The organism is Streptomyces sp. B5E4 (assembly GCF_039871555.1).
GTDB lineage: Bacteria > Actinomycetota > Actinomycetes > Streptomycetales > Streptomycetaceae > Streptomyces.
On the sequence record NZ_JBDPMI010000006.1, the window covers coordinates 230687 to 288357 of the forward strand.

The following is a 57671-nucleotide window of genomic DNA, read 5'->3' on the forward strand; positions in this document are numbered from 1 at the left end:
TCGCGTCCGAGTACGGCGTCGAGCTGGTGCGGACCGAGCGGTACGAGACCAACGCCTCCGACTTCAGCCCGGTGTTCACCCACGTCCGCAACTCGGACGCAGAGGCGCTGGCCGTGTGGGCGAGCGGCGCCCCCGGGGTGACGCTCGCCAAGCAGTACGCCGCCGCCGGGCTCGGCATTCCGCTGGTGATGACCGCGTCCCAGGCCAGCAAGCTGTGGCTGGAGCCCGTCGGCGACGCGGCCGAGGACGTGTACGTGCAGAGCGCCGTCGGGGTGGTGGGCGACGAGCTCCCGGACGGCAAGCTCAAGGACGTCATCGACAAGATGGCCGACCCGTTCGAGAAGAAGTACGGCTACGAGCCGCCGCAGTTCGCCATGGACGGGTACGCGGGCGCGCAGCTCATCGCCGCCGCGTTCGAGAAGGCGGGCGGCACGGACAAGGCGGAGGTCCGGGACGCGCTGGAGTCGATGGACCTGGTCACGCCGACGGGCCGGTACACGTACAGCGCCGAGGACCACTCCGGCCTGGATGTCGTCAACATCTCCATGAACCAGGTGCGGGACGGCAAGCTGGTCCCCACCGAGTGGGGCCGCCAGCAACTGGCCGAGGCCGCGGAAGCCGCGGGATGACGGCCGCGGCGATGCTTCACGTCGAGGATCTCGGCCGCGCCTTCGGCGGAGTGTACGCCGTGCAGGACGTGAACCTGTCCGTGGCCGAGGGCGAGACCCGCGCGGTGATCGGCCCCAACGGGGCAGGCAAGTCGACCCTGTTCAACCTCGTCAGCGGCCATCTGACGGCGGACCACGGGACCGTGCACTACAGCGCCGGCGGCGGCCTGCGCCGTATCGACCGGCTGTCCGCGCACGCCCGGGCCCGCCAGGGCATCGCGATCGTCTTCCAGGGCGCGCGGCTGTTCCACGGGATGACCGCGCTGGAGAACGTCATGGTGGGCGCGCACGCCCGGACCCGGCACGGCTTCGTCTCCGCCGCGCTGCGGCTGCCCCGGCACCACCGCGAGGAGGCGGCCATCAGGGCCGACGCCGAGGCGGCGCTCGACCGGGTGGGCCTGGCGGACTGGGCGGACCGCTCGGCGGACGTGCTGCCGCTGGGGCAGCAGCGCGCCCTGCAGGTGGCCCGGGCCCTGTGCGCGCGGCCGCGGCTGCTGCTGCTCGACGAACCGGCCTCGGGCCTGCGCGCCGCCGAACGCGAGGCGCTGGCCCGGCTGATCGAGAGCCTGCGCACGGAAGGACTGACGATGATGCTCATCGAACACGACGTGGCGTTCGTGGCCCGGCTGGCGGACCGGGTCACCGTGCTCGACCTCGGCCGGGAGATCGCGGAGGGCACTCCCGGGGAGATCCGCGACGACGACGCGGTCCTCGCGGCCTACCTGGGACAGGAGACCGCCGTATGACGGCCTTCGCACGGGACGTCCTCCCGGGCGGAGCGTTCCCGCCCGGCGCCCCCGGCTCCCGCGCCGCCGGAGGGGTGGTGGTCGCGGTCGACGACGTCGTCATCCGCTACGGCACCGCGACCGCCGTGGACCGGGTCAGCCTGTCCGTCGCCGCCGGCGAGGCGGTCGCCCTGGTCGGCCCGAACGGAGCAGGCAAGTCCTCCCTGGTCAACGCGGTGATGGGCCTGATCCGGCCGGCGGCCGGAAGCGTAACGGTCCGCGGGCGGGCGGCGCTGGTGCCGGAGGGCCGCCAGATGTTCCCCGACCTCGACGTCGAGGACAACCTGCGGCTCGGCGCGTGGCCGCTGCGCTCCCGGGGCGCCAAGGCGCGCGACACCTCCCGGGTGTACGAGGTGCTGCCGGACCTGGCGGGGATCCGCCGCCGCAAGGCGGGCACGCTGTCGGGCGGCGAGCAGCAGATGGTCGCCTTCGGCCGGGCGTTGATGGCCGACCCCGAGGTGCTCGTGGTCGACGAGCTCTCCCTCGGCCTCGCGCCGAAGATCACCCGTGCGCTCGCGGACCACCTGCGGGACCTCAACGCCACCCGCGGCCTCGCCGTCCTGCTGATCGAGCAGAACGCCCGGCTGGCCCTGGACCTGTGCACCCGCGCCTACGTCCTGGAGACGGGCCGCATCCGCATCGAGGGCACGTCCGCGGAGCTGGCGGAGAGCACCGAGGTCTCCGCCGCCTACCTCGGCGGCCCCGCGGGGCAGCCGGGGGCGGAAGGAGACCAGGAGTGAGCGAGTTCGTGCAGTACCTCATCTCCGGGCTCGCCGTGGGCTGCGGCTTCGCGCTGCTCGGCAGCGGCCTGGTGACGATCCACCGGGTGACGCGGGTGGTGAACTTCGCCCAGGGCATGTTCGCCGTGGTCGCCGGTCTGACCGCCGGATCGCTGCTGTCGGCGGGCCTGCCGCACGGGGTGGCCGAGGTCGTCGCCGTGCTCGCGGCGAGCGGGGCGGGACTGCTCGTCGGCATCGCCGCCATCGGACGGCGCGGCACCAGCCCGCAGTCGGCGCTGATCGTCACCCTCGGGATCGGGTTCCTGGCCTACGCCGTCGAGATCATGATCTGGGGTGAGGACCCGCGTTCGTTTCCCGGGCTCGGCGGAGCGGTGGAGATCGGCGGCGCGTATCTGCAGAAGCAGTACTTCCTGGTGATCGGGGCCGCGGCGGTCGGATTCGCCGCGCTGGGGCTCTTCTTCACCCGCACCCACCTCGGCAAGGCGCTCGGCGCCTGCGCCTCCAACCCGTACGCGGCACGCGCCGTGGGCATCGACGTCACCCGCATGGGACTCGTCGCCTTCGCCCTCGGCGGTGCGCTCGGCGGCGTGGCCGGCGTGCTGATCACGCCGCTGCAGTCCCTCTCGTACGACAGCGACGTCCTGCTGATCACCAACGGGTTCGCGGCCGCGATCCTCGGCGGCCTGATCCGGCTGGGCCCGGCCCTGGCCGGCGGACTGGCCCTCGGGGTCGCGGAGTCGATGGTCGCCGGCTACTACAAGGCCTCTTACCAGAGCGTCGTGGCCCTGGCCCTGATGCTCGCGGTCATGATCTGGCGGGCCTCGCAGCACACCGCTCTGCACGAGGAGGCAGCCCGATGAAGGAGGCGAAGGAGACGAAGGTGACACAGCCGGCGCAGGCGGCGAAGGCGGCGGGGGCGCGGACGAAGCCCTCGTGGATCGACGCGTCCGACCTCGCCCGCCGACTGCGGCGGCCCCGCACCCTGGCCGTCCTCGCCGTGTGCGTGACGGCCCTGCTGCTGCCGCAGGTGCTGGCGGGCTCCGACGTCCCGGTCTACGTCACGCTGCTGCTGTCGGCCATCGTGGTCACCGGCCTGTCGATGCTCATGGGCTACGCGGGGCAGGTCTCCCTCGGGCACGCGGCCTTCTACCTCGTCGGCGCCTACACGGCCGCCCTGATCGCCACGCACGACCAGCCCACCTGGCTCGGGCTGGCCGCCGCGCCCTTCGCGTCGGCCGTCGTGGCCGCGGTGATCGGCGTCCCGCTGCTGCGCCTGCGCGGCCACCAACTGGCGTTCGCGACGCTCGCGATACAGCTCATCCTGCTCAACGTGGTGGGCCAGCAGGAGTGGACGGGCGGCGACATCGGCCTGCAGGGCGTGCCCCGTCTCACCCTCGCCGGCTACGAGTTCGCGACCGCGGCCTCGTACGCCTATCTGGCACTCGCCGCGCTGGCGGTGGCCGTGGTCATCACCCGCAACGTGGTCGCCTCCCGCCCGGGCCGCGGGCTGCGGGCGCTGGCGACCAGCGAGGTGGCCGCCGAGTCCGCCGGGGTGCCGGTGGTGACCTACAAGCTGGCGGTGTTCAGCCTCTCGGCCGGCTTCGCGGGTCTCGCGGGCGGGATCTACGCCTTCTACACCGGATATGTGGCTCCCGGCTCCTTCCCCGTGCTGCTCTCCTTCGAGTTCGTGGTGATGGCCGTGATCGGCGGCCTGGGCACCATCTGGGGGGCGCTCGCCGGCGCGACCGCGATCACGCTGCTCCTGCAGGAGCTCAACGAGCTCGGCACCGCCGAGGGCATGCCCAGCTCCGCGCCCGCCGTGCTGTCGTACGCCGTGTACGGGCTGCTGCTCGTCCTGGTCGTGCTGTTCCTGCCGCGCGGCCTGGTGCCGAGCGCGACGGCCTGGTGGGAGCGGCGCCGCGCACGCCGCCACACCGACGCCGACGCCGAAGGCGAGGGCGGAGGCGGGGGCGGGGGCGACGGGGACGGCGGGACCTGAGCGGTCCCGCGGGCGGGTAGTTCGAGGCGGGTTCGTGCAGACGCGGGCCGTGTTCATTACGGTGTCCCCGAGATCCAGCAGGGGAGAGTCCATGCCGCCGACCCGCACCGTGCCGACGCCCGGCACCGGGGTGCCACCCGAGGCCGTCACCCCGCTGATGCGCGGGATCGCCGTGGTGCGCAGGCTCACCGACGCCGGCGGGGCCCTCAGCCTCAGCGACCTCGAACGCGCCACGGGACTGGCCCGCTCCACCGTCGACCGGGTGACGGGCACGCTGGCCCGGATGGGCTACCTACGGCTGGACGGCCGCGACGCCTCTCTGGCGCCGGGCCTGATGGCCCTGGGCAACGCCTACCTGGCCGCCCTCCGGCTCCCCGAGCTGCTCGGCCGGCACGCCGAGGCGCTGGCCGACGAACTCGACGAGTCGGTCTCCCTCGCGGTCTCCGACGGCGACGGCATCCGCTTCATCCAGCAGGCGACCCGGCGCCGCGCCATGTCCCTGAGCTTCCGCATCGGCGACCTGCTGCCCGCGGAACGCACCGCGCCGGGCGCGTTGTTCGCCGCCGGCTGGAGCAGTGCGCAGTGGAAGCGGTGGGCCGCGCACCGGGCCGCCGACCCCGAGGGGCTCGGCTTTCCCAGTCTGCCGCCGCGCGACCGGCCGGAGAACGAGCCCCGCGGCCGTGCCGTCGCGGGCTTCGAGGAGCGCGTGGCGCAGGCCCGGGAGCGGGGCTGGGCGGTGGACGACCAGCTGATCGAACCCGGGCTGATCGCCCTCGCCGCGCCCGTGCACGACGCGGAGGGCCGGGTGGCCTGCGCGGTCAGCGTGGTGAGCCACACCAGCCGGCACAGCGCCGCGTCCCTGCCCGACGCGCTGCTGCCCCGGCTGCGTACGGCCGTGGAGGCGATGGAGCAGGCCCTGCTCCGCGACTCGCCCGCCCCGGCGCCCTCCGGGCCTGCCGGGCTCGCCGCCTGGACCGGTGCCTCCAAGCAGCAACTGGGCCGGGAGTTCGTCGAGTCGCTGGCCCGCGGGCTGACCGTGCTGACGGCGTTCGGCGAGGGGCGCGGGACGCTGACGCTCACCGCCGTCGCCGAGGCCACCGGTCTTGCCCGGGCCACCGCCCGGCGGGCACTGATCACCCTGGAGCACCTCGGGTACGTCGCCTCTGACGCGGGGACCTTCCGGCTCACCCCGCAGGTCCTCGCCCTCGGCTTCCCCCCGCTCTCCCGGACGACGCTCTCCCAGATCGCCGCGCCGCATCTCGCCGCGCTCGCGCAGCGGGTGCACGACTCCACGTCGCTGGCCGTGCTCGCCGCTGACGACGTCCAATACACGGCACGCGTGGCCACGGGCCGCATCATGAGCGTCAACATCACCATCGGCACCCGCTTCCCCGCCTACGCGACCTCCATGGGCCGGGTGCTGCTGGCCGGCCTCCCGCCCGCGGAGCGCGCCGCGCGGCTGGCACGCACGGAACTGCGGCCGCTGACTCCGCGCACCCTCACCGGGCGCCCGGAGCTCGCGGCGCTCCTGGACCGCGTCCACCGCGAGGGGTACGCCCTCGTCGACGAGGAGTTGGAGGAGGGCCTGCGCTCGATCGCGGTCCCGGTCCGCGACCGGGGCGGAGTGGTCGTGGCGGCGCTGAACGTCGCGATGCACAGCAGCCGCCGCAGCGTCGGTGAGTGCGTCACCGGTCTCCTGCCGGAGCTGCGCGCCACGGCCGCCGGAATCGAGGCGGACCTGCACGTCGCCGGACGTTTCACCCGCATCCCCGCCGTCTGAGCCGGGCCGCCCGGGCCCCTTGACATTCCCCCGGTCCGGGAGCACTCTGACCGCCCACGCATCCGTGAATATCAATTCACCTGACGAACGCGCCTGAGAGTGGACTCCGGCATGCGCACCCTCGGCAAAGGACCCCGCGTCATGGCCATCACCCGCGAACTGCTCATCGACGGCAAGGACTCTCCCGCCGCCTCGGGCCGTACCGCCGAGGACCTCAACCCCTACACCGGCGAGGTGTACGCCACCGTGGCCGCCGCAGGACCCGAGGACGTCGCCCGGGCCGTGGCCGCGGCGGACGCGGCCTTCCCCGAGTGGGCCGCGGTCAGTCCCTTCGCCCGCCGGACACTCTTCCTCAGGGCCGCCGACCTGCTCGACAGCAAGGGCGACCAGGTCGCCGAGGTCATGGCACACGAGGCCGGGGGCACCCGCCCGTGGGCGTACTTCAATGTGGCCCTCGCCGCCAACATGCTGCGCGAGGCCGCCGCCGCGGTCACCGCGCCGCGCGGCGAGGTGCTCAGCGCCCAGGAAGAGGGCGCGCTGGGCATGGCGGTACGTGAACCGATGGGCGTGGTCGCCGCCTTCGCGCCCTGGAACGCCCCCGTCATCCTCGGCGTGCGCGCCGTGGCCGCGCCGCTCGCGGCCGGCAACACCGTCGTGGTGAAGCCGAGCGAGGACGCGCCCATCGCCTGCGGGCTGCTCGTCGCCGACGTCCTGCGCGAGGCCGGGCTGCCCGACGGGGTGCTGAACGTCGTCACCAACGCGCCCGCGGACGCGGCCGGGATCGCCGAGGCGCTGATCTCCGACCCCCGGGTCCGCGCCGTCAACTTCACCGGGTCCACCGGTGTGGGCCGCATCATCGGCACCCACGCCGCCACCCACCTCAAGCCCGCGCTGCTGGAGCTGGGCGGCAAGAACTCGATCATCGTGCTCGACGACGCCGACGTGGGTCACGCGGTCGACGCCGCCGCCTTCGGCGTCTTCATGAACTCCGGCCAGATCTGTATGTCCGGGGACCGCGTCCTGGTCCACGAGAGCCTCGCCGACGAGTTCACCGAGAGGTTCACCGCCAAGGTCGCCACACTGCGGGCGGGCGACCCCCGGCTCCCGGACACGGTGGTCGGCCCTCTGGTCAGCCAGGGCTCCGCCCGGCGGATGGCCGGGCTGGTCCAGGACGCGGTGGCCAAGGGGGCCACGGTGCTCGCGGGCGGCGGGGAGCCGGCGGGCGCGGTGTACCCGCCTACGGTGCTCACCGGCGTCACCGAGGACGCCGAGCTGTACCACGCGGAGTCCTTCGGCCCGGTCTGCGCCGTCGGCACCTTCGCCGACGACGACGCGGCCGTGGCCCTGGCCAACGACACGGAGAACGGCCTGAGCTGCGGTGTCATCACCGAGAACGCCACCCACGGGCTGGCCGTGGCGCGCCGTGTCCGCACCGGCATCGTGCACGTGGGCGACCAGTCCGTCGCCGACGAGCCGCAGGCGCCGTTCGGCGGGGTCGGCGCCTCGGGCTACGGTCGCTTCGGCGGCCGGTGGGGCATCGAGTCCTTCTCCCACACCCGCTGGGTCACGGTCGCCACCCAGCACCCGCGCTACCCGTTCTGAGCCGGTGTCCACGCGGCGCCCCGGCGGGGCCGGCCGCTCAGGCGTAGAAGCGGGAGATGCTCTGCAGCACACACGCGGGCTTCGCCGCGCCCTCGATCTCCACGGTGCCGTCGACCGTGATCTGCACCCCGCCGCCGGGCACGTCCTCGGCGCCGGCGAGCCGGGCCGCGAGGCGGATGCGCGCGCCGACCGGGACCGGGGCGGGGAAGCGGACCCTGTTCAGGCCATAGTTGACCTTCGTGGTGACGCCGTCCACCTCCAGGAGTCCGGTGAAGAGCGGGATGAACAGGGACAGCGTCAGATGGCCGTGGGCGACGGGCCGGCCGAACGGGCCGGCCGCGGCCCGCTCGGGGTCGGTGTGGATCCACTGGTGGTCGTCGGTGGCGTCGGCGAAGGTGTCGATGCGGTCCTGGGTGACCTCGATCCACGAGCTGACGCCCAGGTCGCTGCCGGCCAGCATCTTCAGCTCGTCCAGGCCGTTGACGGTGATGCTCATCGGGAACTCCCTGCTGCAGAGGTGAGGGCGGGTCAGGGTGTGCCGTACAGGCTGCGTACGCGGGCCTTGAGGAGCTTGCCGGAGGCGGTGCGCGGCAGCTCGGCGGCCATCACCGCCGACTTCGGGATCTTGTACTTGGCGAGCCGCCCGGAGAGCGATCCGAGCACCTCGTCAGGGTCGAGCTCGGCGCCCTCGCGGGCGACGACGACCGCGCGGCCGACCTCGCCCCACTTGTCGTCCGGCACCCCGATGACGGCGCATTCCACGACGTCGGGGTGGGCGAGCAGGGCGTCCTCGACCTCGGCGGGGTAGATGTTCTCGCCACCCGAGATGATCATGTCCTTGAGGCGGTCGACGACGGTGACATAGCCGTCGGCGTCGACGCGCGCGGCGTCCCCGGAGCGGAACCAGCCGTCGGCGAACGCCGCGGCGCTCTCCTCCGGCAGTCCCCAGTAGCCGGGCATGACGTGCGGCCCGCGCACCAGGATCTCGCCCGCCTCGCCGACGTCCACCGGCGTGCGGTCGGGGCGGACGACGCGGACATCGCTGAAGAAGTGCGGCACGCCGGCCGAGCCGGCCTTGGCCGTGGCGTGCTCGGCGTCGAGGAAGAGGACGCCGGGGGCGGCCTCGGTCATCCCGTAGCCCTGCAGGAAGGTCAGGCCGCGGCTCTGGTAGGTGGCGATCAGCCGGGTGGGGACGGGGGATCCGCCGCAGGTCAGGATGCGCAGCGAGGACAGGTCGGCACCGGCCCACCGGCGGTGGTGGGCGATCCGGTCGAACATGGCCGGCACCCCGAACATGAAGGTGACCCGGTGCCGTTCGATCAGCTCAAGGGTGTCCCCCGGGTCGAAGTCCTCCACGACGAGGCAGGTGCCGCCCTTGAGCAGCACGGGAAGGGCCAGCATGTTGAGCCCGGCGATGTGGAACAGGGGCGCGGACGCGAGGGCGACCTCGCCCGCGGTCAGGTCGTGGTCGATCAGGACGTTGACGGCGTTCCAGGTGAGGTTGCCGTGGGTGAGCACGGCTCCCTTGGGGCGGCCAGTCGTCCCCGAGGTGTACATGATGATCGCGGTGTCGTCGAGGGCGACCGGCTCGTCGACCGGCTCGGTGACCATGGCGGCGAGCAGTTCCTCGTACGCGCTGCCGCCGACGGCGACGCGCGCGGGCGTCCCCTGCACGTCGTCCCCTCCGGCGCCCGTGGCGTCGGTCGCCAGGGCCGTGTGCGAGGGGGCGTGCAGCAGCAGCCGGGCACCCGAGTCGGCGAGCTGGTACGCGATCTCGGGCGCGGCCAGCCGGGTGTTGAGCGGGACGAAGACCGCGCCCAGCAGGCCGGCGGCGAACAGCGCCTCCAGGAAGGAGGGGTGGTTGGGGCCGAGGTAGGCGACCCGGTCGCCGCGCCGGACACCGTGCGCGCGCAGGGCGTGAGCGAGGCGGGTGGTGCGTTCGTGGAGCCCGGCGTAGCTGACGGCGGCTGCGGCGTGACCGGCCGCGTCATCACGGTGACGCAGATCGGTGCGGTTGCGCAGGGTGGTGTGGTGGAGCAGGGCGGTGCGGTGGGGGGTCTTGCGGGCCCGGCGTGCGGGCCATGACCCCAGTCCCTCGTTGCGCATCGTTGCGCCCCTTTGCGGCTCGACGGGGTTACGAGCGGGTGAGCCCGAGCAGCCGGGCTGCGTTCTCCTTCAGAATCGCCGGCCTGACCTCGTCCTTGATGGGCAGCTCGGCGAAGTCGGCGAGCCACCTGTCGGGGGTGAGCACGGGGTAGTCGGAGCCGAACAGCACCTTGTCCTTCAGCAGGCTGTTGGCGTACTTGACCAGCAGCGGCGGGAAGTACTTCGGCGACCAGCCGGAGAGGTCGATGTGGACCCCGGGCTTGTGGGTGGCCACGGCCAGGGCCTCGTCCTGCCAGGGGAATGACGGGTGCGCCAGGATGATCTTCAGATGCGGGAAGTCGGCCGCCACGTCGTCCACGCGCATCGGGTCGGAGTACTTCAGGCGGATCCCGCCACCGCCGGGGACGCCCGCGCCGATGCCGGTCTGCCCGGTGTGGAACAGGGCGATGGCGCCGGTCTCCTCGATCACCTCGTACAGCCCGTAGGCGAGGCGGTCGTCGGGGTAGAACCCCTGGATGCTGGGGTGGAACTTGAAGCCGCGCACCCCGTACTCCTCGACCAGGCGGCGCGCCTGCCGCACGCCCGCCCGGCCGCGGAAGGGGTCGATGCTCGCGAAGGGGATGAGTACGTCCGGGTTGGCGGCGGCGGCCTCGGCGACCTCCTCGTTGGGGACGGGCGCGGTGCCGGTGGCGGACTCGGCGTCGACGGTGAAGACGACCGCGGCCATGTTCCGCTCGCGGTAGTACGCGGCGGTCTCCTCCAGGGTGGGTTTGCGCTTGCCCCGGACCTTGAAATAGGCGCTGGAGGCCTCGTGCAGGCCCTCGTCGAGGGAGGCGCGCCCCTTCGAGGACACCTCGGCGTGCGTGTGGACGTCGATCGCGGCGAGGCCGTCGACGTCGATGGCTGTCATCTCGGGGATCTCGGTTATCTCGGTCATCACGCCTCCGGGAAGACCGGGGCGGGGATGCCCACCGACTGCGGCTCGCGGCCGACCGAGGTGTGCCAGGCGGCGGCGATGGCCTCCGGCGTCCAGCCCCCGTCGGCGTACGCGACGGCGGTCTCCTGCGGGTGCGACCACAGGGCGAGCCGGTCGCCCCCGATGCCGATGCACTGTCCGGTGAGGTCGCGGGCGGCGTCGGAGGCGAGGAACGGCAGGAGCGCCGCGCAGTCCTCCGGGGTGCCGAAGCCCTCGCCCTTGCGCAGGAATCCGGGCAGCGGCTCGCCGCGGTGCATCGCCTGGACGTAGGGGGCGAAGGCCGGGATGTTCTCGGTCATCGCGGTGGCGGCCACCGGGACGATCGCGTTCACGGTGATGCGCGAGCGGGCCAGCTCCATGGACCAGGTGCGGGCCATGGCGGCGATGCCGGCCTTGACGGCGGCGTAGTTGGTCTGCCCGAAGTTGCCACGCTGGCCCGCCGGGGAGCCGACGAGCACCAGACTGCCGCCCTCGCCCTGCTCGCGCATGCGCACCACGGCGGCGCGGGCACAGGTGAAGGTGCCCCGCAGGTGGGTGCTGACGACGGCGTCGAAGTCGTCGTCGGTCATCTTCCACAGCACCCTGTCGCGCAGGATGCCGGCGTTGGTGACCATGACGTCGAGCCGCCCGAACTCCGCCACGGCGCGGCCGACCAGGCGCTCGGCGGCCTCCGCGGTGCCGACGGCGACGGCCTCGGCGACGGCGCTGCCCCCGGACACCCGCAGGGACTTCGCGGCCTCCTCGGCGACGCCGGTGTCGATGTCGTTGACGACGACGGACGCCCCGGCCCGGGCCAGCGCGGCGGCGTAGGCCAGCCCGAGGCCGCGGCCGCTGCCGGTCACGACCGCGACCTTGCCGGTCAGGTCCAGGCCGGTCAGTTCCGGGCCGGTGGGTTCCGGGCGGGCGGGTTCTGGGGCGGTGGCGGAGGGCTCGGTCACAAGAGCGGATCCCTTCTCGTAACAGACAGCGAAGCTAAGTCCAATAATTGTTCTCGTCAATAGTTGTCGAAACCCAGCATGTGTTCCATGCTGGGACGGTCCCGCCCGACGTCCCGCGCGCAACGGACCCGAACCCGGAGCACGACATCGCTGACGAAGACGCGCCCTGGATGCGCGGCCTGCACACCGACACCGGCTACCTCCTCTACCGGCTCGGGCTGCGCTCCGGCCGCCTGTTCAACGCCACCCTCGAGGAGTCCGGGCTGCGGCTGCGGCACTACGCGCTGCTGCGCTACCTGGCCTCGGCGGAGGGCGCCCCGCAGCGGGAGCTGAGCGAGCGCCTCGGCTACGACCCGAGCGCGATCGTGAACCTCGTGGACGATCTGGAGCGGCTGGGCCTCGTCGTCCGCAGGCCGTCGCCGGACGACCGCCGCAGCCGCATCGTCGTCCTCACCGACCGCGGCCGGGACACGCTGCGCGACACCGACAAGGGCGGGCGCCGGGTCACCGACGAGCTGCTCGCCCCGCTGCACCCCGACGAGCGGGCAGCCCTGCACGCACTGCTGCTGCGTATCGCGGAACCCGGACCGGACTGACGGACCCCGCCGATGCCTGCCCCCGCAGGACAGCCGCCGCCGGGACGCAGCCCGGGCACCGCGCGCACACCCTCCCGGTCCTCCCGGTCGGCGGCGGACCGGCTGCTCGCCGTCCTGGGCGCGTTCGACCACGCCCACCCGGCGCTGTCCCTCACGGAGATCGCACAGCGCGCCGACCTCTCGCTGGCCACCGCCCACCGGCTGGTGGGGACCCTGGCCGCGTGGGGCGCGCTGGAACGGGACGAGAGGGGCAGCTACCACATCGGGCTGCGGCTGTGGGAGCTCGCGGCGCTGGCCCCGCGTGGCCCGGCGCTGCGCGAAGCCGCGCTGCCCTACCTGGAGGACCTCTACGAGTCGACCCACGAGAACGTGCATCTCGCCGTCCGCGACGGCCTGGACGTCGTGTACCTGGAGCGGATCTCCGGGCGCGCCGCCGTCGGCGTACGCAGCCGGGTCGGCGCGCGCTGGCCGCTGCACGCGACGGGCGTGGGCCTCGTCCTCCTCGCGCACAGCCCCGCGGCCGTCCAGGAGCAGGTCTGCGCGCGCCCGCTGGCGGCCTTCACGCCCTACACCCTGTCCGACCCCGGCAGCCTGCGCCGTGCCCTGGCCGAGGTGCGGCGCACCGGCTGCGCCGTGAGCGACCGTCAGATCACCGACGACGCGCTGTCCGTGGCCGCCCCCGTGCGCGGCCCGCGCGGCGCCGTGGTGGCGTCGGTGTCCCTCGTCGTGCACGCCGCCGGTGCGCAGCCCCCGGCGCTGATCCCGGCCGTGCGGCTGGCCGGGCGCGGCATCTCCCGGGCGCTGGGATGGCGGCCGGGCGCCGCTCCCGGCTGACCGCCGGCGCGGCTCAGCAACGGCCGCCGCCCTTCTCCCGGCCGATCTCCCGGCCGACCGCCGGCCCGGCCGGCCGGTACGGCACGTACGCCGCGCCGTCCAGGTCCAGATCAGGCGCGGCCCGGTAGCGGACGCGCACCTGCGGGGCGTGCGTGGAGCCGGCGAGCAGGCGGGCGTAGTCGACGCCCTCACGCCAGGAGGTGTGCCGCTCGGGCTCGTACGAGGAACCCGCCGGGGCGTGACCCTCGGCGCGGAGGTGGTCACGCACGGCCGGGTTCGGCGCGTTCTGGGCGACGGTGGGGCCGAAGCCGTGGCGGCCGGCGTGCGGAAGAGGCGCACGGGCACGGCGAGTTGCTCCGTTCTCCAGGAGGAGCGGGCACGGACGGTGCGGCACCTCAATGCCCGACCCGCGAAATGTAAGGCGAAATTCTGACTGCCGTCAATGATTCGCCCAACATTGGCCACAGGCTTCCACCGGGCGGAAGAGCCGTTGCCCGTCCCCGGACCCCGTCCCGACTCTGGTCCCACCCCACGGCGCGGCGGAGCGGGAGCAGTTCCGCCCGGCAGCGAGAGGAGAACCATGCCCCCGTTCGCGAGGAACCAGTGGTACGTCACGGCCTACGGCCACGAGGTCGGCCGGGAGCTGATCGCCCGGACGGTCCTCGGCGAGCCGATCGCCCTCTACCGGACCGAGGACGAAGCGGCCGAGGTCGTCGCCCTGGCCGACCGCTGCGTGCACCGCCGCTTCCCGTTGTCGCAGGGCCGCTTGGACGGCGACACGGTGGTGTGCGGCTACCACGGCTTCACGTACGACAGCACCGGCGCCTGCGTCTTCGTCCCGGGGCAGAAGCGCGTTCCGCGCACCGCCCGCGTCCGCTCCTACCCCGTCGTCGAGCAGGACTCCTTCGTCTGGGTCTGGATCGGTGACCCCGCGGTCGCCGACCCGCGGACCATCCCGCGGGCCGCGCACCTGGCGGACCCGGGGTGGATCTCGGTCAGCGGCATGGAGACCATCGGCTGCGACTACGGACTGCTCGTCGACAACCTGCTGGATCTCTCCCACGAGACGTACCTGCACGGCGGCTACATCGGCACCCCCGAGGTCGCCGAGACCCCGATCGCCACGGAGGTCGACGAGGGCGCCGGCATCGTCCGCGTCAGCCGGCACATGGACGACGCCGCGTGCCCGCCGTTCTACGCGCGCTCCACCGGCCTTGAGGGCCGCATCACCCGCTGGCAGGACATCGAGTACCACGCCCCCTGCCTGTACCTGCTGCACAGCCGCGTCGCGCCCGTCGGCGTCCTGCCGGAGCCCGACGGCAGCGATCCGCACGCCTTCCACACCGAGATCACCTACGCCATCACGCCCTCGGCGCCCGGCACGGTCTACGACTTCTGGGCCGTCTCCCGGGACTTCGCACGCGACGACCCGGAGGTCACCGCCTTCCTGCGGGACTCCAACCACACCGTGGTGATGCAGGACGTCGACGCGCTCAATGTCCTCCAGGAGGCCCTGGACCGCGAACAGGACGGCTACCAGGAGCTGAGCATCAACATCGACACCGGCGGCCTCGCGGCCCGGCGCATCCTGGCCCGGCTCGCCGAGGAGGGCGAGAAGCCGGTGGAGCGCGTCTCGTGAGCGGCGGCCCCACGGCCAGGGTGTACCGCGTGGACTGGCGGCCGGGCACGGACCTGCTGCACGGCGTCTGCCACTGCGGAGCCGAGCACACCACGCAGGACCCCGTGGCGATGTGGGAGTGGATGCTCGCCCACCCGGTCGGACATCCGGCCGGACACCCGCCCGGACACCCGGAATGACGGGGGGCACCCACGACCTCGACCTCGTCGTCGACGGCAGGCACGTGGCCGCCGACGGGGTGCTCGCCCTCACGCTCCGCCGCCCGGCGGGCGGGGAGCTGCCCGCTTGGGAGCCGGGGGCGCACGTGGACCTCCTCCTGGACGGCGGGCTCGTCCGGCAGTACTCGCTGTGCTCGGACCCCGCGGACCGCAGGACCTGGCGGATCGCGGTGCTGCGCGAGGCGGCCGGGCGGGGCGGCTCCGCGCAGGTGCACGACCGGCTGCACAAGGGCACGGAGGTCCGGGCCCGCGGCCCGCGCAACACCTTCGCGCTCCGCCCGGCCGCGCGCTACCGGTTCATCGCCGGCGGCATCGGCATCACCCCGATCCTGCCGATGGTCGCCGCCGCCGACGCGGCGGGCGCGGACTGGTCGCTGCTCTACGGCGGCCGCACCCGCGCCTCGATGGCCTTCACCGGCGAACTGGCCCGCTACGGCGACCGGGTCGGCATCGCCCCGCAGGACGAGTCGGGCCTCCTCGACCTCGCGCCGTACCTGGCCGGGGCCGGGCCGGACACGCTCGTCTACTGCTGCGGCCCCGCGCCGCTGCTGGACGCCGTGGCACAGCGGTGCGGCGGCCGGCCGCCGGCGACGCTGCACATGGAGCGCTTCCAGCCGCGCACGGCGCCACGCGAGGGCACCGACCACGCCTTCGAGGTGGTGCTCGCACACTCCGGCAGGACGCTCACCGTGCCGGCGGACGCGTCCGTCCTCGACACCGTACGGGCGGCGGGCGTCGAAGTCCTCTACTCCTGCACCGAGGGCACCTGCGGCACGTGTGAGACGGACGTCCTCGAGGGCACGCCGGACCACCGCGACTCGCTGCTGAGCGAGGAGGAGCGGGAGGCGGGAGAGTCGATGATGATCTGCGTGTCCCGCTGCCGTGGGCCCCGGCTGGTACTGGGCCTCTGAAGGCCCCGTCGCTGGAGCCGATCACCACCGCGTCGCTGTTCGAGCACCACGGTGTGTGGTTGAGCCCAGCGCCAACTCCCCGGCCAGGGGCGGTGAAGAACAAAGCACCCGTTCCTCACTCCAGATGAGAGCCGGGTGCCGATTACGCCTGCCCGCAAACCGGTGATCGTGGGGCAATTGTGTGTCCGAGGGGCGAGTTGACCACTACACCCACGCCCTCACCCGGGGTACATCATTGCCGTTGAAGTGATCGGGCCCCTCCCCTGCAGACCCATCCTGCTTCGGTCTGACCTGTCGGAACGGCGACTCGTCTACACCTGATCGTCTGGTTCAGGCGGTCGGATCTGGAGCAGGTTGGAGATGCCGCCCTGGTTCACACAGTCCTGCGCGAGGTCGTGCACGTGCCAGTGATAGTCCAGATCTGGTTCGCCGGCGTTCACTGTGGTCTCGACCGGTGTGTAGCGGCGCAGCGGAGTCGAGACGTCGTGATAGAGGAAGCCGAAGGTGTCCACCGTCAGGATCGATAGCGGGTCCTCACCGTTCCAGTCGATCCGGACACGCACCTCGTACTCCGCGTTGCCGGTGGCACCAGCGGTGGTGCGGACCAGCGCCATCAGATCTGCGATGGCGCACTCGATGGCCGAAGACTCGACCTGCCAGCCCTCGAAATAGCCGTCCCTGTTTCTGTGCCCGCCAACCGCGGCCGCGAGGGTCACCGAGCCGTCGTGATGGATGGCGACCCACGACTCCTTCCAGACTGCACGCTCACCCGTTGCTGTGTTGACGGCAACCCACCGGCGCAGTCCGGGGCGGGGGTTGAGTCGATCCACGCTCTCCAGCGGATGGATACCTCCGCGTCCTGCGTAGACCAGGGCCAACTCCGCGGTCTCCTCCAAGACGAGGCGTGCCTCGTCGCGGGACAGTCGGCCCGCAAGGCGGGGGATGCGGGGGTGAGCAGCAGCGATCAACCATGCGCGCCTGTCGGCATCGCGGCCGGCAGCAGCCTCGGCAACCAGCGTGTCCAGAGCCTCGGTTGCGTGGCGGCGTTCGTCGAACCGGGCGCGGTACATGGCTTCGATCTGGCGCTCTTTCATCCACACCGTGTCGGAGTCGTTGCGCACTGGTGCACCGAAATACTCGTGCTTGTAGATCAGATGAGGTCCATCGACGCTCGACGGAACCTCCACCACCACTGCCCGGTTGCCCACGGATTTGAGACGGTGCACGCGCAGATCGAAGACCGGCGGCGAGATGGCGGTGATCGCAGCGCTACGCATGGCGCGCTCATGGCCCTCTTCGAATTCGCCGACATCGACACGCTTCGTCGCCGCCTTCTGCTTCTCATGGACGCCGTAGACGATCACACCGCCGCCGCTGTTCGCCATCGCCGCAACATCCTTGGGAAAATCCGTCTGAGATATCCCCTTCGCCGGGGGCAGCTCGGACTTCCAATCCAGGTCCGTGGCCTCCGTTACGCCGGCTGCCACCGCGGCATCGAGGAGTTCATCGGTTATCGGGCCAGGTGTCATGCCGAGCGCACGGTGAAGCGCAGTGAAGCTCATCCAACGATGATATGCGCACCCGTTCTCGCAAGGCGCCGCAGCTCGCCACGACGTAGGGACCCGCCACCCATCCACCGCGCCGACCCATCGCCGTATACGGAGAGCGCTTCCAGCTCGGTTCCGAGCTCGGATGGTCGATCGTTTTCAAGGGACCCTGCACTCTGGCCTGGCGGAGGAAGCTCGCATTGGCCCTGGGTAACGGCCCCGGCGACCACAGGCTGTAAGTGCGGTGATGGACTCCGCGCTCACTCCTCGAAGAGGTCAGCCTGCGTCCAATGTGCCGGGGCGGGTTCGCCGGAGTAGAGCAGCCCTTCCAGGTGTGCCGCATCTTCGTCGTCGAGGTCGAGGAAGAGGCGCAGGGTCGTGCCGAGAAGCTCTGCGTAGGGAAGCAGTGATCGGGCGCCTGGAGGGCTCGCCGTGCGAGTTGTGAAGTTGCAGCGCAACGGGGTCCTGGTCGGGGTCAGGGCGAGTGCCTCGACCACTCCCTCTTCCTGGCCGAACGCCGCGCTGATCCCGTCGAGTTGCGGGTCGTGAGTCACGTCCTCACCGGGCGCGTCGTAGCCGATGCTGCGGTTGGTCATCAGCATGCGGATGGACGTCAGGGCGATGGAGAAGCGACTGGCCCGATCGCGAACCTGGGCGAGCAGGGGTGCCGGGTGTTCCTCGGGGAAGTCCAGTTCTTTCCGGCTGGCAGCCAGATAGGCGGTGAAGCCGGGCCCGCACAGCCCCAGGCGCCCGTTATCGACGACCCAACGCCAATCGGTGCCCGAGTCGGGGGAACGGCGGCGATCGTCGACGATCATGCACACATGGCCCTTCCAGATCTGGATGGCGCTGCGCATCAGATGCTGGAGGTTCGGCGTGTCACGTACGTCCGTGCCCAGTAGTGTCTTGGCGGTCACGAGCGGGCGGATACGTCGCCAGAAGTCTTCGTCGGGAATCTCTCGCGAGCCGAGCAGGAGACTGAGTGAGGTCTCATCCAGGGTCGAGCGGACAGGTGCGTCGCCCGGGAAGTCCAGAAGGGAGCGACCGCTGCCTTGCCACATGGCGGCCATAAAGGTGGCCATCCGCCGCGAGACGGTCGGCACAGTGCGCCGCGTAACCTCGGACAGAGCTTCCCGGGTGGGGTCGGTCCTTCCTGCGCGCGCCGCCTCCACGCCGCTCCCGACAGCGGTCAGGAAGTGCTCCACTCGGTCTTGACTCATGATTCCCCGGCCGCCTTCGACAATCGCGTCGGAGGCGAGAGCGGTCGGGGAACGTGCCAGGGTGTGCGCCGGCAAGGCACCGAGCCCAGAAGGATCAAGGATGAGTGTGTCACGCTCCTCCGCCACCGCTTCCAGACGGGCTTGCGAGTGATCAACATCCACTTGCGCCAGCGGCACCACCAGGGGCTGCTGCTCGCGCTCCAGGAGCATCACATCTGATGCAAGCAGATCCGGGTCCGCCGACGCGCGGAGGTAAATGCGCCGTTCTCCCTTGCGTGTCCCCGAGTTCCACGTCATCAACAAGTCGGGCACATAGGAGTGGTTGAAGAAGTCCGTTCGGATGATCCTGGCTTGGGGGTGAATGAGCAGCAGCCGCCTCTGGATGACGTCCTTGACGCGCTCGACAGCCTGGCGGGGATCAGGGTGATCAAGCGCGCTGTCGATCTCGGGCGCAACAGGCGTCACCATGAGGTCCCTCCCTGGCTGCTGTAGAACTGCGCGACGACACCTCGCCAGTCATCCAGCGGGACGAGCCTCTCCTGCTTCTCGGACAGCACCACCAGCCAGAGCCGCTTGGACAGATCCTCGACCACCTCGTTCTTGATCAGCTCTGCGGCTTCGACTCGGTCAGCGGTGCCTAACGCCCGCTGCGCCTCAAGGAAGACCGCTTCGCGGATGACCTCGGGGGTGGTGAGCTGGTCCCAGTCGTTCGCGCGGAACGGCGCCCAACTGATCCACATGAAGTGATCACCCAGCATGTACTCCTGGCTGAGCGCCACATAGCACTTCGCCAGGAAGCTCTTGTACTCCGTCCCCTGATCGCTTGCGTTCTTGCGCCACTTGACCTCGGCGCAGAACATCTCGCCGTGCCACTCCCCTCCGCGCATGACGCCGCCCAAGTCGAAGGAGAACTGCTTCCGGTTGCCATGGGGCCAGCACAGAGTCAGCTTGCTGGCCCACACCCCCTCGGTGTTGGGGTAGGACTGCGATACCCGCATCGTCCCTTCGAGCCATTGCTTGGCTCGCCGTACGGCCTCTGCACCGACCAGGTGCGCCTCTTCTCCCGGCACAGTAAGAGCATATCGCCAAGATGGGACATTCACACAGCACGGAGCATCCCAGCAAAGATCACGTACTCGGCTATGAAATGTGCACACGGGTGTACCAGCAGCAGTGGGGTACATCTTCCGTGCTGCTTCAAGACGTTGGGCAGCGCCACCCACACACCCAGTTCGTGGTGGGGCGGGCCACCGCGGCGAGCCGTTGGCAGTCGGGCAAATCGTGGCCCCTTCCACGTCGCCGCCGACGGTAAGTAGTCGACGGGGTACAGCCCCGGGGCCGTAGAGGGTTGTCCTTTCGCCAAGCGAGGGTGAGCGGGCACACCACGGCCATCCGCTGCTTCTCGTGACGGCACCGGTGGACGCAGCCGACGCCGGTGCTGGTATCCAGGAGGATCAGCTCGTCGACGTCCGCATGGGTACGCACGTGAAGGCGGCCGGTCGGCGTACGGCTGCGGGACTGCGGCGCCGAGCCCATCCTGCGCGGCGTGGCCCGTTGCACGCTCGCCCTGCTCGGCGCCTCCGGCGCCGGCCAGGCCAGCGCGGGCGCACCTGCTGGCCCGCTTCTGGGACCGCACTCATGCACCGTCGAACTCCTGCCCGCCGACGGCGGCGACCCCATCGACGTACGCCCCCCGCACGACCGAAGTCCCGCTACGCCCCGCCTTCCGGCGAAAGGCCAGGTCAAACGGCGAGATCCTGCCGGAGCACTAGCTCACCGTCCGTCGGAACCACATAGCCAGGCCCTCCACCACCAGCACGGTCGCGAACACGAGCAGCATCACGGTGGTCACGACCCCGAACTCCAGCACCCTGGAGGCGTTCAGAAGCTGGAAGCCGATGCCTCCTGCCCCCACGATGCCCAGCAGTGTTGCGGCACGGATGTTGACGTCGAGCTGGTAGAGAACGTGCCCGACCAGGGCCGGTGCGGCCTGAGGCAGCGTGGCCGACACGAACACCTGCCACCGGCCCGCCCCGGTAGCCCGCAGCGCTTGCTCCACTCCGCCGTCGACCTCCTCCAGCGAGTCGGCCACCAGCTTGCCCAGCAACCCGATCGCGCCGACACCCAGCGCGAGCGAGCCGGCGACCGCACCCAGTCCGGTGATCACGACGAAGACAATGGCGAGCACCAGCTCCGGAATCCCGCGAATAAAAACGATCAATGCCCTGAACGCGCCGGTCGTGAACGGTGAAGGGGACACGTTCCGCGCGGCCAAGGCTCCGATCGGCAGAGCGAGCACCGTCCCGATCAGCGTCGCAGCGAGAGCGATCTTCACCGTGACCCACAGGTCGGCCAGCAGCGTAGGGAGGATGCTGCCCGTTTCGGGGGGCCAGAACAGGCCCAGCGCGTGCGGCAGGTTTCCCAGTCCGGTGAAGAACTGTCCCGGCCCCAGACCGGCCGCGACCACACAACCCGTGACCGCGGCGCAAGACACCGCCGCGTACACCGTGCGCCGTATTCGCCGCCCGTCCCAGGGCATGCCGACCGGCATCGTGCTCCGTTGTTGTGCCGGCCGCGACTGGCCGTCACCGACGGGCGGCGGCTTCCGCAGCCCAGGTACGGCAGACGAGGAAGTGTGGGACCGGCCGGCTGACCGCCGCGACCGCCGCTCCTGACGGGGCAGCAGCCCTCGGCGCAGGGCTCCAGACAGCAACTCCGCAAGAACGCACAGAACGAGCACCACCAAGGCCAGAGCCATGGCACGCGGGTAGTCCAGCTCGCGCAGGGACGAGGCGATGGCAAAGCCCAGACCATCGACCCCCACAAAACCAAGAACCACCGAGATCCGCAGATTGATGTCGAAACGGTGCAGCGCATTGGCCGTGAACGACGGCAGTACCTGGGGCAGCACGCCGGTCGTCAGCTGCTGGAGACGGCTGGCGCCGGCAGCCCGCACCGCGGTGCGAGGCCCTTCGTCGATCTGCTCAATGGCATCCGCGTACATCTTGCCGACCATGCCCACCGAATGAAGACCCATGGCGAGCACGCCCGCCATCGCACCCAGGCCGAACACCCTGAAGAAGACGATGGCCAGCACCACGTCCGGCACCGCACGGGCCAACACGATCAGCCCACGTGCCCCCAGGCGGCCGGCCCGGGTCGGGGTAGTGTTGCCCGCGGCCAGCACCGCAATCGGGATGCTGATGACCACCGACAGCAGCGTCGCGCAGACCACGATCGCCAAAGTCTGGCGGGCAAGCCGAAACAGTTCCTCCCAGGGTGGGAAGTCCAGCGGCAGGGCCCGGCCAAGGAAGTCGACGGCATTTCCGGCACTGTCCATCAGCGTCGCCACGTTGATCTTCAGATCGACGAACGCCCACAACGACAGAACACACAAGGCGAGCATGGTGAACGCCGCCGCCGTGCCCAGTGGCGTCGGCCGCGCCGCGACCCGCGCCTTGTCCTCCCGCGCCGGCGCGGGCCGGGGAGGATCGGGCAGCGTCACCTGGTTCATCCGGTAGCCGCCAGCACCGCCGCGGCATCCGCCCCCACCCCGGCGTACACCGCCATCACCTGATCACGCTTCAAGCCCTTGACCGGCGTGTCCAGGACCATCCTGCCCGCACGTAACCCCACCACCCGGTCGCCCCAGGACAACGCCAGGTCCACCTGATGCAGACTGCACACCACGGTCAGCTGCCGCTCCTGGCTGATGTCCCGGATCAGTTGCATGATCTGTGATGAGGACTCCGGGTCCAGGGAAGCAACCGGCTCATCGGCCAGGAGGATCTCCGGACGCTGCATCAGCGCCCTTGCCACCGCGACCCGCTGCTGCTGTCCGCCGGAGAGGGTGTCGGCGCGCTGCAGTGCCTGGGCACTCAGGCCGACCCTTTCCAAGTGTTCCAGAGCCTCGAAGCGAACCTTTTTCGGGAATGTGGGCAGGCCGAGCCGAGGCCCTCGCAGCGTGCCGAGTGCACCGGTGCACACGTTCTCCAGAACAGTCAGACTGCGCACCAGGTGAAACTGCTGGAAGATGAATCCGACCCTTCGCCGAAGTTGCCGGAGTTCCTTGTTGCGTGCGCGGCCGACGTCGGTGCCCAGAACGTTCACGGTGCCGCTCGTCGCCTGCTGTAGTCCGTCAATGTGTCGCAGCAGGGTCGACTTCCCGGACCCGGACAGTCCCAGCAGGACGACGACTTCTCCGGCCTCGATACTCAGCGTCAGGTCATCCAGGGCCTGGGTGTCCGCACCGAAACGCTTGCTGACCTCACGGAACTGTATGAGCCCGCCCGGCAGGAGTGCCGTCGTCAACTCTGGCACTGCTCGTCCTTGGTGGTGGCGCACACCTTGCGGACGCCGTCATACATGGCGTCGCTCACCTTCGTGAAGCCCCAGTTCCCCTGGTCACCGACCGAGCAGACCGTCGTGCAGAAGCCATTTTCCTTGAGGTAGTCGGCGTTGGCCTTGGTCTGCAATGCGGTGACGATTTTGTTCTTCAGTCCGGAGTCCAGCTCATTGCTGACCGCGGCCGGCGAGCCCGGCACGATCTCGGACTTCCAGATGGTCTCCACCGCACCCGGCTTGATCTGCTTCTTGTCGATGAGCTGGTGTTCCACCATCGCGTCGTAGGCGAAGCCCATATCACACTGACCACTGACCACCGACAGAACGGACGCGTCGTGGCCACCGGCCATGACCTGCTTGATGTCCTTCTCGGGATCCACCTCGGCCTCGATGAACCCCGCGGACGGATACAGGTACCCCGAGGTCGAGTTCGGCTCGACGAAGCAGACCTTCTTGCCCTTGGCGTCTGCCAGGCTCTTGATGTCGGAGCCCGTCTTCACGAAGCCGTAGGAGCGATACCCGGGCTTCGCGCCCTTTTCCGTGACCAGCGCGGCGGCGGGCTCGATCTTCACCCCGGAGTTGAGAGCCAACACGTAGGTGAAAGGCCCGTAGACAGCGATGTCGATCTTCCCGGTCCGCTGGCCCTCGATGATGGCCGCGTAGTCGGTCGCCTTCTGGAAGGTGATCTTCTTGCCTGTCTCCTTCTCCAGCATCGCGATCACACCGGCGAAGCTCTGCTCCAGTGTGGTGGAGTCCTCGGTCGGGATAGTGGCGAAGATGAGACTGTCAGGGTTACGAGCACCCCCCTCATCCTTACCGCCCTTGTCGGCGGCGCTCGATCCGCAAGCGGTCACCAGGAGGGCTGAAAGAACCGTTGCGGCGCTCAGAATCTGCCGGGTGCGAGTAGACATAGGTGGAGATCTCCTCTGCGCCGGCGGCCGGTGCGCGTGGCACACCAGCCGTCGGTTACGTGGTGAGTCGGGGATGAACGGAAGGGAAGAGGAAGGGATCTGGCGTCGTTGTCGGCCTCGGGAATTACGGGAGGCCGGACGCCGCCGCCTGTACGGCTCGTGCGAACCGGTCGCGCATGTTCTCCGGCGAGTGCGTGGCGGTCGCCCGCGGCGGCATCGGCCCTGTGCGGCCACGGGTCGGGACCAGGATCAGGTGCGGGCCCGGGCTGTGCAGGGCACGGGTGACCTGCGCGCGAACCTGCTCAAGGCTTTGACACCGTTCCGCCATTGCATAACCCGCAGCCCGCGCCACCTCCTCGATGGACGTACCAGCGGACGTGGTGGATTGCCCGCCGGTCGACTCGTGGATGCCGTTGTCCAGCACGATGTGCACCAGGTTGCCGGGTGCCTGGTCGCCGATCGCCGAGAGCGCACCCAGATGCATCAGCGCGGCGCCGTCGCCGTCGAGGACGAAGACCGGGGTTCGCGGCTGCGCCAGGGCAACCCCCAGGGCTAGGGACGAGGCGTGTCCCATGGAGCCCTGCATGTAGAAATTGCGCGGCCTGTCATCGAGACCGAACAGCTCACGCCCGGTGAAACCAGTGGTGGCGATCACCGGCGCCTCGCCGGCCAGCTCGCTGACCAGGCTCACCACCTCGCCGCTGTGCTGCCTGGCCTCGACCGCGCTGTCCTCGCCAGGAGGGCACTTGCCCACAGCGCCCTTCTCCACGAGAACAAAGGGTGCCTGCCCTTTGGACACTGCGGCCTCAGCCTCATCCAGGATGCCGCTGAACTCCTCGTGCGAAGCATCCGCCCGCAGGATCCACCGCGGCAGGCCGAGCATCTCCAGGAAGGGCTGGGTGATCCCGCCCATCACTTCGTGCTGGGGTTCGTCCTGGGCGGGGTCCGGCCACCCGCGAAGGCTCACGAACGTCAGCACCGGTATGCGGTAAGTCATCACCAGTGATGTCAGGGGATTGACCAGATTGCCCAGCCCGGAGTTCTGCAGCATCACGTAGCAGCGCTCACCCGCCAGCGCCGCTCCGACCGCGACGGCCACGGCGTTGCCCTCGTTCGCGGCCGGGGTGTAGCGCCCGGGAGTGCGGCTGAGATGGGCGATGGGCCCTCCGAAGAAGGAACAGGGGACACCACTGGCCCTGGCGAAGCCGCGTTGTTCCAGTTCGCCGCAGAAGATGTCCGCCTCGATCACCGCCTGCCTCCTTCGGCTAATCCGGCCGTCTGGCCGGTGGATGATGTCTGCGCGGCGGAAGTGACCGCACCTGGCCCGGACGCCCAGCCAGGGCGTGCGTCGATGGCCACGACCGCACAGGAGATGGATGTGCCGCCCCCGTGAGCGACGATCAGCACGTGGTCACCGGGTCCCACCTCGCCGGTCGCCACGAGATGCTCCAGACCGATGATCTGGTCGTTCACCGTGAGGTGGCCGAACTGGCGGCCGTACTCGAGTAGACCCTTGTCGGAACTGACCCCCATCGGGTCCAGGATGACCTTCAGGTAGCTCTCCAGGCCGGTGAAGACATGCGCCACACGCGTGACCTGCTCCGGGGTGATTCCAGCCTCGGCCATCGACCGCAGGGCGAGTTCGGCGCGCAACTCGCCCTGGCGGCTGACAACTTCGGCGACAGTATTTCCCAGATCGTCCCCGAACGAACTCAGCCGCTCGCGGAAGTCGACCCGTTCCCCTCCGGCGCTCTCGGGGGAGTAGATCGGTTCCTTGCCGCGGTAGAGCTGTTCCAGCTCCGGTGTCGATCCGGAATTGATGGACAACAAGCGTGCGAAGCCGCCCTGTTTGGACAGCACCACCGCCGATCCGCCGTCCCCGATGACGCCGTTCTGCAGCCCGAACGCCCACCGGTTGAAGTCCGGCCTGCCCGAGTTGTCGGCCCCCGTCAGAAGAGCCCCCGAGCCTTCCGGCTGCGCCATCAGGTACGAGGCGGCTATTTCCATTCCGCCGATCAGCCCACTGCACGCCTGCCAGATAAGGAAGGAAGGAACGTCACGCTGTGTGACGTGGTGCAGAACGTACTGATGAGGAGACCAGCCCAGTGGGCCCTGCGGCCAGCTGTGCGCGTGGATGTGAAGACTGAGGCTCGCTCCGTCCTGCCCGGCCCGCTCCATGGCCTCACGGGCGGCGTGGACCGCCATATCCGGGGCGGAGATGTCACCCGCTACAGCCGCGCCGGTCCAGCCGAACCACTCGTAGTCCTCCTCCGAGTAGAGGCCCTGTTCGACGGCCTTCTCCGCACTCATGATCTCCGGGAGGTACGTTCCCAGGCCGGCGATGTGGATTCCAGGTGTTTTCACAGCTCAGCACCTTCTGTGTCCGCGTCACGAGAGTTGCTGCCGATGTGGTCGATGATCTTGTTGAGGGTGCCGCCCTTGAGGAGGAGGGTGACGGGGATGTCGGTCTGGTGGGTGCGTTCGATGCGTGCGCGGAGTTCGACTGCCATGAGGGAGTCGAGGCCCATGCGCTTGAGGGGGGTGGTGGGTTTGACGCGGCTGGTCGGCAGTTTCAGGACGCTCGCGACGGTGGCCGTCAGCTCCTCCAGCAGAGCGCCCTCGTCCGTTCGGGTCGGCGGTGCGGGTTCGGCCTTGACGGCGGCAGGGACGGGAGCCTTCGGCGTCGGCTCGACGGTCCTGGGCTTCACGGGCGCGGGTGCGGCGCTGATCGGTTCTGTCGGTGTCGGAACACGTACCTGATCTTCCTTCTGTGTCCGCGTCACGAGAGTTGCTGCCGATGTGGTCGATGATCTTGTTGAGGGTGCCGCCCTTGAGGAGGAGGGTGACGGGGATGTCGGTCCGGTGGGTACGTTCGATGCGTGCGCGGAGTTCGACCGCCATGAGGGAGTCGAGGCCCATGCGCTTGAGGGGGGTGGTGGGTTTGACGCGGCTGGTCGGCAGTTTCAGGACGCTCGCGACGGTGGCCGTCAGCTCCTCCAGCAGAGCACCGTCATGCACAGCGGTACCGGCAGCCGGCGCCGCAGGCGATGCCGGAGTCACGACCGGCGAACTACGCGCTGCTTTCCTCACCGGCGAAGCAGGCTCCCGCACGCCAGGCCGCACCGCAGCGGACGCCACGGGACTGGACGTCACCAGTTGCTGCTCGGCGACCGGCGCCTTCCCCGACAAGGGGCCCGCTTCGCCCTGCGCCAGCCCCCGGAACTGCGGAGTCGACGCAAGAGCGGGGTATGCCTGCGCCCACACGGGCCAGTCCACCCGGAGCACGGCCGCCTGGTCGCACTGATGCTGCAGAAGATGCTCCAGGACGGCCAAACCTTGCGAGGGGGCGAAGTGCTGCATGCCCTGCGGAACAACGTCCCGTTCATCCTCCTGGGCCTTGCGCGCCATCATGCCCACGCCGCCCCAGAACCCCCAGTTGACGACAGACGCCGTCTGGCCGCGCTGCAACCGGTAGTGCGCCAGAGCGTCCAGGAACGCGTTCCCCGCCGCATAGGCGCCGAGCAGAGGTGAGCCGAGCAGAGCCGACCCGGACGAGAAGAGGACGAAGAAGTCCAGCCGCTGATCCCGGGTCAATCGGTGAAGAGCCCATGCGCCTGACACCTTCGCGTGCAACGCGGCGCTGATCTGCGGCGACTTGAGATCCCGCACCAGCGTGTAGTCGATCGTTCCGGCGACGTGCAGCACCCCACGCAGCCGCGGCAGTTCAGCCGCCTCACGTTTCGCAAGCACCGTCCGCATGGAGTCGAAATCCGCCGTGTCCACAGCGGCGTACTCCACCTCGACACCGCGCCCGGCCAGCGACCGAAGGATCGACACCTGCTCATAACCTGGGTCGGTGGGCACGACGCTCTCCCATTCCTCACGTGGCGGCAGAGCGGTGCGCCCCGTCAGGAGCAGGTGCCGGGCTCCTCGGTCCGCCAGCCACGAAGCGACACGGCCTCCGATGCCTCCGAGCCCACCGGTGACGAGATAGGTCGCATGGGCAAACACGGAGAAGTCGGCCTTTTCCGCGTTGCTCTCATGGGCGGTGTGCCCCGGGAGCGCAACGACGACCGGACCCGTTCCGTCCTGCACGGACTGGGCTTCCCTCAGGGAGAGTTCCGTGAAGCCGGCCGTTCGCAGGACCCCCCGCTCCGCGAGCTCACAGACCTGCCTCAGCGCCGTACCCAGTTCCTGCGGAGCGCGGGAGAACAGCTCTGCGAGCTCGACAGTGTGGAAGGCGCGGTTGTGGGAGAAGTCCTCAACAGAGAGATGCCCGGGCAAGGAGCCGAACGTGGCACTGCAATCCACGTAGCGTCCGCCCGGCCTCAACTGCCGGGCGGTTGACGCGTTCTTCCGACCGGAACCCGAGGTCACCAGCACATCCAGATCCCGGGCTTCGCTGGAGACCACGGTGGACCCCAGGGCTGTGGCGACCTTCGCGGCGGCGTCGGCCAGCTCGCCCGTGGTGTCGTCGACGGCAACCCGCTCCGCTGTGGCCACACGTGCCACATCGTGCAGCGCGCGATATGCGGTGACGAAGCCGCGCGGCAGCGTGACTGCCTGGGCCGCCGTCAGGTGGGCAGGCTTCGACACCACCACGGAGGCCGGGACAGTCACCGTACCGGCGAGCGGCCCCTGCACCAGAGCGAGGACGGTGTCGCCGGTAGCAACTCCGTCAGTGCCGTCCCCGACTGCTGCGACGACGCCTGCGCACCCCCACATGAACGCGGGATCGGTCACACGGTTGCCGTCTCTGGCGCCGATGCCGCCGTGGCTGACCTCGATCACGACATGACCCGCCGGAGCCCCGGCAGCTTCTACGGCGCCGACTTCCTTGCGGACCAGGCGGGCAGCCAGCCGCAGGCCGTCACGCAAGCCAACCTGGGATTCGCCGTCCGCATGCAGCAGGTGCGTGAGAAGAGCGTCGACGCTGGCAGGGGCGTCGTCGAGATCGACCATGCTCGTCTGCCAGTCCGGATGCTCGATGGCCAGCGTGCGGCCCAGCCCCCATATCGGGGCCTGGAACGGAGACTTGACCTGGTCCTGGCGCTGTACGAGCTGCGCCGAGCGCGTCACCAGCCACAACCGTGGTGGCCGGTCATGGTGTGCCTCTGCCAGTGCCTGGGAGAGGTGCACTGCGCTACGGCAGGTCAGGTCTTCGGCCCGTTGGATCTCCGCATCATTCGCATCGCCCGAGACGGTGGCGTCCAGGCTCCACATGTGGACGATGCCGCGGATCGTGGAGTCCTGGCTTGTTTCCATGAGGATCTTGGCGAGGTCATCACGTGAAGCCGGGTCCACTCGATGCCGGTCAGCACCGGTCGTCGCGTACCCGCGGGCGGCGGTGACGACGACGACCCGCTGGCCCATTCTCTGCAGCCCCTTGACGACATTGCGCCCGATGTGGCCGGAGTCCGTCAGCACCACCCACGTTCCGTCCTGCTCAACAGCAGGTGTCGTCAGGGGGGCTGCCGGCGTCCACTGCAACTCGTACAGCCAGTCGCCGGGTCCGTCCCCCTCGTCAGCGTCCGGTGCGGATGCCAGCGGAGCTGGAGCGTGCCCCCGGAGGTACTGCAGGCGCAGGCCGGTCATATCGGCCACCAGGGCTCCGGTTTCATCGAGGATGCGGACGTCGCCCGTAAACGAGTCCTCGCGTGCCTCCGGTTTCAGAACGCAGTGACTCCACAGCTGGGTGCCCGGCCGCCGGAAGATCCGGACCTGGTCGATGCCTCCCAGGACGAACGCGTGGTCCTGTCCCTCTTCGATGTCCGGCCGGGCGGCGACGAGGGAGTGCGCCGCTGCGTCCAGAACAGCCGGGTGGAAACGGTGAGCGTCCCAGTCGGCCAGCACGGACGATGGGCCGGCCAGACGTGCCAGGGCCTCGCCCTCGGCCATCCAGACGTCCTCCACGGCCTGGAACGCACCGTTCCACTGATTGCCACGCGCCGCGTGCCAGGGGTAGAACACGGTCTTGTCCTGGTGCCGGCCTGCGCGGGACCTGATGTCGGCGACAGCCTCGGCGGTGCCGGCGGGTGCCGCACACGAACTGACCGTGGCCTCGGCGTGCAGGACCCACGGGGACGCCGACGATGCCTGGCTGTGGACCTCCAGGGAATACTCGGGAGCAGAACCGGTCAGCCTCAGGGTGACGCGGATGTCGACGGCGCCCTCGTCCAGGAACAGTGCTTCGCGGTAGCGGATGTCGCGGACGGAGACCGGTGCGTCCCCGTGGATCTCTGCCGCGGCCGCTGCGGCGAGCTCGATGTACGCGGTGCCCGGGAAGATAACGGAGCCTTGCACCTGGTGGTCATCGAGGTAGGCGTTGCGTGCCCGGTCGATGGGCCCCTGCCACGTCCGTGTCCCCGAAGGAGCGGGGACGGCTGCGCCCAGGAGCGGGTGGGTGTGGACGACGCCCGGGGGAAGACCTGTTTCCTCAAGACCTTCCGCAGGCGCGCCGCGGGAGGACGCCGGCCCCTGAGTCTCCTCGATCCAGTGCTGGACACGCTGCCACGGGTAGCGGGGCAGTGGGACGAAGCGGCCGCCGCCGGTGACTTTCTCCCAGTCGAAGGCGACATTCGCGGTGTGCAGCTTGGCCACCGAGGTGAGGAGTGATTCCCGCTCGTCGTCGTCCCGACGCAGGGAGCCGACGGCCGTGCTGGGCTGCCCGTGAGCCTCAGCTGTGGCAGCGATCGCGGAGGCCAGGACCGGGTGGGGGCTGATCTCCACGAAGACGGTGTTTCCCGTGTCCAGTTGAGTACGTACGGCGTCGACGAAGTTGACCGGTTCGCGAATGTTGCGCGCCCAGTACTCGGCGTCCATCTGGGAGCCGTCGATCGTTTCGCCGAGGAGGGTGGAGTGCACGGGGATGGTGCCCGCCTGAGGGCTCAACTGCTTCAGCTCGGACAGCAGGTCTGCGCGGATGGTGTCCATCTGCGGCCCGTGGGAGGCGTAGTCCACGTTGATCCAGCGGTTGAACACGTCCTGCTCGTCGAGCTTGGCCAGGATCTCTTCCAGCGCGCGGCGGTCCCCGGACAGCAGAGTGGAAGTAGGACTGTTGGCAGCAGCGATCGCCACCAAGTTCTCGTAGCCGGCGATGGCTTCGCCCGCCTGCTGTGCGGACTGCTCCACCCAGGCCATCGTGCCGTGACCGCTCAGGCGCCGGGCCATCCGGCTGCGCCGGCAGATCACCGCGCCGGCGTCCGCCAGCGACAGCGCACCACTGATGTAGGCGGCGGCTGCCTCGCCCATGGAGTGCCCGATCACGACGTCGGGCTCCACTCCCCAGGAACGCCACAGCTCGGCCAGAGCGATCTCCATGGCCCACAAGGTGGGCTGAATGACGTCCACACGGGCGAAGCGCTCGGTGTCGTCGCTGTTCAGCAACTCGATGACCGACCAGCCGTTCTCGTGGCTGATCACACCGTCGCAGGCCTTCATGGCCTGCTCGAACACCGGCTCCGTGGCCAGGAGCTGCCGTCCCATTCCGATCCACTGCGATCCCTGACCGGGGAAGACGAACACGACGCGGGGGCGTTCCTCCTCCACGTAGAGAGCCGAAGCCGAACCGTGCGCTTCGCCGTCTTCGGCGAACTCCCGCAAAATGGCTGCAGCTTCGCCGCGAGAGGCCACGGCCATGGCCAGCCGGCAGTCGAAGTGGCTGCGCCGTTGCAAGGCGCTGTAGGTGAGGTCCTGCAGGGACGGCGCGGACGGACCCTCGTCGTCCAGAACGTCGGCCCAGGCGCCGGCCAGCTCCATCAGCGCCTCAGGTCCGACAGCCGACAGAGCGAGCAGATGCGTCCCCGGCTCCTCGGCACCGCCGCTCTTCTGCGCGGGACGGGGTTCCGGCGCCGACAGCACCACGTGGGCGTTGGCTCCGGTGAGACCGAAACTGCTGACTCCAGCCCGGTGAGGGCGGCCGCGGTCGGGCAGGGGCGTGTACGTGCTCGGCAGCCGCACCGGGAGGGTGTCCCAGGGGATGGCCGGGTTGGGCGTGTTCTGGTGAAGGTTCGCGGGCACCGCGCCGTGCTCGAGACTCAGCACGGTCTTGATGAGGCCGGCCATACCGGCTGCGGCCTCCGCATGGCCGATGTTCGTCTTGGAGGAGCCCACCAGGCACGGCTGGTCGACCGGACGGCCCGGTCCCAGGACCTGCCCGAAGACTTCCAGTTCCACCTTGTCGCCGACGCTGGTGCCGGTGCCGTGCGCCTCAAGGTAGTCGATCTCGGCCGGGCTGATGCCCGCCTGCTCATAGGCACGCAGCAGGACGTCACGCTGCCCTTCGACTCCCGGTGTGACCAGGTAGCCGCTGCTCTGCCCGTCATTGCCGATCGCGCTGCCCAGGATGACCGCCCTTACCCGGTCCCCGTCGGCCCGGGCCTGGGACAGCGACTTGAGAATGACGACGCCCACCCCGTCACTGCGTACAAAGCCGTCGGCCGATGCGTCACCGAACTTGCAGCGCCCGTCGCTCGCCAGCATCCGCGCACCGGAGTAGACGGTGCCTTCCTCCGGCAGGAGCACCACGTTGGCTGCGCCGGCCACCGCCATCGTGGTCTCGCCTGACCGGATCGACTGGGCGGCAATGTGCACGGCCGTCAGTGAGGACGAACAGGCTGTGTCGAGGGTGACGCTCGGGCCACGGAAGTCGAAGGAGTAGGCAACGCGGCCCGAGGTCATGGCGCGGGCGGCAGCCCCGATCAGTCCGTAGAACTCGAGGTCCTGAGGGTTCTGGTACTGCATGTGCCAGTAGTCGCCGCCGAGCTGGCCCATGTAGACACCGGTGTTCGATCCTCCGATACGGCCCAGGTCCTGCCCGGCATCCTCAAGGGCGTCGTAGGTGGTCTCCAGCAGCAGACGCTGCTGGGGATCCATGCGGGACGCTTCCCGGGGCGAAATCCCGAAGAACTCTGCGTCGAACTCCTGGATCCGTTCCAGGAAGCCGCCCCACTTGCTGCTGGTCCGGCCCGGCGAGCTCGGGGACGGTTCGAAGATGGCCTCGACGTCGTAGCGGTCACGCGGTATCTCGCTGATCGCGTCGGTACCGGCGCGCAGTTGATCCCAGAACGTGTCGATGTCCGGCGATCCGGGGAAGCGTCCGGCCATGCCGATGATCGCGATCGGCTCGGCCTGCTCGCGGCGCTTCCCGTCCGTGCCACCCTCAGCGGCGCGATCCGAGTTGGTCTGCATGGTCAGTCCTTGTGTTCAGCTCGGTTGCCGGCTCCACTCAGCAGTGAGGGGGCCGACATGACGGAAGGGGCCTGAATGCCGAGGAGGTCCAGAACTGTCGGCGCAACGGCAGGCAGCGTGAGGGACTGCGGAGACAGATCGGCGGCCAGACGCCGGCCATCGGGGTCGGCAAGAACGAACGGCACCGGGTTGTGGGTATGACCGCCGTACGGACGCACCGTGCCGTCGGCGCCGGTCTGGATCATCTGCTCCGCGTTGCCGTGGTCCCCGACCAGAACGACCCACCGCCCGTGCTCGGCTGCCGCCTGACAGATCCGGCCGACCGCCTCATCAGTCACCTCGGCGGCCCGGATGGTGGCCTCGTAGTCGCCGGTGTGCCCGACGACGTCGATGTTCGCCAGGTTGGCGATGACCAGCGGGGTGTCCGGACTGGCGGATGCCTCGATGACCTGGCCGGTGACCTCGGCCAGATTCATCTGCGGATGCTCCACGTAGTGCGGACCGAACGCACTGGGCACCTTCTGGTGCCGCTCGCAGGGGCGTTCCGCCGTCGAACGCCCGTTGATGAAGAACGTGACGTGCTCGAACTTCTCGTGCTCCGCGATCCGCACCGAACGCACACCGAGCTCATCAAGGACATCGGCCAGCCCGCCGGACGCGTCAGCACGCTCAACGAGCGTTTCCAACGGCGTGTCCGTGTCGTACTGGGCGAGGCTGAGCAGACGCACCTGCGTGCGCCCGCTGGACTCCAGACGTTCGTGCAGCAGGTCGACCAGCGGCGTGGTGCGGTCGCTGCGGAAGTTCGCGAACAGCACGGCGTCGCCGTCCACGATGCCCGGATAGGCGGGGCCACCGTTCAGCACCGTGGAAGCCGTCCAACCGTCGCCTTCGCTTCCCACGGCAGCGGCCTCGTCCGGTGCGGTGCGCTCGCCGACGGCGTCGGCGATCAGACCGGCGGCGCGTTCGGTGAGGTCGCGGCGGCCGCTCTTGTCCATGGCGTAGTTGCGGCCGATCACCGTGGCAATCGTTCCGGTTCCGGCCGTATCGGCCATCTTCCGAAGACGCCGCAGGTAGTCGGCCGCTGTTCCGTCGGCGACATCCCGTCCGTCGGTGATCGCGTGCAGCCACACCTGGCTCAGCCCCGCGTCGGCCGCTGCGCCCAGCAGCTCACCGATGTGGGACAGGTCGGAGTGAATCCGCCCGTCCGAACAAAGGCCGACCACGTGCAGCGCCCGGCCGGATCCGGCGAGGCGGCCACACGCTGCCGACAGGACCGCGTGCTGACGCAGGGAGCCGGATTCCGCCTGCCGGTGTACGAGGAGGCTGTCGTACTCCAGTGGCCTGCCGGCTCCCATGACGAGGTGGCCGATCTCGGAGTTGCCGACGACACCCTCGGGCAGGCCGACGGCGATGCCGGAAGCCTGGAGGAGCACGCTGGAGCAGCGGGCCCGCAGTGCGTCGAGATGAGGGGTGGAAGCTGCGGCGACGGCGTTCCCCGGACCGGGCGCTGCCTCGCCCCAGCCGTCGAGGATGAGGAGGATGCCGGGTGAGAGGGTCACGAGGCATCCTGGTCGAGCTCGGCAAGCCGGTCCCAGAAGGTGGGGAACGACTTGGTGACGCACCCCGGGTCACGGATGATCACGCCGGGGGTGCGCAGCCCGCAGATCGCGAACGCCATCGCGATGCGGTGGTCGTCGTAGGTGTCGATCACCGCCCCGTGCGGCCGGCCGCCTTCGACGGTCATGGTGTCCTTGGTGGTGCGGACCGTGACGCCCATCTTGGTCAGTTCGGTTGCGACGGCATCGATGCGGTCGCATTCCTTGAACCTCAGGTTGCCGATGCCGGTGATGTGCGTCGTGCCCTGGGCGTAGGCGGCCACGATGGCGAGGGTCGGCACCACGTCGGGCATGTTGACCATGTCGATCTCGATGCCGGTCAGGTTGTCCGACCCCTCGAAGGTGATGCTGTCGCCGGTGACATCGGCCTTGCAGCCCATGCTCACCAGTGCCCGGACCAGGTCGACGTCGCCCTGGACGGAGTCGCCGCTGATACCGGGAATGGTGACGCGCCCGTCGAGGATGGCCGCGGCTGCCAGGAAGTACGACATGCCGGAGGCGTCCGGCTCGACGGTGACATCACCACCTGTGTACCGCTGGCCGGCGCGGACGGTGAACGAGCGGTAGCCCTGCCGCTCGACCTGAACGCCGCGGGCTGCCATTGCGGCGACCGTCATGTCCACGTACGGCTTCGACAGCAGCTCACTGATGAGGCTGACCTCTACGTCCTCACGGGCGTACGGCGCGCTGATCAGCAGACTGCTCGTGAACTGACTGCTGACGGTGCCGTGCATGTACGTGGGGCCGCCTGTCAGGGAAGGACCTTCTACGGAGATCGGCGGAAAGCCGTTGCCCCGCAGGTCGAGCGCCGGGACGCCGAGCGGGTCGAGCGCGTCCAAGAGGTGCCCCATCGGACGCTCCTGCATCCGTTCCGAACCGGTCAGAACGGTGGTGCCGTGGGCGAGTCCCGCCATCGTGATCAGCAGGCGTATCGGGGTACCGGCGTTGCCCATGTCGATCTCGTCCGCCGGTGCGGTCATCTGCTTGCCGTTGGGCGTGACGGTGACGGTGTTCGTGGCCTCGTCGATGTCGACGGTGACGTGACCGAAGGCGCGCAGAGCGTCGGCGAGCAGCAGGGTGTCCTGCGACAGCAGTGCGTTGTGCAGCGTGGTCGGCTCGCTGCTGAGCCCTGCCATCGCCAAGTGCCGATTGGTGTAGCTCTTGGACCCCAGCACGGGAACCTTGGCATTCACGTTCTTGACCGGGGTCACTTCGTACTCGGCGAGGTCGAGGATCGGATTCTTCGGCAGACCGGTCATGATGTGTGCTCTCCTCCGTCTGAAATGACCCGGGATACAGGGGAGTTGCGTACTACACGTCGGCGCGGTGCACCTTGTGCTGAGCGGCTTGAGCCCGTGGCCGAACCACAAGGAAGTCCACGTTCACGTGAGCGGGTCGCGTGACTACCCACGCGATGACATCGGCGATGTCGTCGGCGACCAGAGGCTGGTCGACCCCGGCGTACACGGCGGCCGCTCTGGCGCTGTCGCCGCGATAGCGGTTGAGGCTGAACTCCTCGGTGTGGACCATCCCCGGCGCGACTTCGACGACCCGTACGGGGCGGCCGCACAGTTCCATGCGCAGAGTTCCGGCCAGCGCGTGCTGGCCGTGCTTGGCCGCGCTGTAACCGCCGCCCCCCTCGTAGACGGTGAACGCGGCGGTCGACGTCAGCACGATGACCGTTCCGTTGCCGCTGCTCACCAGGAGCGGGAGCAGGGCTTGTGTCACCTGCAGGGTGCCGAGGACATTCGTCTCGTACATCACCCGCCAGTCCGCCGGGTCTGCCCCCTCCACCTCTTCGGTGCCGATGGCACCGCCGGCGTTGTTGACGAGGACGTCACAGCGCTCGAGCCCCAGCCCGAAGGCCTTGACCGCAGCCACGTCCGTGACATCGAGGACCTGGACAACGGCCTGGCGGCCGCGTGCCTCGACCTTCTTGGCAACCGCCTCAAGGCGCTCTTGGCGGCGTCCGACCAGCACCAGGCTGTAGCCCTCGTCCGCCAGGCGAACCGCGGTAGCCGCCCCGATTCCGCTTCCGGCGCCCGTGACGACGGCGACCAACGTGCCAGCGGAGGCGGAGGTCACAACGCCCCGGCCGCGGTCGGCTCGGTGAACGAGTCGGGAACGGGGGCGCTGCCGGCCGGGAACGCCCCCAGCCAGACCACGCTTCCGGGCGCCACTGTGCAGGTGAGCCGAGCGCCGTCGGCCTCCCTGCTCTCCATCCGGCCGCTCAGGAAGACGACGGGCGTGCCCCATTCCTGTGCCTGCGGGAGCAACTCCGCGGGGGAGAACGCACGGGGCTCCGGCGAGATGTTCTGCACGCTCACGATCCGAACATCGCCCGCGGCACTGGAACGCGTGACCGCCCGCAGGCCGGCACCGGCCTCGACCTGCTTGAACTGCGAGTCGGCAGTGAACGCGGCCAGCGTGTTCGGATCGTTGCGAACGCTGTTGAGAGCCTGCTCGTACTCGACGATGTCGACGTCGGGCGCACCGGCCACGGGGGCGGTGAAGTCAGGCACGGGGACGCCGGCCTTTTCGTACACAGCGGTCACGAATCCCGCCACGACCGGGTGCACTGCGCCCGGGGCGCTGGAGAGTTCCGGCTGGAAGAGACAGGCGACGTAGAACGGGTGCCCGGTGATCTCCAGGGCACGCGGGGCATCGCGGTTGTCCCAGCCGCTGAACCGGACATCACCCTGAGTGGCGGCGTCCAGGAACTCTTTCACCATGCCGTAGTCGCACTGCAGGATCTCCTCGATCTCGGTGCGCCCCCCGTACATGGCCGACAGCCGTGATCCTTCGCGAAGGAACAACGGGACCCAGTTGTTGTTGTCGGCCGTGCAGGTGGGGGGCAGGATCAGCTTCTCGATCGGCGCGATGTCGTCGCCGAGCTCGGCGGTCTCCGGCAGGTGCAGTACGTTCTGCGCGTACTCCAGCACGGCGCTGTAGAAGCCGCCGCAGGTGCCCAGCAGCGGCAGCCCCGCTTCACGAGCGTGACGCAGAGCCCGGTGGACGCCCTGCTGTGCGTGGTAGGGGGCGCCGGGAACGACCCAGATGCCGTCGTAGACCGAGAAGTCGGTGGAGTCGTCGATGTGCCTGGTCGGTATCCACTGGGTGTCGACTCCCAGAGCGGGAAGCAGCGGTTCGATCCGGGGGTGGGCCGGCTCCTCGTGGTTGTACTGGTCTCCGACTAAGGCCAGCAGCGGCCTGCGCGCAGCGGACACGGGTTCTCCCTCTTGTGGGCGTGACGGCATGACGCCACGAGGCGGAAGCAGCGTCGGTTTCAGGACATATGGCTACGGCCGGTCGGGGACGCGACGCGGCACCAGAACTCGCCCTGTCAGCAACACGGCTCGCAGAGCGGTGAAGAGCGGCGCACACGGCAGCAGGGGGCCGGCGGACCGCAGTACGGCGAACACCATATCGATGAACGCCGAAGCAGTGGCCGACACTAGGAGCGCCCCGACGGGTATGTCAACCACTCGTCCCTGCGCCGCAGATGGAGGTGCAGGCGCTCCCGCACGTGCCCGGTGCGGGCGGGCGGCCGGATTGCACGTCATCCGGCAGTGGAAGCGAAATGAGGGGTTGCGTCTCTGCTTCGACGCATGTCAAGTTAGAAGCATGTCGATGTCGGACCGGTCGGAGGTTGATCAGAATAGGACATTTCCGCAAGGTGAGATAGCGGCTCACGGCCTGGCGGCAGACGCTTCCGGGGCGCGGACCACTGACGGGGGAGAGATCATGGGCACGCACACACTTGGCCAAGTCCTCGATGAGGCTTCGCCGATGACTCTTGCGCTGTGGGCCAGGCTTTCCTGCTGACCCTTCGCCGTGTTCGGTCCGGCGCCGGGTCAGCAGGGGCGCGACGTCAGACCTTGGTCACACGGCACGCAAAGCACTTGTAGGCCTGTTGACCCGAGAGGTTGTCGTAGAAGCGGTCGTCCAGCAGAACGTTGGCCGGCTCGTAACGGGAGGCACCAAAGACATCGCCGACGGATTGCGCCGGGCCGAACGTGTTGGGAACGAACACGGTGTCCTGGCGGATCCCTTCCCACACCAGAGCATGTCCTGTCACCGAGCCCCGTGGGCTCTCGACCTTCACCTCATCCCCGTCGGCTATGCCGTTCAGCCTCGCTGTGCGGGGGTGGATCTGAATGAACCGGACGCCGTTGAGCTGCTTGCCGGTACGCGTCCAGTGCGTGACCTCGGCGAAATGCACGACACTGGGCCGTCCTGTCATCCCCATCAGCGGGAAGTTGCGGTGAACCGCATCGCTGCCCTGCACACCCAGGACCACCGGGTGGGTCACGGCACGCGGAGTCAGGGGGTTGGGCACGAAACCCTCCTCGAAACGCACCGTGGGATGCGCCCCGGTGACCTCCGGGTGGGTGTAGAAGACCGGAAGTGCGCCGTGCCCCGAAGCCTTCAGGCCGGACTCCAGTTCAGGCGTGGTGATCTCCACCTTGCCGCTCGGCGTCAGGAACCGCTTGCCCCGGTGTGCGGGGGACAAGGAGGCCGCTGCCTCGTACCAGCTGGGGTGGTCGGCGAACAGCGTGCTCACTCCGGGGTGCCGGTCGGTGGGGCACGGCCAGCGCAGTGGTTCGGAGCGCTTCCTCAGGCGGGCGCGGCTCATCCCGCCCATGCCGGGGGTGTGCTCGACGAAGTCGGCCCACAGGTTCGCATAGCTGTCCCATCGTGCGGGGAAGGCCTTCGTCCACTGGCCGGCCGGCCCTTGTGTGTCCAGCCGTGCCATGGTCCGTGCAAGCTGGACCCAGATCTCCCAGTCGGGCTTGGACTCACCGACCCGCGGCACCGCCTGGTCCTGCCACCGGATGGCGCGGTCATCGCGGCGCATGTAGACGCCGTCCATCTCCAGACCGCTGCACACGGGCAGAATGATGTCGGCGTAGTAGGCCGGCTCCTCCATGAACAGCCCGGTGTAGACGTAGAAATCGAGCTGCTCGAACGCCTCGCGGACCTTGGTGGTGTTCGCCGAGGAGACCAGCGGATTGCCCTGGGTGATCACCGCCTTGAGACGGTAAGGCTCCCCGGTGAGAATCGACTCGGCGAAGTAGTCCGGACCCACGGGCAACGCCTCCCGCACTTTGGGCAAGGCCCCATCGAGGGCGGGCAGCCCCAGCGCGCCGGGCCAGGTGTTGTGCATGAAGTTGCAGCCACCCCCCGGGACGCCGATGTTGCCGGTGACGGCGGCCAGGAACGCCAGAGTGCGGTAGGTGTCGAACGCGCCGAGCTGGTGGGAGATTCCCGCGTTGCAGAAAATCGCGGCCGGACGAGCACTCGCGTACTCCTCCGCCATCTCGATGATCGTGGTCTCCGGTACCCCGGTCACCTCAGAGGCCCACGCGGGCGTGTAGCCGTGCTGCGCGAGGTGACGCTGGAGTTCGGTGAACCCCGTCACCCAGCGCTTCACGAACTGGCGGTCGTACAGGCCGTTACGGATGATGTGATCCAGCATGGCCAACACCAGCGCGAAGTCGGTGTGCGGCTTGGGGGAAACCCACCGGTCGGCTTTCGTGCCTGTCGGGGTGAGGCGGGGGTCCACGACAGTGAGGGTCGCCCCGGTCTCCTCCCGCCGGCGCAGCAGGTACTCGAAGGTGACCGGATGCGTTTCGGCCTGGTTCGTGCCGAGGAACAGCAGATGCCGGGCGGCACCGAGATCCTGCTTGCCGGTTGCGGCGTCCACGCCGTAGCCGTTGGTGAAGTTTCCCATGCCGAAGGTCGCGGCCAGGGCGTTCCCGCCGGCGTCGTTGCAGACGGGGCCGACGTCGATGTTGTTGGGACTTCCGAGCAGGGCGAAGAGACGAGCGATCACGGCGGTAGTGCCCTGGGGCATCCTGCCCGTGGCCCGGTTGGCGATGGTGTGGGCCTGCCCGGTATCGCGCAAGTGCAGGAGGCGGCGGGCAATCGTCTCCAGCGCCTCGGTCCAGCTGATCTCCTCGAACCGGGACTCGCGCGATCCCTTCGGGCCCGACACGCGGCGCAGAGGGGAGGTCAGACGGGCCTCGTTGTAGACCAGTTCGGGCATCATCTCGGCTTTGACGCAGATGCTGCCGTCCTGGACCGCATCCTGCTCCTCGCCGCGGATGCCGATGACGCGGTCCGCCTTCAGATCCACGTGCAGCCGGCAGTTCGCGTTGCAGAACTGGCAGGCGGTGGCCACCGTCCGGTCAGGAGTAAGTGCGGCCGAGCCGTCGGTGAAGTCGATGCGTGGAATGGTGGGTCGCCCGGTGCCGGGTATGCGGGTGGTGCCGTGCGCTGCCGTGTTCGTCTGCGTCCCCTGGGCTGCGGCCTGCTGGGCCGGTATGGCTCCTGCGGTGCCCAGAGCGGCGGTGCCGACGACGATACTGCGGCGCGATATGCGTGTGGGGTGCTCCATCGGTGGGTCGTTCCTTTCGGCGCCTGTGGGAAGACGTGGCAGAGCCCGGTGCGGGCGCGTGATCGCGCCCGCACCGGGTCCGGACTACTTGGCGGGAGTGTCCGCCTCGGGAGCGAGTGCGGACTCGGAAGCGGCAGTCGGCTGCGGCGTGCGCCGCTTGATCAGGACGAGGACGACACCTGCCAGCGCGACGGCGGTGGCGAAGATGAGCCCGGGACGGAACTGGTCGAGGACGTCCTGTGCCGAAGGCTGCGCTCCGTCGGCGCCGTCCATGGCGATGATGGCGGTGGTGACCGCCAGGACGACGGCTGCACCGATCTGCCCGCTCGCCTGCAGCATGCCTGCTGCCAGACCTTGCTCATGGGGCTCGACACCGGTCACCGCCTGTACGTTGGCGCAGGGGAAGACGAACGCGAATCCGATACCCACCAGAACGACGGTGGGCAGGATCAGGGACACGTACGCCGGGTCGGTGGTCAGCCGCAGAAGCAGAATGAACCCGATCGCCTCGGCGGACAGGCCGAACACGATGAGCTTGGCTGTCCCGAAACGGGGGATGAGCCGGCCGGCTATGGGGGCGCCGAAGGCGACGATGAGACCGATCGGCAGGAGCGCCAGAGCCAGCTCGAGCGGGCTCCAGCCCAGCGTTCCCTGGAGGTAGAGCGTCATGAGGAACTGGAAGCTGAAGTAGGAACCGAGCAGGGCGATGAACGAGAAGTTCGCCCTCATGAGCGCACCTCGGCGGAACACCCGCAGAGGCACCAGCGGACTGTCCACCTTGCGTTCCACGGCGACGAATGCCCCGAGGAGAACCACCACACCAACGAAGGACAGCAAGGTCCGCGAAGCTCCCCAGCCCACCTCGGGCGCGTTGACCACGGTATACACCAGCAGCAGCAGGCCCGCGGTCATGGTGAGAGCACCGGGGAAGTCGTAGCGGCCGCGAACGCTGGGCCGGTCGCGGGGAATCAGGAAGATGCCGACGACGAGTGCGCCGAACGCGATGGGGACGGAGAACAGGAACGTCCAGCGCCAGCTCAGTCCGGTCATCAGACCGCCGATGACCAGGCCGGAGGAGAACCCGGAAGCGCCGAACGCGGTGTAGATGGCGACGGCCTTGTTGCGCTGCTTCCCCTCGGGAAAGGTCGTCGTAATGATCGACAGCCCGGTGGGGACGGTGAACGCGGCGGCGACGCCCTTGACGAACCGGGTGACGATGATGAGAAGGCCGTCGTCGACCAGTCCGCCGATCAGCGAGGCGATGGCGAACACCGCCAGCGAGACGAGGAAGACCTTGCGGCGTCCCAGCAGGTCGGCGGTGCGGCCGCCCAGCAGCAGCAGGGCGCCGTAGCCCAGCAGGTAGCCGTTGACGATCCACTGCAACTGGGCGGTGTCCAGGCCGAGGTCGGCACCGATCTCGGGCAGGGCCACACCGACGAGCGTGACGTCCAGACCGTCCAGGAGCAGCGCCAGACACAGGACGGCCAGGAGTGCCCATTGCTTGGAGGACCAGCGCACTTGAGGTTCGGAGGCGGCAGAAGTCATGGCAGGAATCGCAGCTCTCTGTGGGATGAGGAGGCGTCAGTGGGAGGCGGTGTCAGGTGCTGCGCAGCACGCGGACGCCGACGCGGTCGCGGAGGTCTGTTCGCCGGAATAGCCGTGCAGGGAACCGCTGGCGAAACCCTGTGGGGCTGCCGGAGCGCTGCAGCAGCCCGCATCCGAGCTGTCCGGGAGGTCGGTCGAGCACACGCCGGTTTCCGGCAGGTCCAGTTCGACGGCGTCGGCCGCCGCGCGGTCGCCTGCCAGGGCCGCGGCGATCGAGCGCACCTGCTCGTACCCCGTCGCCAGAAGGAAGGTGGGGGCGCGGCCGTAGCTCTTGACGCCGGCGATGTAGAAACCGGGTTCCGGGTGGGCCAGCTCGCGCTCGCCGTGGGGCGGGACGGTTCCGCAGCTGTGGTTGTTGGGGTCGATCAGCGGACCCAGGGCGGAGGGCGCCTCCACCGCGGTGTCCAGGCGCAGTCGCACCTCGCGCAGCATGTCCAAATCGGGCCGGAAGCCGGTCGCGGCGACCACGGTGTCCGCCTCCACCGAGCGAGGGCCGTCGGCGGTCACCGCGTGTACGGTCACCGCCCCGCCCCCTCCGCAGCAGCCGTCGCCGGTCTCGAACCCGGTGATCGAGAACTGCGGCACCAGGGTGATCACACCGAAGTCGACGAGGTTCTTCAGCCGGCTGCCGAGAGCTCCGCGCGCGGGCAGTCCGTCAGCGTCGCCCCCGCCGTACAGCCGGTCGGCACGGGCGCTGCGGATGGCCCACGTGATCGAGGTTCCAGGCTCGCTCTCGGTCAACTCCGCGAGCGCCAGCAGGGTGTTGGCCGCAGAGTGGCCCATCCCGACGACCAGAGCGTGCTTGCCTGCGAAACGGGCGCGCTCCTTGCCCAGCACATCGGGCAGCGGCCCGCTCAGGAAGGATGCTGCCGCGCTTTCCCCGGGGGCTGGCAGGCCTGCCGCGCCCATGGGGTTGCGCTGCCCCCAGACGCCGGAGGCATCGATGACCGCGTCCGCCCTGAAGTCGCTGACGGCGCCGGATGTATCGGTGGTGCGCACCAGGAATGGGCGGTCCTCGCGGCCGGCACTGCGGACCTTGTCCAGTCCGTCCCGCGTCACCCCGACCACCTTCCGGCCGGTGTGGATGCGCCCACTGAGCGCCGCGGTGGACGCCAGGGGCAGCAGGTAGGACTCGATGAGCTCGCCCCCGCTGGGCAGTGCCTCGGGATCGGGCGCCTGCCAGTCCGCCTGCTCCAGCAGACGACGGGCTGCGGAGTCCACGTTGTAGCGCCAGGGCGAGAACAGCCGGATGTGGCTCCATTCGGCGACTGCGCTGGCCACGTGCTCACCGGCTTCGAGCACGACCGGCTCCAGGCCGCGTTCCACGAGGTGGGCGGCTGCGGCCAGACCCACGGGTCCGGCTCCGATCACGACAACGGTCCTGCCCGGGCCGTCTGCGCTCTCCGACATGGATTTCTTCCTTCAGTGAGGATCTGGGAGGCAGCGAGAAGCGCGACCCTCCAACGAACAAGCTTTACGATTAATACCAGCATGCATTGGTGATAGCAATGAGATGTGGTTCAATGGCGTCATGGGACGTGAACTGGACATCGAGCTGTGGGACGTGTCGACGCTGCCCACGGCTTCGGAGCGCGCCCGGCGTCTGGCCCCGCTCCTCAAGGCACTGGCAGACGAGAACCGGCTGACTCTCATGCTTCTGCTGGCCGAACGAGCACGGTCGGTGCGCGAGCTCACAGACGCCAGTGGCATGTCGCAGACCCTTGTCAGCCATCACCTGACCCCGCTGCGCGAGCAGGGCCTGGTGCTTGCGACACCCAAGGGGCGCAGCAACATCTACTCGCTGTGCTGCGACGCCCTCGTCCAGCCCGTCCAACTCCTGGCCACGCTTGCCTCGCTCAGCCCGCAGAGCACCGAATGCTCCAGCACCGCCCCCGGCAACGAGAACTGTTCCCAGCCGGAGCCCGCTCGCTAGTACCCGACCACGTGACGCCGTGTCCCTGACGGGCCCGGCGAGGGGAGAAGTTTGCCCGATGGCTGCCACGACCCATCAGGTGCAGCAGCGCGTCCAGGAGGCCCTCGACCGCCTGGTCGCGCAAGGACGAGAGACCGGCCTCCAGGCCGCCGCCTACTTCCAGGGCGAACTGGTGGCCAATGCAGCAGCGGGCACCGCGGACCCGGCCGCGGACAGGCCCCTGACCCCGGCCACCCTCATCCACAGCTTCTCCACGGCCAAAGGCGTCACCGCGACCCTGGCCCACGCCGCTGCCGCGCGCCACGGGCTCGACTACGACACCCCTGTGGCCGAATACTGGCCAGACTTCGCAGCACACGGCAAAGAACGCATCACCCTCCGGCACGTCCTGACCCACACCGCGGGGGTACCGCACCTGCCGGCCGACACCGTCCCCGCCCACATGACCGACTGGGACACGATGTGTGCACGCATCGTCGGCCTGACCCCTTTGTGGGAGCCCGGAACGGCGATGGGGTACCACGGCTGGACCTTCGGCTGGATCCTGGGCGAAGTCGTCCGCCGGGTCACAGGGCTTCCGCTCTCCGAAGCCCTGCGCAGCTACGTCTCCGGCCCACTCGGCGTCGAGGACTCCCTGTTCTTCGGCCTGCCCGGCAGTGAACACCACCGTACGGCCACCCTCGTGGACGGCGGATGGGACGCCGCGATCGCCTCGCTGCCCGACTCCGCGGCCATCTTCACCGCATCCCCGCGGCCCGTCGCCGCAGGCACCGAACTCGGCAACCAGAAGAACTACCTCAGCGCCCACATCCCCTCGGCCGGCACCATGACCGCAGCCGCCGTCGCCCGCATGTACGCCGCCCTTCTCACCGATACCGATGGCGTACACCTCCTGCCCGCGGGCACCGCCAAGGAGGCCGCCCGGCCGGCCGTCTCCGCCGAGGACCGCATGCTCGGCCACCCGAGCCCCAAGACGCTCGGCTACTTCCACGGCATTACCTGGGCCGGCGGCTCACCCCAGTCCTTCGGTACCACGGGCAGCGGCGGCAGCGCCGCCTTCGCCGACCCCACGCACGGCATCGCCTTCGCCCTGACCAAGAACCGCCTCACAGCGGACTCCCACGCCGCACACACCGTCGCCGCAGAGCTCTACTCGGCCCTCGGCCGTACCGCCTGACCCAACCCGCCCGCAGCGCCGCCCCCACACCGGGTGACGAGCGCCGATTCGTCATACCCCTCCAAGGAGCCACGACCATGACGTCCTCCGCCAACTCTCCGGCCGACACCGCGGGCCCGGCCTGCTGCGGTGCCCCCGCGGCCGCCCCGACCCCGCAGGGCACAGCAGCCCAGCAGCAGCCCCGTGAGGTACTCATCATCAGCGACAGCTGCTGCAATCCCGCCGCGGCACCCGCCGAAGAGCGTGCGGTCAAGACCGTCACCGAGGCGATCACCGCCACCGGATCGCCCTCCCGCGCACGACTCGTCTCTGCCACCGAAGCACTCGCGGGCGCGCTGAGCCCCGACATCCTCGCGGAGATCCAGAGCCAGCTGGTACGCGGCACCGCCCAGCCTCCCATGGTCATGATCGACGGTCGGATCGTCGCCAGCGGCAACTTCACCCAGCAGGAAGTCGAGGCCGCCCTCGCCGGAACCGGCGCGTGAGTACCGAACCGCACGTGCGGCCCGACATCGCACTCATCGGCGTACGCGGCACCACCGAACCGCAGACCGGCAGCAACCTTCTGCGCCCACTCGGTGATCGCATCATCGAACAGAGCCCGCACCACCACACCACCTACACCGAACTCGAATACCCCGCCACCTTCGACTTCACCGCCAGTGTCGGCCAAGGAGTGAGGGCCCTGGCCGACCTCCTCAACCAGAGCACAGCGGCAGCACCCCACCGCCTGCACGTCCTCATGGGCTACTCCCAGGGCGCCTGGGTCATCGGCGAGACGCTCCTGCCCCCCTCACAGCGCACCGCAGGCCAGGATGCCGCCGAACTCTCACCCCGGGCGGCAGCCCGAATCAGCGCGGTCCTCTTCTACGGAGACCCCCGCTTCACCGACGGGGAACCCTCCAACAGGGGCACCTTCGAACCCGGTCGCCAAAGCGACAACCCCCGCCCGCCAGGCCAGCTCAAGAACTGGCAGGACCGGCTCCAGAACTACTGCGCCCAAGGCGACCTCGCCTGCCAGGGCAGCGGCGGCACCTACTTCGCCCACCTGGCCTACCTCACCAACGCGATGCCCGCACAGGGCGCCGCGTTCGCTCTCGAAAGACTCGCCGCCGACCTGACACCGGGAGAACTCCGTTGAGCTGGAACTTCATGGAACCCGCCAGCCGCAAGAACCTCGAACAGATATGGCGGCGCGAAGCCGACACCATGCTGGCCCTGGCAGCCGACCCCGCCCACTGGGAATCTCCCACCGCCGCCGGGCACTGGCAGGTCCGCGACGTCATCGCCCACATGGCCGACACCACCGCGGTCTACCTCAACTCCTTCGCCGCCGCACGCGGCAAGGCAGACCCTGTCGGCCCTCTCAACGTCCGTGACATGGCACGCATCATGGACGAGGACGCCCTGGCCCTGCGCAGCGTCGCCCAGGACGAGCTCCTGGCCCGACTGCGCGGCCTCCTCGACGAAATCCTCCAGGTGACCGGTGAGCTGTCCGACAGCGAGTGGACCAAACTCCTCGTACCGCACAAGTACATGGGCCCCGTTCCTGCCTGTTTTCTGCCTATCTGCCAGGTCCTCGACTACATCGTCCACACCTGGGACATCCGCGAAGGCCTCGACGACTGTCACGTGCTGAGCGCCGATGCCGCCGACATCCTCGTTCCCGTCTGCTTCCTGATGTGGCAGAACACCAGCGACACCACCGGCACCGAACCCTTCAGCATCGGCATCCGCGTCACCACGGGCCCCCATGCCGGAACCACACGCGCCGATATCACCGGCGACGGAATCGCGTTCACCCCCGGACCCGTCGACGACCAGCACACCGTCCTGGAATTCGACCCCGCCAGTCTCGTCCTGGCCGCCTTCGGCCGGGCCAACACCGGAACCTGCCGGGGAGACCAGCGGCTCGCCGGACGCTTCCTCAACCTCTTCTACCGCATCTGAACGGGAACCGGGCCCGACATGACCACGACGAGCGACATCCTGGAGCGCGCACGCGCCTTCGCCCACCACGAACTGGTCGGCCAGGAGGACTACCTCGACTCCTTCGACACCGCACCGCTGCCCCTCTACAAGACCTTCCACGAACAAGGCCTCTCCAACTGGTGGATAGCCCCCCAGCACGGCGGCCGCGGACTCACCCTCGAAGACAGCGTCGACATCGTCTCCGAACTCGCCTACGGCGACGCCGGAGCCGCCTTCACGCTCTTCATCTCCATCCTCGGCACCACCATGGTCCAGCTCTACGGCAGCGAGGAACTCCAGGCCCGTCACCTTGCCGCCATGGCCGGCACCGGTGGCTTCTGCGCCACCCTCGGCAGCGAAGAAGCCGCAGGCAGCGAACTCGCGAGGATCACCACCACCATCGCCCGGGACGGCGACGAGGTCGCCATCAACGGCACCAAGTACTTCTCCACCAACACGGGATTCGCCGACTTCCTCATCGTCGTCGGCCGCTCGGCCGAAGACCCCAGCGACTTCATCGCCGCCCTCGTCCCGGCGGGCACACCCGGGGTCCATATCACCAAACGCTGGGAAATGATCGGCCTGCGGTCATCCGGCACTTACGAGGTCAGCCTCATCGACTGCCGGGTCCCCGCAGCCAACGTCCTTCGGGGTCCGGGCCTGCGCCTGCTGGAAGTGGCACTCAACGCCAGCCGGATCCTCATCGCCACCACAGCCCTCGGCGTCGCACGCCGCATCCGTGACATCAGCATGGACTACGCCGAGGACAAAACCCTCCAGGACGGCTACCTCATCGACCATCCCGTCTTCATGAACCGGCTGGGAAAGATGGAAACCCAGATCGACGTCATGAAGAACCAGTGCCGAGCCGCCGCCCGCGAATTCGACACCCTCATGGCGCGACCGGACGCAGCCGACGAACTCGTCCAGCGCGGCACCCTGCGCTCGGCTCTCGCGGCGAAAATGTACTGCGGCCAGGCCGGATGGGAGATCGCCAGCGCCGGATCCGAGATGTTCGGTGGCCTCGGCTTCACCACCGACCACATCATCGGCAAACTCCTGCGGGACATCCGCTATGTGTCGATCGTCGAGGGCGGAGACCCTGTTCTGCAGGAACTCATGTTCAACCGCTACGTCCTGCCCGAACCCAAACGCGGCTGACCCCAGCGCCACGCAGGGACCCGACGTGGCGGCGGCGCGCCCACCGCCGTCGCCACCCCGTACGGGCGCCCGCCCTGGGCCGTCCCGACCCGCGTGCGAGGGCAGCACCCGCTGGTCGGCCTGAGGCTTCAGTGACCGAAACTCACTGGTTGTTGCTACACGTTGACCAATGTAAATATAGATCTATGCCGAACCTGAAGATTCTGGACGTGGCACCCCTGCCACAAGGAACTGACATCTGCATCCCCAACCCTGCCCCAGAGGCTCTGGGGCAGCAGAAGGCGGAGCAGATAGCCGCCATGTTCAAGGCCCTGGGGGACCCCGTTCGGCTGAGGCTCTTCTCCAACATCGCCTCGCACAGCGCCGGAGAGGTATGTGTCTGCGATATCGCTGACGTCGGGGTCTCTCAGCCGACCGTGAGCCATCACCTCAAGAAGCTCCGCGAGGCGGGCCTGCTCGCTTCGGAGCGCCGTGGAACATGGGTGTACTACAAGGTCGTCCCCAGTGCGCTTGCCCCCCTCGCGGAGATCTTGTCCCTCACGAATCAGCAGAGCGTCCCTCAGTCGGCCTGCTGCCAGTAGGCGGGAGCGCAGCGCATCGGCCGGCCTCGTTGTGGACCGACGGACCCGGCACCCCTGCCGGGACAGCGACGCATCGGAGCGCTCGCGCGATGAGTGGTTCGCAGGCTGCGGATCTCCACGCGACCAGTCTCGCCCCCTCTTCGCCTCCTCCGCCGAGGAGCGGTAGCGCCCGGCAGGCCTGGGTGGGTCAAGGGAGGCTGAGCAGTTCCGCGATGGCCGTGGCGGCGTCGCGTGCGGGACGGCCGACGCCGATGAGGGTCGCGGAGGCCGGGCCGGTCCGGTCGCCGTAGCCGAGAAGGTGGAGGTGCGGCTCCTCAAGCGCCCGGGTGCCCGTGGTGGGGATGTGCCCGCGAGGCCCCCGCAGACCGAGCGGCGCGAGGTGGGACAGCGCGGGGCCATTCGCCGCCGGTCGCGGTGAGTCGGCGGAACATCGGCTGCGCCCTGAGGAGTCCGGCGTCGCGCGCCTCGCGTACGGGCCGCACGACGACGACGTCGCCGAGTGAGGCGACGCAGGTGGTAGCCGGCGGCGAGTCCGGCCTGACCGCCCGCCGGTGACGACCACGTTGACGCGTCTGGTCACCACGGCGCAGCCTTTTCCTCGCACGGCTGCCCCGCCGTGTACCGCGGAGCAGCCGAACCATGCCGTACGACCGGCTACTTGACCTGCGCCGCGGTGAACTTCGCACGCCAGGCGAGCGCGACATACACCAGCGCCACCAGCACCGGAACCTCGATCAGCGGACCCACGACACCCGACAGCGCCTGGCCGGACGTGACGCCGAAGGTGGCGATGGCGACCGCGATGGCGAGCTCGAAGTTGTTGCCGGCGGCCGTGAAGGCGAGCGTGGCGGTGCGCTCGTAGTTCAGGCCGATCGCCTGGCCGAGGAGGAAGGCGCCGAACCACATCACCGCGAAGTAGACGAGCAGCGGGACCGCGATGCGGACGACGTCCAGCGGCTGCGAGGTGATGGTCTTGCCCTGGAGCGCGAACAGAACGACGATCGTGAAGAGCAGGCCGTAGAGGGCCCAGGGGCCGATCTTCGGAAGGAGCTTCGCCTCGTAGGACTCGCGGCCCAGTTTCTTCTCGCCGATGCGGCGGGTCAGGAACCCCGCGACCAAGGGAACCCCGAGGAAGATGACGACGTTCAGCGCGATCTTCCACATGGAGATGTCGAGATGTTCGCCGTCGCCGAGGCCGAGCCATCCGGGCAGCAGGTCGAGGTAGAACCAGCCCAGGACGCCGAAGGCGATGACCTGGAAGACGGAGTTCAGCGCCACGAGGACGGCTGCGGCTTCGCGGTCGCCGCAGGCGAGGTCGTTCCAGATGATGACCATGGCGATGCAGCGGGCCAGGCCGACGATGATCAGTCCGGTCCGGTACTCCGGCAGGTCCGGCAGGAAGATCCAGGCCAGCGTGAACATGAGCGCCGGGCCGAGGACCCAGTTGACGACCAGCGAGGAGGCCATCAGCTTGCGGTCGCCGGTGACGGCGTCGAGTTTGTCGTAGCGGACCTTGGCCAGGACCGGGTACATCATGATCAGCAGGCCCACGGCGATCGGCAGCGAGATGCCGCCGATCTCGACCCGGGCGAGCGCGTCGTTCAGCCCGGGAATCAGCCTCCCGAGCCCGAGGCCGAGTGCCATGGCGATCAGGATCCAGACGGCGAGGAAGCGGTCGAGGGTCGACAGCTTCGCGACGACGGAGGGGGGCTCGGTCGTCGCGGGCGCCTGGGTGGGGGTCACGGACAGGCCCTCTTGTTCTCGCTGGCGGTACGGGCGGATTCGGCCAGGTCGGCGAACTGGCCTGCAAGCTGGGCGATGACGTCCGGGCGCAGCTTGTAGTAGGTGAAGCGCCCGCAGGGCTCGGTCTCCACGACGCCGGCCTCGCGTAGCACTCTCAGGTGGTTGGAGAGATTGGTCTGACGGGCACCGGTTTCTTCGACGAGGTGGGTGGTGCAGAGGGTCTCGCGGGCGAGCAGGGTCACGATCTGCAGGCGCAGGGGGTCGCCCAGCGTCCGGAGTAGACCAGTGTCGACTGACGTCATCATGCGCTGATACTCTCACATCAGTGGTGACTGACACCATCGGGCGCTGATTTCATTCGTGCCTGATTTCGGTCGTGAGACAAGAGAGACTGCCGTGTCCGAGAAGCCCTCCGTCCTATTCGTCTGCGTCCACAACGCCGGCCGCTCCCAGATGGCCGCCGCATGGCTGTCGCACCTGGCCGGGGACCGCGTCGAGGTCCGTTCCGCGGGTTCCGCCCCTGCCGACCAGGTCAACCCCGCGGCCGTCGAGGCCATGCGCGAGGTTGGCATCGACATCACCGCCGAAGCCCCCAAGATCCTCACGGTCGACGCGGTCAAGGCGTCCGACGTCTGCATCACCATGGGCTGTGGCGACACCTGCCCCGTCTTTCCCGGCAAGCGCTACCTCGACTGGACGCTGGAGGACCCGGCGGGCCAGGGTGTCCAGGCCGTACGCCCGATCCGTGACGAGATCAAGAAGCTCGTCGAGAACTTGATCGAGGAGATCGCCCCGGCGAACCCGGAGCAGACCGCATGAGCGAGATCCGCGAGGCCGTCATCATCGATCGGCCCCGCCGGATACCGCCGCTCTCTACGCCGCCTGCGCCCAGCTGAAGCCCCTGTTGTTCGGCAGCTCGATCTTCGTGGGCGGCTCGCTGACCACGACGACCAAAGGCGAGAACTTCCCGGCTTCCCGGACGGTGTGGACGGTCCGGTCCTTATGGAGAACATGGGGGCCGAGGCCGAGGAGTTCGGCGCCAAGACGGTCGAGGAGCTGTCCGGCCGCGGTGTCTCCTGGTGCGCCACCTGTGACGGGTTCTTCTTCCGCGAGCGCGACTTCGTCGTGGTCGACGGCAGCGACGCCGCCATGGAAGAGGCAGCCTTCCTGCCCCGCTTCACCCGCTCCGTCACCGTCGTCCACCGCGGCAGGGCTCGACGCCGAGCGCTACCTCGCCGCCCTCGCCGACAAGCCCCCGCTCAGGTCGTGACCTGAGGTTGATGGGGTGCACCGAGTCGGTCGCAGGCAAGCTTCAGTAGCAGCTGGTCAGGAGACCGCAGCAGTACGCGGCGTCGACTCCGGCTGCTCCAGGCTCACCGTGGTGTCGCACAGCCGCCCCACCTGTGCCGGGTCATGGGAGACGATCAGGACGGTGCGGTGTCCCCGGAGAGCGGCTACGGATTCCTCGACGATGTCGCGGCTCCGTTCGTCCAGCGCGCTGGTGGGTTCGTCCAGAAGGAGCGCTGCGGGTTCCAGCGCCAGCGCCCGGGCGAGGCAGAGCCTCTGCCGCTGCCCTGCGGACAGCGTCTGGGCGGGAGAGTCGAGTCTGTCGCGCACCTCTTTCCACAGTCCCGCCTCACGCAACGCCTGCTCCGCCCTGTCATGCAGTGCTTCCCGTGCCACCCTCATCACGTGGCGGATCCCGAAGATAGCGTTGTCAAGGACGCTGCCTCCGAAGACGACCGGTACCTGAGGGACGAGTACGATCTTGGTCCTCAGGTCGGCGTCGCCCTTGCGATGCTCGATCCGACGTCCCAGCACATGCACATCTCCGTCGCGCACCAGCCCGTTGGGAAGCAGGTCGACCAACGCGCGCAGCACTGTGGACTTGCCCACGCCCGAAGGGCCACTCAGACCGGTGGTCGACCCGTGCCCGAGCTCTAAGGAGACGGGCCCCACAAGCGTCCTCTCACCATCGCGCACCCGGAGCCGGTTCGTGACTATCACGTTGTCCATCGCTCTCCTTCGAGGCGGTTGCGCAGCGCGACTGCCACGCTGAGCAGTACTGCGGTGATCAGCACCAGGACCATGGCGCTTCCCCACGCCTGTGCCACCGCTTGTGGGTCTCCGGAGTCCTGGGACAGGGTGAAGATGTGCGTCGGCAGAGCCTGGACCGGGGAATCGACGATGCCGTCCGGGAGGGTGGGAGCTCCGAAGAAGACCGTTGCGGTGAACAGCAGGGGGGCGGTTTCTCCTGCTGCTCGGGCGAGTCCCAGCAGCAGGCCGGTGACCGTGGCCGGCCACGCGTAGGGGACCACGACGGAGCGGATGAACTGTGCGCGTGTCAGCCCCAGGGACAAGGCGCTTTCGGTCAGTTCGGGAGACATGCTTCGTACTCGGCTCGCGGTGGTGAGCGCGACAATGGGTACGACGACCGGGACCAGGACGATGGCACCGGCCAGCCACGATCTTCCCCACCCCATGGTGCTGGACAGGATGACGAACCCGGCCAGTCCCAGAAGGATGGTCGGTGCCCCACCGACGACCACGGTCATCGTCTGGAGCAGGCGCGCGGTGCGTTCTGATGCGTGGACACCCATCAGAATCCCGGCACCGAAGCCCAGGGGCAGTGAGATCAGTCCTGTGGTGGCGATCAGAAGCAGAGTCCCCACGATCTGGTCGCGTACGCCTCCGCCCGCGGCGCCGGTCGCGGAGGTGAACCAGAACGACGGGTTGAAGGCGCTGCTGCCCCGTGTGGCAAGGAGCGCGAGCATGGCCACCAGCACCGCCGTCGGCAGCAGCAGTGCTCCCAACCGCAGCGCGGCGATGAGCCGGTCCTGCTGCATGCGCATCCGTGCTGCCGGCCGGTAGGAGGCGCGTCGGCTGTTCGCCGTTCGCGATGCGCCACGGGTTCCGAACACGGTCGCGGCGGCCACGAGCGCCAGAAGGATGATGCCCAGTCCGCACAGGGCGGCGAAGTACGGGCCTGAGGTCCCGGCCAGTACCGGTTCAGGGCCGGCGAGCTTCGTGGTCAGCGTTTGTCCGGGGTGGACCAGCGAGTCGAGGAACTCCCCGAATGTCGTGGGAAGGCGTCCGTCAGCCCTTCCCACGACGAGGAAGACCGCGATGGCCTCACCGAGTGCCCGAGCCAGGCCGAGCAGAACAGCCGCACGCATCGCGGGTTTCGCGAGAGGGAGGACCGCGGACCGGATGACCTCACGCCGTGTCAGCCCCAGAGAGAAGGCCGCCTCGCGGTAGCGGTCCGGGACTGCGGCCAGAGCGTCCACGCTCACGGCAACCACTGTTGGTGTGATCATGACTGCGAGCACGATGCCTGCAGCCAGCAGGCTGTCTCCGCCCGGCACGTCTGCCATCCGGGCGATGACGGGCCGGATGATCAAGATGCCGATGAGCCCGTAGACGATCGAGGGGACGGCTGCGAGCAGTTCCACGCACAGGCGCAGCGGGCGCGCGAGACGCGGCGGAAGGTACTCCGACAGGGCTACCGCCGCTGCCCAGCTGACGGGCACGGCGATCGCGAGGGCAGTCAGACAGACGACGACGGATCCGTAGATCATCGCCAGTCCGCCGAAGGCAGAGTAGGTCGGGCTCCACGAGGGATCCGTGAGCAACTCCGGCCAGTCGACTTCGCCGCTGCCGAGGCCCGCGCCGAGATACCCCACCAGGACCACAAGGATGGCGGCTACGGACAGCGCGCCTGTGAACACCCAGCCCCAGATCCATCGCGACGGGCGGGGGCGGGGCGCTTCGTCCGGTGGGGCCGGCCGACGCACCAGCGCCTTGACGGTCACCGGTTACTTCCCGATTTGCTTGAGCGTCAGGTAGCCGTGCTTGGACAGCAGCGTCTGCCCCTTGTCCGTCAGGATGTAGTCGATGAACTCCTTCGCCGTTCCCTTCGGCTCACCGTTGGTGATCATGTACAGCGGCCTGGACATCGGATACTTCCCTGACGCGACGTTCTCGGAACTCGGGGCGACTTCGTCCAGGGTCACCGCGGCCAGGTCGTTGTGCCCCTCGATGAAGCCGGTGGAGAGAGGAGCGACGGCTCCGGGGGTGGACTTGAGCTTGTTCCGGGTCTCGAGGTTGCCTCCCACGATGGCGAAGTTGCCGGACTCCGGCGGGGGCGGCGCCTTTCCGTCCCCGTAGACGTACTTGTCCAGCACCTCACGGGTCCCGCGGCCCGGCTCCTTGTCGTAGACGAAGACGTTCAGGTCCGGCCCGCCGACCTCGGACCAGTTCGTGATCTTTCCCTCGAACAGGCCGCGGACCTGGTCCGCGGTCAGGTTCGTCACCCCTGCATCCGCGACCTTCTTGGTAACGATCACACCGACCGCGTCCGAGCCGATCTGCGTCGTGACGAAGTCGGTACCGGCGTGTGCCGAGCGGTCTTCGTCCGACAGGGGCTTCGAGCTCAGCGCTATGTCTATCTGACCCGCGCCGAGTTGGGCTATGCCGCCGGCGGATCCGCCCTGCGTGGCGACGGTGATGTCGAGCCCTTTGGCCTTCAGAGCCTCGGCCGCATCAGCGGCGACCGGTGCCACCGTGGTGGATCCGCTGGCCTGCATCGCCCCCGACCCGCCTGCTTCGTCGGCGCAGGCCGTGGCGAGCGACGCGAGCACCAGCGTGGCAGACGCCAGTCGCCCGTAGCCGCGCCTCCTGCTGCCCATCACCGTGGACGGTTCCGTGTGCCGGGTATGGCCGTTGAATATCAATCGGGGCTTGCGTGACATGCGAGGTCCCCTCGTGACAACCGCTAATTCGAGAGGAGTCTAATCAGACTCTCGCGCCCCATGGAACCCTTGACCAACTCCCCCTCGCTGCAACGCTGTTAACAGAAACTTGCTCCGGGGTACGCCGCGAGTTCACTTGCTGTGCGATCCAGACAGGCATAAGTCGGGCTAATAGGGACGCCAGGGTGACCGGGCCGTAAGCGTGGTCGCCCCCATGCTGGTACTGGAGTGACGATCTCTCAGATGGGGCCTGTGGTGTCGCGATCGACGGGACGGCGGATTCGCCGCCGGAATCCTGATATCCGTGGGCCTCCACTCCGGTCGGTGTCTCGGCGCCTGCTGATCGCGGGCGCCGTGCGTGACCTCCAGGGCTGGGCTCTTGCCCGACCGGTCGGCGTCGGCCTTGACGACGTACACCTCCCGCGGCTCCTTTCCGGGGCCGGGGACCCACACCTTGCCCTGCAGTACGTAGCAGCATGAAAGCTCCGCCGCAGCTACGCGAACCTCGCGTTCGTAGATCGCCGGCACCTCGTCGGCGTGCCTGAACTGAAGCGGAACGATGACGGTCCGCGTCGTGCCGACTCAGGTGGACACAGTGTGACTCCTCGGGCTCGGGCCGAGGATCAGGTGCTGGCTTCCGCAGTCAGCAGCTGCCCCATCGCGGCCAGCACGCTGGGTTCGACACGGTAATAGACCCAGGTGCCCCGGCGCTCAGACGCCAGCAGTCCCGCCTCTTTGAGGCTCTTCAGATGGTGGGACACGGTGGCCGGAGAGACGCCGACGTCGGAGATGTCGCATACGCATGCCTCACCACCCTCGTGGGAGGCGACCGCGGAGAACAAGCGGAGACGGACCGGGTTGCCGAGGGCCTTGAACATCCTGGCGGCCACCTCGGCCTCTTCGGCTCGGTACGGACGCTCGGTGAGCGGTGGGCAGCACGGCTTCATGGATGGCTCAAGCATGAGCGATGACCTTGGATTCGACGTGTGTCAATGTTGACATGCATCTAATCATGGCCGAGATGCGGGAGGCGACAGAAACGGCCATCACGCGCGGGGCGCGGAAGGGAAGCATCCATACCGGGCCGTCCACCCCTCGGCGGCCGAAACATCGAACCCCTCCCTCGTGCGTGCGATGGCGATGGATTCGATAGATGCCTATGTTGACGCTCATCGAAACAGATGGCAGGCTGAAGGCGCAAGGTCATTGACGAAGGTCGAATCAATAGGGAGTCGCCGTGTCTGCGCCGCTCGCCAACGCGCCCGCCACGCTTCCGACCGTGGTGATCGGAGCCGGCCCCATCGGGCTGGCCGCCGCCGCCCATCTCACAGAGCGCGGCATCGAACCTCTGGTTTTGGAAGCCGGGCCCGTCGCAGGCAGTGCTGTACGCGAGTGGGGGCACGTGCGGCTGTTCTCCACCTGGTCCGAACTCGTCGACCCGGCCGCCGAAAAGCTCCTGGCCCCCACTGGCTGGACCGCCCCCGATGGCGCCGCCTACCCTTCCGGCGCGGACTGGGCCGAGCGGTACCTCCAGCCCCTCGCCGACGTCCTCGGCGACAAGGTGCGCTACGGCGCGACCGTCACGGGCGTCTCCCGGCTCGGGCGCGACCGTCTCGTCGACGCCGACCGTGGGCAGCAGCCCTTCACCGTCCGCGTCACGGGCGCCGACGGCTCCGAGCAGCGGATCCTCGCACGCGCCGTGATCGACGGCTCCGGCACCTGGTCCACCC

48 protein-coding genes and 4 pseudogenes (2 of these 52 running past the window's edge) are annotated in these 57671 nt (G+C 69.2%); 22 read left to right on the forward strand and 30 right to left on the reverse strand.

Annotation, left to right across the window (positions count from 1 at the left end):
* The 7 genes from ABGA99_RS11190 to ABGA99_RS11220 form a co-directional block, all read left to right on the forward strand.
* Window positions 1-629 carry the 3' portion of an ABC transporter substrate-binding protein gene (locus tag ABGA99_RS11190; RefSeq protein WP_347582570.1) on the forward strand. 559 nt of this gene lie to the left of the window's left edge, so the window shows 629 of its 1188 coding nt (coding positions 560-1188); its start codon lies off the left edge, out of view; it ends in the stop codon at window positions 627-629.
* 11 nt (window positions 630-640) lie between these two features.
* Window positions 641-1414, forward strand: coding sequence for an ABC transporter ATP-binding protein (locus ABGA99_RS11195; RefSeq protein ID WP_347577220.1), 774 nt, complete (start codon window positions 641-643; stop codon window positions 1412-1414).
* On the forward strand, window positions 1411-2193 hold the full coding sequence (locus tag ABGA99_RS11200; RefSeq protein ID WP_347577221.1) for an ABC transporter ATP-binding protein: 783 nt from the start codon (window positions 1411-1413) through the stop codon (window positions 2191-2193). Before ABGA99_RS11195 ends, ABGA99_RS11200 begins: the two co-directional genes overlap by 4 nt.
* Entirely contained in the window at window positions 2190-3053 is an 864-nt protein-coding gene (locus ABGA99_RS11205) for a branched-chain amino acid ABC transporter permease (protein WP_047018874.1), read from the forward strand. Before ABGA99_RS11200 ends, ABGA99_RS11205 begins: the two co-directional genes overlap by 4 nt.
* Window positions 3050-4192, forward strand: a complete 1143-nt coding sequence (locus tag ABGA99_RS11210; protein WP_347577222.1) for a branched-chain amino acid ABC transporter permease — start codon at window positions 3050-3052, stop codon at window positions 4190-4192. The genes ABGA99_RS11205 and ABGA99_RS11210 overlap by 4 nt, the downstream gene beginning before the upstream one ends.
* A gap of 91 nt (window positions 4193-4283) precedes the next feature.
* Window positions 4284-5972, forward strand: a complete 1689-nt coding sequence (locus ABGA99_RS11215) for an IclR family transcriptional regulator C-terminal domain-containing protein (protein ID WP_347577223.1) — start codon at window positions 4284-4286, stop codon at window positions 5970-5972.
* 141 nt (window positions 5973-6113) lie between these two features.
* Window positions 6114-7574: an aldehyde dehydrogenase family protein gene (locus tag ABGA99_RS11220; RefSeq protein WP_347577224.1), complete on the forward strand. Its 1461-nt coding sequence runs from the start codon at window positions 6114-6116 to the stop codon at window positions 7572-7574.
* A gap of 37 nt (window positions 7575-7611) precedes the next feature.
* On the opposite strand, the gene ABGA99_RS11225 is transcribed toward ABGA99_RS11220, so the two are convergent.
* Genes ABGA99_RS11225 through ABGA99_RS11240 form a run of 4 tightly spaced genes read right to left on the reverse strand, consistent with a single transcriptional unit; the run spans window position 7612 to window position 11534 of the window.
* On the reverse strand, window positions 7612-8070 hold the full coding sequence (locus ABGA99_RS11225) for a MaoC family dehydratase (protein ID WP_347582571.1): 459 nt from the start codon (window positions 8068-8070) through the stop codon (window positions 7612-7614).
* Window positions 8071-8102: 32 nt separating this feature from the next.
* A complete protein-coding gene (gene menE, locus ABGA99_RS11230) occupies window positions 8103-9680 on the reverse strand; it encodes an o-succinylbenzoate--CoA ligase (protein ID WP_347577226.1) in 1578 nt (525 codons plus the stop codon).
* Between the two features lie 28 nt (window positions 9681-9708).
* A complete protein-coding gene (locus ABGA99_RS11235; RefSeq protein WP_347577291.1) occupies window positions 9709-10590 on the reverse strand; it encodes an amidohydrolase family protein in 882 nt (293 codons plus the stop codon).
* Between the two features lie 26 nt (window positions 10591-10616).
* Window positions 10617-11534, reverse strand: a complete 918-nt coding sequence (locus ABGA99_RS11240; RefSeq protein ID WP_347577292.1) for an SDR family NAD(P)-dependent oxidoreductase — start codon at window positions 11532-11534, stop codon at window positions 10617-10619.
* A gap of 230 nt (window positions 11535-11764) precedes the next feature.
* Between ABGA99_RS11240 and ABGA99_RS11245 the strand changes: the two genes are divergently transcribed.
* Window positions 11765-12190, forward strand: coding sequence for a MarR family transcriptional regulator (locus tag ABGA99_RS11245; protein ID WP_347577227.1), 426 nt, complete (start codon window positions 11765-11767; stop codon window positions 12188-12190).
* A gap of 12 nt (window positions 12191-12202) precedes the next feature.
* The gene (locus ABGA99_RS11250; RefSeq protein ID WP_347582572.1) at window positions 12203-13024 is read left to right on the forward strand and encodes an IclR family transcriptional regulator; all 822 of its coding nucleotides are present in this window, start codon (window positions 12203-12205) and stop codon (window positions 13022-13024) included.
* Between the two features lie 13 nt (window positions 13025-13037).
* Here ABGA99_RS11250 and ABGA99_RS11255 read toward each other — a convergent pair whose 3' ends face one another.
* Window positions 13038-13292, reverse strand: coding sequence for a hypothetical protein (locus tag ABGA99_RS11255; RefSeq protein ID WP_347582573.1), 255 nt, complete (start codon window positions 13290-13292; stop codon window positions 13038-13040).
* Window positions 13293-13604: 312 nt separating this feature from the next.
* On the opposite strand from ABGA99_RS11255, the gene ABGA99_RS11260 reads away from it, so the two are divergent.
* From ABGA99_RS11260 to ABGA99_RS11270, 3 genes are read left to right on the forward strand one after another with little or no spacing between them, the layout of a single operon-like run.
* Complete coding sequence (locus ABGA99_RS11260; protein WP_347577230.1) at window positions 13605-14663, forward strand: aromatic ring-hydroxylating dioxygenase subunit alpha; 1059 nt, start codon at window positions 13605-13607, stop codon at window positions 14661-14663.
* Entirely contained in the window at window positions 14660-14842 is a 183-nt protein-coding gene (locus ABGA99_RS11265; RefSeq protein ID WP_347577231.1) for a hypothetical protein, read from the forward strand. The genes ABGA99_RS11260 and ABGA99_RS11265 overlap by 4 nt, the downstream gene beginning before the upstream one ends.
* Window positions 14839-15792 (forward strand): PDR/VanB family oxidoreductase, encoded by a 954-nt coding sequence (locus ABGA99_RS11270; protein WP_347582574.1) that lies wholly within the window; start codon window positions 14839-14841, stop codon window positions 15790-15792. Before ABGA99_RS11265 ends, ABGA99_RS11270 begins: the two co-directional genes overlap by 4 nt.
* Window positions 15793-16103: 311 nt before the next feature.
* On the opposite strand, the gene ABGA99_RS11275 is transcribed toward ABGA99_RS11270, so the two are convergent.
* From ABGA99_RS11275 to ABGA99_RS11355, 17 genes and pseudogenes are all read right to left on the reverse strand, one after another.
* Window positions 16104-17354 (reverse strand): ATP-binding protein, encoded by a 1251-nt coding sequence (locus ABGA99_RS11275; protein ID WP_347577233.1) that lies wholly within the window; start codon window positions 17352-17354, stop codon window positions 16104-16106.
* Window positions 17355-17599: 245 nt separating this feature from the next.
* Window positions 17600-19027, reverse strand: a complete 1428-nt coding sequence (locus ABGA99_RS11280) for a hypothetical protein (RefSeq protein ID WP_347577234.1) — start codon at window positions 19025-19027, stop codon at window positions 17600-17602.
* Window positions 19021-19629 (reverse strand): hypothetical protein, encoded by a 609-nt coding sequence (locus tag ABGA99_RS11285; protein WP_347577235.1) that lies wholly within the window; start codon window positions 19627-19629, stop codon window positions 19021-19023. The genes ABGA99_RS11280 and ABGA99_RS11285 overlap by 7 nt, the downstream gene beginning before the upstream one ends.
* A 698-nt stretch (window positions 19630-20327) precedes the next feature.
* Window positions 20328-22073 carry a phosphonate ABC transporter, permease protein PhnE gene (phnE, locus tag ABGA99_RS11290; RefSeq protein ID WP_347582575.1) on the reverse strand — a complete coding sequence of 582 codons (1746 nt, stop codon included), beginning with the start codon at window positions 22071-22073 and terminating at the stop codon, window positions 20328-20330.
* Complete coding sequence (phnC, locus tag ABGA99_RS11295; protein ID WP_347577237.1) at window positions 22070-22879, reverse strand: phosphonate ABC transporter ATP-binding protein; 810 nt, start codon at window positions 22877-22879, stop codon at window positions 22070-22072. Before phnC ends, phnE begins: the two co-directional genes overlap by 4 nt.
* Window positions 22867-23814, reverse strand: coding sequence for a phosphate/phosphite/phosphonate ABC transporter substrate-binding protein (locus tag ABGA99_RS11300; protein ID WP_347577238.1), 948 nt, complete (start codon window positions 23812-23814; stop codon window positions 22867-22869). The genes phnC and ABGA99_RS11300 overlap by 13 nt, the downstream gene beginning before the upstream one ends.
* A gap of 124 nt (window positions 23815-23938) precedes the next feature.
* Window positions 23939-25063, reverse strand: a complete 1125-nt coding sequence (aepY, locus tag ABGA99_RS11305; RefSeq protein ID WP_347577239.1) for a phosphonopyruvate decarboxylase — start codon at window positions 25061-25063, stop codon at window positions 23939-23941.
* Window positions 25060-26178 (reverse strand): ketoacyl-ACP synthase III family protein, encoded by a 1119-nt coding sequence (locus ABGA99_RS11310; RefSeq protein WP_347577240.1) that lies wholly within the window; start codon window positions 26176-26178, stop codon window positions 25060-25062. The genes aepY and ABGA99_RS11310 overlap by 4 nt, the downstream gene beginning before the upstream one ends.
* Entirely contained in the window at window positions 26175-26597 is a 423-nt protein-coding gene (locus ABGA99_RS11315; RefSeq protein ID WP_347582587.1) for a phosphopantetheine-binding protein, read from the reverse strand. Before ABGA99_RS11315 ends, ABGA99_RS11310 begins: the two co-directional genes overlap by 4 nt.
* A gap of 73 nt (window positions 26598-26670) precedes the next feature.
* Window positions 26671-33003, reverse strand: a pseudogene (locus ABGA99_RS11320) (acyltransferase domain-containing protein); the annotation flags it as partial.
* A gap of 2 nt (window positions 33004-33005) precedes the next feature.
* Entirely contained in the window at window positions 33006-34562 is a 1557-nt protein-coding gene (gene gpmI / locus ABGA99_RS11325) for a 2,3-bisphosphoglycerate-independent phosphoglycerate mutase (RefSeq protein ID WP_347577242.1), read from the reverse strand.
* Complete coding sequence (aroA, locus tag ABGA99_RS11330) at window positions 34559-35878, reverse strand: 3-phosphoshikimate 1-carboxyvinyltransferase (RefSeq protein WP_347577243.1); 1320 nt, start codon at window positions 35876-35878, stop codon at window positions 34559-34561. The genes gpmI and aroA overlap by 4 nt, the downstream gene beginning before the upstream one ends.
* Before the next feature lie 52 nt (window positions 35879-35930).
* Window positions 35931-36680 carry an SDR family oxidoreductase gene (locus tag ABGA99_RS11335; protein WP_347577244.1) on the reverse strand — a complete coding sequence of 250 codons (750 nt, stop codon included), beginning with the start codon at window positions 36678-36680 and terminating at the stop codon, window positions 35931-35933.
* A gap of 20 nt (window positions 36681-36700) precedes the next feature.
* Window positions 36701-37846, reverse strand: a complete 1146-nt coding sequence (locus ABGA99_RS11340) for a hypothetical protein (RefSeq protein WP_347577245.1) — start codon at window positions 37844-37846, stop codon at window positions 36701-36703.
* Between the two features lie 644 nt (window positions 37847-38490).
* On the reverse strand, window positions 38491-41019 hold the full coding sequence (locus ABGA99_RS11345; RefSeq protein ID WP_347577246.1) for a molybdopterin-dependent oxidoreductase: 2529 nt from the start codon (window positions 41017-41019) through the stop codon (window positions 38491-38493).
* An 84-nt stretch (window positions 41020-41103) separates the two neighbouring features.
* Window positions 41104-42564: an MFS transporter gene (locus tag ABGA99_RS11350; protein ID WP_347577247.1), complete on the reverse strand. Its 1461-nt coding sequence runs from the start codon at window positions 42562-42564 to the stop codon at window positions 41104-41106.
* Window positions 42565-42600: 36 nt separating this feature from the next.
* A complete protein-coding gene (locus ABGA99_RS11355) occupies window positions 42601-44034 on the reverse strand; it encodes an FAD-dependent oxidoreductase (protein WP_347577248.1) in 1434 nt (477 codons plus the stop codon).
* Between the two features lie 121 nt (window positions 44035-44155).
* On the opposite strand from ABGA99_RS11355, the gene ABGA99_RS11360 reads away from it, so the two are divergent.
* The 7 genes from ABGA99_RS11360 (at window position 44156) to ABGA99_RS11390 (ending at window position 49447) form a co-directional block, all read left to right on the forward strand.
* Complete coding sequence (locus ABGA99_RS11360; RefSeq protein WP_347577249.1) at window positions 44156-44557, forward strand: metalloregulator ArsR/SmtB family transcription factor; 402 nt, start codon at window positions 44156-44158, stop codon at window positions 44555-44557.
* A 58-nt stretch (window positions 44558-44615) separates the two neighbouring features.
* Entirely contained in the window at window positions 44616-45734 is a 1119-nt protein-coding gene (locus ABGA99_RS11365) for a serine hydrolase domain-containing protein (protein WP_347577250.1), read from the forward strand.
* Between the two features lie 77 nt (window positions 45735-45811).
* Window positions 45812-46219, forward strand: a complete 408-nt coding sequence (locus ABGA99_RS11370; protein ID WP_347577251.1) for a hypothetical protein — start codon at window positions 45812-45814, stop codon at window positions 46217-46219.
* A complete protein-coding gene (locus ABGA99_RS11375) occupies window positions 46216-46875 on the forward strand; it encodes a cutinase family protein (RefSeq protein ID WP_347577252.1) in 660 nt (219 codons plus the stop codon). The genes ABGA99_RS11370 and ABGA99_RS11375 overlap by 4 nt, the downstream gene beginning before the upstream one ends.
* Window positions 46872-47684 (forward strand): maleylpyruvate isomerase N-terminal domain-containing protein, encoded by an 813-nt coding sequence (locus tag ABGA99_RS11380; RefSeq protein ID WP_347577253.1) that lies wholly within the window; start codon window positions 46872-46874, stop codon window positions 47682-47684. The genes ABGA99_RS11375 and ABGA99_RS11380 overlap by 4 nt, the downstream gene beginning before the upstream one ends.
* Before the next feature lie 18 nt (window positions 47685-47702).
* Window positions 47703-48866, forward strand: coding sequence for an acyl-CoA dehydrogenase family protein (locus ABGA99_RS11385; protein WP_347577254.1), 1164 nt, complete (start codon window positions 47703-47705; stop codon window positions 48864-48866).
* Window positions 48867-49051: 185 nt separating this feature from the next.
* On the forward strand, window positions 49052-49447 hold the full coding sequence (locus ABGA99_RS11390; RefSeq protein WP_347577255.1) for a metalloregulator ArsR/SmtB family transcription factor: 396 nt from the start codon (window positions 49052-49054) through the stop codon (window positions 49445-49447).
* Between the two features lie 187 nt (window positions 49448-49634).
* Here ABGA99_RS11390 and ABGA99_RS11395 read toward each other — a convergent pair.
* From ABGA99_RS11395 to ABGA99_RS11405, 3 genes and pseudogenes are all read right to left on the reverse strand, one after another.
* Window positions 49635-49956 (reverse strand): annotated as a pseudogene (locus ABGA99_RS11395) (pyridine nucleotide-disulfide oxidoreductase); the annotation flags it as partial.
* Between the two features lie 145 nt (window positions 49957-50101).
* Entirely contained in the window at window positions 50102-51190 is a 1089-nt protein-coding gene (gene arsB, locus ABGA99_RS11400; RefSeq protein WP_347577256.1) for an ACR3 family arsenite efflux transporter, read from the reverse strand.
* Entirely contained in the window at window positions 51187-51495 is a 309-nt protein-coding gene (locus ABGA99_RS11405; protein WP_347577257.1) for a metalloregulator ArsR/SmtB family transcription factor, read from the reverse strand. Before ABGA99_RS11405 ends, arsB begins: the two co-directional genes overlap by 4 nt.
* A 91-nt stretch (window positions 51496-51586) precedes the next feature.
* On the opposite strand from ABGA99_RS11405, the gene ABGA99_RS11410 reads away from it, so the two are divergent.
* Complete coding sequence (locus ABGA99_RS11410; protein ID WP_347577258.1) at window positions 51587-52009, forward strand: arsenate reductase ArsC; 423 nt, start codon at window positions 51587-51589, stop codon at window positions 52007-52009.
* A pseudogene (locus ABGA99_RS11415) lies at window positions 52006-52396 on the forward strand (thioredoxin-disulfide reductase); the annotation flags it as partial. The gene ABGA99_RS11410 and the pseudogene ABGA99_RS11415, both read left to right, overlap by 4 nt.
* A gap of 120 nt (window positions 52397-52516) precedes the next feature.
* On the opposite strand, the gene ABGA99_RS11420 reads toward ABGA99_RS11415, so the two are convergent.
* The 5 genes and pseudogenes from ABGA99_RS11420 to ABGA99_RS11440 form a co-directional block, all read right to left on the reverse strand.
* Window positions 52517-53206, reverse strand: a complete 690-nt coding sequence (locus tag ABGA99_RS11420; protein ID WP_347577259.1) for an ATP-binding cassette domain-containing protein — start codon at window positions 53204-53206, stop codon at window positions 52517-52519.
* Complete coding sequence (pstC, locus tag ABGA99_RS11425) at window positions 53194-55002, reverse strand: phosphate ABC transporter permease subunit PstC (RefSeq protein ID WP_347577260.1); 1809 nt, start codon at window positions 55000-55002, stop codon at window positions 53194-53196. The genes ABGA99_RS11420 and pstC overlap by 13 nt, the downstream gene beginning before the upstream one ends.
* Before the next feature lie 3 nt (window positions 55003-55005).
* Window positions 55006-55941 carry a phosphate ABC transporter substrate-binding protein gene (locus ABGA99_RS11430; RefSeq protein WP_347577261.1) on the reverse strand — a complete coding sequence of 312 codons (936 nt, stop codon included), beginning with the start codon at window positions 55939-55941 and terminating at the stop codon, window positions 55006-55008.
* Window positions 55942-56109: 168 nt separating this feature from the next.
* Window positions 56110-56421 (reverse strand): annotated as a pseudogene (locus tag ABGA99_RS11435) (hypothetical protein); the annotation flags it as partial.
* A 143-nt stretch (window positions 56422-56564) separates the two neighbouring features.
* Window positions 56565-56903 carry a metalloregulator ArsR/SmtB family transcription factor gene (locus ABGA99_RS11440; RefSeq protein WP_347577262.1) on the reverse strand — a complete coding sequence of 113 codons (339 nt, stop codon included), beginning with the start codon at window positions 56901-56903 and terminating at the stop codon, window positions 56565-56567.
* A gap of 275 nt (window positions 56904-57178) precedes the next feature.
* Between ABGA99_RS11440 and ABGA99_RS11445 the strand changes: the two genes are divergently transcribed.
* On the forward strand, window positions 57179-57671 hold the beginning of the coding sequence (locus tag ABGA99_RS11445; protein ID WP_347577263.1) for an FAD-dependent oxidoreductase. Its footprint extends 905 nt past the window's final position; only the first 493 of its 1398 coding nucleotides appear in the window; the start codon lies at window positions 57179-57181; its stop codon lies beyond the right edge, outside the window.

Coding starts and splice junctions, on each gene's coding strand:
- ABGA99_RS11195 (WP_347577220.1), top strand. CDS start 641: ATGCTTCACGTCGAGGATCTCGGCCGCGCCTTCGGCGGAGTGTACGCC.
- ABGA99_RS11200 (WP_347577221.1), top strand. CDS start 1,411: ATGACGGCCTTCGCACGGGACGTCCTCCCGGGCGGAGCGTTCCCGCCC.
- ABGA99_RS11210 (WP_347577222.1), top strand. CDS start 3,050: ATGAAGGAGGCGAAGGAGACGAAGGTGACACAGCCGGCGCAGGCGGCG.
- ABGA99_RS11215 (WP_347577223.1), top strand. CDS start 4,284: ATGCCGCCGACCCGCACCGTGCCGACGCCCGGCACCGGGGTGCCACCC.
- ABGA99_RS11220 (WP_347577224.1), top strand. CDS start 6,114: ATGGCCATCACCCGCGAACTGCTCATCGACGGCAAGGACTCTCCCGCC.
- ABGA99_RS11225 (WP_347582571.1), bottom strand. CDS start 8,070: ATGAGCATCACCGTCAACGGCCTGGACGAGCTGAAGATGCTGGCCGGC.
- menE (WP_347577226.1), bottom strand. CDS start 9,680: ATGCGCAACGAGGGACTGGGGTCATGGCCCGCACGCCGGGCCCGCAAG.
- ABGA99_RS11235 (WP_347577291.1), bottom strand. CDS start 10,590: ATGACAGCCATCGACGTCGACGGCCTCGCCGCGATCGACGTCCACACG.
- ABGA99_RS11245 (WP_347577227.1), top strand. CDS start 11,765: ATGCGCGGCCTGCACACCGACACCGGCTACCTCCTCTACCGGCTCGGG.
- ABGA99_RS11250 (WP_347582572.1), top strand. CDS start 12,203: ATGCCTGCCCCCGCAGGACAGCCGCCGCCGGGACGCAGCCCGGGCACC.
- ABGA99_RS11260 (WP_347577230.1), top strand. CDS start 13,605: ATGCCCCCGTTCGCGAGGAACCAGTGGTACGTCACGGCCTACGGCCAC.
- ABGA99_RS11270 (WP_347582574.1), top strand. CDS start 14,839: ATGACGGGGGGCACCCACGACCTCGACCTCGTCGTCGACGGCAGGCAC.
- ABGA99_RS11275 (WP_347577233.1), bottom strand. CDS start 17,354: ATGAGCTTCACTGCGCTTCACCGTGCGCTCGGCATGACACCTGGCCCG.
- ABGA99_RS11280 (WP_347577234.1), bottom strand. CDS start 19,027: ATGGTGACGCCTGTTGCGCCCGAGATCGACAGCGCGCTTGATCACCCT.
- phnE (WP_347582575.1), bottom strand. CDS start 22,073: ATGAACCAGGTGACGCTGCCCGATCCTCCCCGGCCCGCGCCGGCGCGG.
- ABGA99_RS11300 (WP_347577238.1), bottom strand. CDS start 23,814: ATGTCTACTCGCACCCGGCAGATTCTGAGCGCCGCAACGGTTCTTTCA.
- aroA (WP_347577243.1), bottom strand. CDS start 35,878: ATGACCGGTCTGCCGAAGAATCCGATCCTCGACCTCGCCGAGTACGAA.
- ABGA99_RS11345 (WP_347577246.1), bottom strand. CDS start 41,019: ATGGAGCACCCCACACGCATATCGCGCCGCAGTATCGTCGTCGGCACC.
- ABGA99_RS11350 (WP_347577247.1), bottom strand. CDS start 42,564: ATGACTTCTGCCGCCTCCGAACCTCAAGTGCGCTGGTCCTCCAAGCAA.
- ABGA99_RS11355 (WP_347577248.1), bottom strand. CDS start 44,034: ATGTCGGAGAGCGCAGACGGCCCGGGCAGGACCGTTGTCGTGATCGGA.
- ABGA99_RS11360 (WP_347577249.1), top strand. CDS start 44,156: ATGGGACGTGAACTGGACATCGAGCTGTGGGACGTGTCGACGCTGCCC.
- ABGA99_RS11365 (WP_347577250.1), top strand. CDS start 44,616: ATGGCTGCCACGACCCATCAGGTGCAGCAGCGCGTCCAGGAGGCCCTC.
- ABGA99_RS11370 (WP_347577251.1), top strand. CDS start 45,812: ATGACGTCCTCCGCCAACTCTCCGGCCGACACCGCGGGCCCGGCCTGC.
- ABGA99_RS11385 (WP_347577254.1), top strand. CDS start 47,703: ATGACCACGACGAGCGACATCCTGGAGCGCGCACGCGCCTTCGCCCAC.
- ABGA99_RS11390 (WP_347577255.1), top strand. CDS start 49,052: ATGCCGAACCTGAAGATTCTGGACGTGGCACCCCTGCCACAAGGAACT.
- ABGA99_RS11405 (WP_347577257.1), bottom strand. CDS start 51,495: ATGATGACGTCAGTCGACACTGGTCTACTCCGGACGCTGGGCGACCCC.
- ABGA99_RS11420 (WP_347577259.1), bottom strand. CDS start 53,206: ATGGACAACGTGATAGTCACGAACCGGCTCCGGGTGCGCGATGGTGAG.
- ABGA99_RS11430 (WP_347577261.1), bottom strand. CDS start 55,941: ATGTCACGCAAGCCCCGATTGATATTCAACGGCCATACCCGGCACACG.
- ABGA99_RS11440 (WP_347577262.1), bottom strand. CDS start 56,903: ATGCTTGAGCCATCCATGAAGCCGTGCTGCCCACCGCTCACCGAGCGT.